The 57,671-nt window shown below is 39.6% G+C and carries 58 protein-coding genes and 2 pseudogenes (1 of these 60 cut by a window edge); 25 read left to right on the forward strand and 35 right to left on the reverse strand.

Features of this window, described 5'->3' with window-relative positions:
• Positions 1-685, reverse strand: the 5' portion of a protein-coding gene (locus B9T23_RS05280; RefSeq protein ID WP_086193305.1) for a cytochrome ubiquinol oxidase subunit I. 755 nt of this gene lie to the left of the window's left edge; the window shows 685 of its 1,440 coding nt (coding positions 1-685); it begins with the start codon at positions 683-685; its stop codon lies beyond the left edge, outside the window.
• Between the two features lie 265 nt (positions 686-950).
• Complete coding sequence (locus B9T23_RS05290) at positions 951-1,385, reverse strand: DUF2946 domain-containing protein (protein WP_086193306.1); 435 nt, start codon at positions 1,383-1,385, stop codon at positions 951-953.
• Positions 1,386-1,640: 255 nt separating this feature from the next.
• Here B9T23_RS05290 and B9T23_RS05295 point away from each other — a divergent pair, with 255 nt between their 5' ends.
• Both B9T23_RS05295 and B9T23_RS05300 read left to right on the forward strand, forming a co-directional pair.
• Complete coding sequence (locus tag B9T23_RS05295; RefSeq protein ID WP_086193307.1) at positions 1,641-2,081, forward strand: MarR family winged helix-turn-helix transcriptional regulator; 441 nt, start codon at positions 1,641-1,643, stop codon at positions 2,079-2,081.
• Entirely contained in the window at positions 2,078-3,283 is a 1,206-nt protein-coding gene (locus tag B9T23_RS05300; protein ID WP_086193308.1) for an MFS transporter, read from the forward strand. The genes B9T23_RS05295 and B9T23_RS05300 overlap by 4 nt, the downstream gene beginning before the upstream one ends.
• A 119-nt stretch (positions 3,284-3,402) precedes the next feature.
• Here the strand turns inward: B9T23_RS05300 and B9T23_RS05305 are convergent, their stop codons facing one another.
• The 4 genes from B9T23_RS05305 to B9T23_RS05320 all read right to left on the reverse strand — a co-directional run bounded on the left by B9T23_RS05305 (position 3,403) and on the right by B9T23_RS05320 (position 7,402).
• A complete protein-coding gene (locus tag B9T23_RS05305) occupies positions 3,403-4,005 on the reverse strand; it encodes a nitroreductase family protein (RefSeq protein WP_086193309.1) in 603 nt (200 codons plus the stop codon).
• Positions 4,006-4,286: 281 nt separating this feature from the next.
• Positions 4,287-4,778, reverse strand: a complete 492-nt coding sequence (locus B9T23_RS05310; RefSeq protein ID WP_086193310.1) for a hypothetical protein — start codon at positions 4,776-4,778, stop codon at positions 4,287-4,289.
• A gap of 103 nt (positions 4,779-4,881) precedes the next feature.
• Entirely contained in the window at positions 4,882-6,276 is a 1,395-nt protein-coding gene (fumC, locus tag B9T23_RS05315) for a class II fumarate hydratase (RefSeq protein WP_086193311.1), read from the reverse strand.
• A gap of 118 nt (positions 6,277-6,394) precedes the next feature.
• A complete protein-coding gene (locus tag B9T23_RS05320; RefSeq protein WP_086193312.1) occupies positions 6,395-7,402 on the reverse strand; it encodes an NAD-dependent epimerase/dehydratase family protein in 1,008 nt (335 codons plus the stop codon).
• A 71-nt stretch (positions 7,403-7,473) separates the two neighbouring features.
• On the opposite strand from B9T23_RS05320, the gene tusD reads away from it, so the two are divergent.
• Genes tusD through B9T23_RS05340 form a run of 4 tightly spaced genes read left to right on the forward strand, consistent with a single transcriptional unit; the run spans position 7,474 to position 8,866 of the window.
• Positions 7,474-7,842 (forward strand): sulfurtransferase complex subunit TusD, encoded by a 369-nt coding sequence (gene tusD, locus B9T23_RS05325; protein WP_067722727.1) that lies wholly within the window; start codon positions 7,474-7,476, stop codon positions 7,840-7,842.
• 43 nt (positions 7,843-7,885) lie between these two features.
• On the forward strand, positions 7,886-8,236 hold the full coding sequence (locus B9T23_RS05330) for a hypothetical protein (protein ID WP_067722729.1): 351 nt from the start codon (positions 7,886-7,888) through the stop codon (positions 8,234-8,236).
• Between the two features lie 20 nt (positions 8,237-8,256).
• The gene (locus tag B9T23_RS05335; protein ID WP_067722731.1) at positions 8,257-8,541 is read left to right on the forward strand and encodes a DsrH/TusB family sulfur metabolism protein; all 285 of its coding nucleotides are present in this window, start codon (positions 8,257-8,259) and stop codon (positions 8,539-8,541) included.
• A gap of 13 nt (positions 8,542-8,554) precedes the next feature.
• Positions 8,555-8,866 carry a TusE/DsrC/DsvC family sulfur relay protein gene (locus B9T23_RS05340; RefSeq protein WP_067722733.1) on the forward strand — a complete coding sequence of 104 codons (312 nt, stop codon included), beginning with the start codon at positions 8,555-8,557 and terminating at the stop codon, positions 8,864-8,866.
• A gap of 30 nt (positions 8,867-8,896) precedes the next feature.
• On the opposite strand, the pseudogene B9T23_RS05345 reads toward B9T23_RS05340, so the two are convergent.
• A pseudogene (locus B9T23_RS05345) lies at positions 8,897-9,367 on the reverse strand (winged helix-turn-helix transcriptional regulator).
• A 204-nt stretch (positions 9,368-9,571) separates the two neighbouring features.
• Positions 9,572-10,471, reverse strand: a complete 900-nt coding sequence (locus tag B9T23_RS05350) for a LysR family transcriptional regulator (protein WP_086193370.1) — start codon at positions 10,469-10,471, stop codon at positions 9,572-9,574.
• Between the two features lie 96 nt (positions 10,472-10,567).
• Between B9T23_RS05350 and B9T23_RS05355 the strand changes: the two genes are divergently transcribed.
• Positions 10,568-11,008 (forward strand): CidA/LrgA family protein, encoded by a 441-nt coding sequence (locus B9T23_RS05355; RefSeq protein ID WP_086193314.1) that lies wholly within the window; start codon positions 10,568-10,570, stop codon positions 11,006-11,008.
• Position 11,009: 1 nt separating this feature from the next.
• Complete coding sequence (locus B9T23_RS05360) at positions 11,010-11,702, forward strand: LrgB family protein (RefSeq protein WP_086193315.1); 693 nt, start codon at positions 11,010-11,012, stop codon at positions 11,700-11,702.
• Positions 11,703-11,753: 51 nt separating this feature from the next.
• On the opposite strand, the gene B9T23_RS05365 is transcribed toward B9T23_RS05360, so the two are convergent.
• The 14 genes from B9T23_RS05365 to B9T23_RS05430 form a co-directional block, all read right to left on the reverse strand.
• The gene (locus tag B9T23_RS05365; RefSeq protein ID WP_086193316.1) at positions 11,754-12,197 is read right to left on the reverse strand and encodes a hypothetical protein; all 444 of its coding nucleotides are present in this window, start codon (positions 12,195-12,197) and stop codon (positions 11,754-11,756) included.
• Between the two features lie 7 nt (positions 12,198-12,204).
• Positions 12,205-14,544: a fimbria/pilus outer membrane usher protein gene (locus tag B9T23_RS05370; RefSeq protein WP_086193317.1), complete on the reverse strand. Its 2,340-nt coding sequence runs from the start codon at positions 14,542-14,544 to the stop codon at positions 12,205-12,207.
• Between the two features lie 5 nt (positions 14,545-14,549).
• Positions 14,550-15,281, reverse strand: coding sequence for a fimbrial biogenesis chaperone (locus B9T23_RS05375; RefSeq protein WP_086193318.1), 732 nt, complete (start codon positions 15,279-15,281; stop codon positions 14,550-14,552).
• A gap of 91 nt (positions 15,282-15,372) precedes the next feature.
• Positions 15,373-15,801 carry a hypothetical protein gene (locus B9T23_RS05380; protein ID WP_131266109.1) on the reverse strand — a complete coding sequence of 143 codons (429 nt, stop codon included), beginning with the start codon at positions 15,799-15,801 and terminating at the stop codon, positions 15,373-15,375.
• A 60-nt stretch (positions 15,802-15,861) separates the two neighbouring features.
• Positions 15,862-16,329, reverse strand: coding sequence for a spore coat protein U domain-containing protein (locus B9T23_RS05385; protein ID WP_086193319.1), 468 nt, complete (start codon positions 16,327-16,329; stop codon positions 15,862-15,864).
• A gap of 35 nt (positions 16,330-16,364) precedes the next feature.
• Positions 16,365-16,859 (reverse strand): Csu type fimbrial protein, encoded by a 495-nt coding sequence (locus B9T23_RS05390; protein WP_086193320.1) that lies wholly within the window; start codon positions 16,857-16,859, stop codon positions 16,365-16,367.
• 28 nt (positions 16,860-16,887) lie between these two features.
• Entirely contained in the window at positions 16,888-17,364 is a 477-nt protein-coding gene (locus B9T23_RS05395) for a hypothetical protein (RefSeq protein WP_143222502.1), read from the reverse strand.
• Positions 17,365-17,390: 26 nt separating this feature from the next.
• A complete protein-coding gene (locus B9T23_RS05400) occupies positions 17,391-17,858 on the reverse strand; it encodes a hypothetical protein (protein WP_086193321.1) in 468 nt (155 codons plus the stop codon).
• A gap of 454 nt (positions 17,859-18,312) precedes the next feature.
• Positions 18,313-19,062, reverse strand: coding sequence for an adenosylcobinamide-GDP ribazoletransferase (locus B9T23_RS05405; protein ID WP_086193322.1), 750 nt, complete (start codon positions 19,060-19,062; stop codon positions 18,313-18,315).
• Between the two features lie 5 nt (positions 19,063-19,067).
• The gene (locus B9T23_RS05410) at positions 19,068-19,688 is read right to left on the reverse strand and encodes a histidine phosphatase family protein (protein ID WP_086193323.1); all 621 of its coding nucleotides are present in this window, start codon (positions 19,686-19,688) and stop codon (positions 19,068-19,070) included.
• Between the two features lie 29 nt (positions 19,689-19,717).
• Complete coding sequence (gene cobT, locus B9T23_RS05415) at positions 19,718-20,773, reverse strand: nicotinate-nucleotide--dimethylbenzimidazole phosphoribosyltransferase (protein ID WP_086193324.1); 1,056 nt, start codon at positions 20,771-20,773, stop codon at positions 19,718-19,720.
• Positions 20,773-21,291, reverse strand: a complete 519-nt coding sequence (gene cobU / locus B9T23_RS05420; protein WP_086193325.1) for a bifunctional adenosylcobinamide kinase/adenosylcobinamide-phosphate guanylyltransferase — start codon at positions 21,289-21,291, stop codon at positions 20,773-20,775. The genes cobT and cobU overlap by 1 nt, the downstream gene beginning before the upstream one ends.
• Positions 21,288-21,917: a 2'-5' RNA ligase family protein gene (locus B9T23_RS05425; RefSeq protein ID WP_086193326.1), complete on the reverse strand. Its 630-nt coding sequence runs from the start codon at positions 21,915-21,917 to the stop codon at positions 21,288-21,290. Before B9T23_RS05425 ends, cobU begins: the two co-directional genes overlap by 4 nt.
• A gap of 196 nt (positions 21,918-22,113) precedes the next feature.
• On the reverse strand, positions 22,114-23,343 hold the full coding sequence (locus tag B9T23_RS05430) for an MFS transporter (protein WP_086193327.1): 1,230 nt from the start codon (positions 23,341-23,343) through the stop codon (positions 22,114-22,116).
• Positions 23,344-23,696: 353 nt separating this feature from the next.
• On the opposite strand from B9T23_RS05430, the gene B9T23_RS05435 reads away from it, so the two are divergent.
• Complete coding sequence (locus tag B9T23_RS05435; RefSeq protein WP_067722768.1) at positions 23,697-24,053, forward strand: hypothetical protein; 357 nt, start codon at positions 23,697-23,699, stop codon at positions 24,051-24,053.
• A gap of 81 nt (positions 24,054-24,134) precedes the next feature.
• On the opposite strand, the pseudogene B9T23_RS05440 reads toward B9T23_RS05435, so the two are convergent.
• Positions 24,135-24,323: pseudogene (locus B9T23_RS05440) on the reverse strand (hypothetical protein); the annotation flags it as partial.
• Positions 24,324-24,468: 145 nt separating this feature from the next.
• Here B9T23_RS05440 and B9T23_RS05445 point away from each other — a divergent pair.
• Positions 24,469-25,620, forward strand: a complete 1,152-nt coding sequence (locus B9T23_RS05445) for an IS4 family transposase (protein WP_086193328.1) — start codon at positions 24,469-24,471, stop codon at positions 25,618-25,620.
• A 58-nt stretch (positions 25,621-25,678) separates the two neighbouring features.
• On the opposite strand, the gene omp38 is transcribed toward B9T23_RS05445, so the two are convergent.
• Positions 25,679-26,836 carry an outer membrane protein Omp38 gene (omp38, locus tag B9T23_RS05450; RefSeq protein WP_067723649.1) on the reverse strand — a complete coding sequence of 386 codons (1,158 nt, stop codon included), beginning with the start codon at positions 26,834-26,836 and terminating at the stop codon, positions 25,679-25,681.
• Between the two features lie 378 nt (positions 26,837-27,214).
• On the opposite strand from omp38, the gene B9T23_RS05455 reads away from it, so the two are divergent.
• The 3 genes from B9T23_RS05455 (at position 27,215) to B9T23_RS05465 (ending at position 29,730) form a co-directional block, all read left to right on the forward strand.
• On the forward strand, positions 27,215-27,736 hold the full coding sequence (locus B9T23_RS05455) for a GspH/FimT family pseudopilin (RefSeq protein WP_086193329.1): 522 nt from the start codon (positions 27,215-27,217) through the stop codon (positions 27,734-27,736).
• A gap of 114 nt (positions 27,737-27,850) precedes the next feature.
• Positions 27,851-29,026, forward strand: a complete 1,176-nt coding sequence (locus B9T23_RS05460; RefSeq protein ID WP_067723651.1) for a thiolase family protein — start codon at positions 27,851-27,853, stop codon at positions 29,024-29,026.
• 254 nt (positions 29,027-29,280) lie between these two features.
• Positions 29,281-29,730 (forward strand): VOC family protein, encoded by a 450-nt coding sequence (locus B9T23_RS05465; RefSeq protein ID WP_086193330.1) that lies wholly within the window; start codon positions 29,281-29,283, stop codon positions 29,728-29,730.
• A 70-nt stretch (positions 29,731-29,800) separates the two neighbouring features.
• On the opposite strand, the gene B9T23_RS05470 is transcribed toward B9T23_RS05465, so the two are convergent.
• From B9T23_RS05470 to B9T23_RS05495, 6 genes are all read right to left on the reverse strand, one after another.
• Complete coding sequence (locus B9T23_RS05470; RefSeq protein WP_086193331.1) at positions 29,801-30,292, reverse strand: DUF934 domain-containing protein; 492 nt, start codon at positions 30,290-30,292, stop codon at positions 29,801-29,803.
• Complete coding sequence (locus B9T23_RS05475; protein ID WP_086193332.1) at positions 30,285-31,928, reverse strand: nitrite/sulfite reductase; 1,644 nt, start codon at positions 31,926-31,928, stop codon at positions 30,285-30,287. Before B9T23_RS05475 ends, B9T23_RS05470 begins: the two co-directional genes overlap by 8 nt.
• A gap of 331 nt (positions 31,929-32,259) precedes the next feature.
• The gene (locus B9T23_RS05480; RefSeq protein ID WP_086193333.1) at positions 32,260-34,656 is read right to left on the reverse strand and encodes a glucose/quinate/shikimate family membrane-bound PQQ-dependent dehydrogenase; all 2,397 of its coding nucleotides are present in this window, start codon (positions 34,654-34,656) and stop codon (positions 32,260-32,262) included.
• Between the two features lie 367 nt (positions 34,657-35,023).
• A complete protein-coding gene (locus tag B9T23_RS05485; RefSeq protein WP_086193334.1) occupies positions 35,024-37,432 on the reverse strand; it encodes a glucose/quinate/shikimate family membrane-bound PQQ-dependent dehydrogenase in 2,409 nt (802 codons plus the stop codon).
• A 169-nt stretch (positions 37,433-37,601) separates the two neighbouring features.
• Positions 37,602-38,867: a carbohydrate porin gene (locus B9T23_RS05490; RefSeq protein ID WP_086193371.1), complete on the reverse strand. Its 1,266-nt coding sequence runs from the start codon at positions 38,865-38,867 to the stop codon at positions 37,602-37,604.
• A gap of 140 nt (positions 38,868-39,007) precedes the next feature.
• Entirely contained in the window at positions 39,008-40,126 is a 1,119-nt protein-coding gene (locus B9T23_RS05495) for a CaiB/BaiF CoA transferase family protein (RefSeq protein ID WP_086193335.1), read from the reverse strand.
• Between the two features lie 242 nt (positions 40,127-40,368).
• On the opposite strand from B9T23_RS05495, the gene B9T23_RS05500 reads away from it, so the two are divergent.
• The 4 genes from B9T23_RS05500 to B9T23_RS05515 all read left to right on the forward strand — a co-directional run bounded on the left by B9T23_RS05500 (position 40,369) and on the right by B9T23_RS05515 (position 45,515).
• Complete coding sequence (locus B9T23_RS05500) at positions 40,369-41,379, forward strand: AraC family transcriptional regulator (protein WP_067723677.1); 1,011 nt, start codon at positions 40,369-40,371, stop codon at positions 41,377-41,379.
• 165 nt (positions 41,380-41,544) lie between these two features.
• On the forward strand, positions 41,545-42,750 hold the full coding sequence (locus B9T23_RS05505) for an acetyl-CoA C-acetyltransferase (protein ID WP_086193336.1): 1,206 nt from the start codon (positions 41,545-41,547) through the stop codon (positions 42,748-42,750).
• Positions 42,751-42,761: 11 nt separating this feature from the next.
• Positions 42,762-44,897, forward strand: coding sequence for a 3-hydroxyacyl-CoA dehydrogenase NAD-binding domain-containing protein (locus B9T23_RS05510; protein ID WP_086193337.1), 2,136 nt, complete (start codon positions 42,762-42,764; stop codon positions 44,895-44,897).
• Positions 44,898-45,188: 291 nt separating this feature from the next.
• The gene (locus B9T23_RS05515) at positions 45,189-45,515 is read left to right on the forward strand and encodes a hypothetical protein (RefSeq protein ID WP_086193338.1); all 327 of its coding nucleotides are present in this window, start codon (positions 45,189-45,191) and stop codon (positions 45,513-45,515) included.
• Between the two features lie 74 nt (positions 45,516-45,589).
• Here B9T23_RS05515 and B9T23_RS05520 read toward each other — a convergent pair whose 3' ends face one another.
• Positions 45,590-46,021: a GNAT family N-acetyltransferase gene (locus tag B9T23_RS05520; RefSeq protein WP_086193339.1), complete on the reverse strand. Its 432-nt coding sequence runs from the start codon at positions 46,019-46,021 to the stop codon at positions 45,590-45,592.
• 57 nt (positions 46,022-46,078) lie between these two features.
• Entirely contained in the window at positions 46,079-47,305 is a 1,227-nt protein-coding gene (locus B9T23_RS05525) for a class I SAM-dependent methyltransferase (RefSeq protein WP_086193340.1), read from the reverse strand.
• 102 nt (positions 47,306-47,407) lie between these two features.
• Here B9T23_RS05525 and trhA point away from each other — a divergent pair, with 102 nt between their 5' ends.
• Positions 47,408-48,049 (forward strand): PAQR family membrane homeostasis protein TrhA, encoded by a 642-nt coding sequence (trhA, locus tag B9T23_RS05530; protein ID WP_086193341.1) that lies wholly within the window; start codon positions 47,408-47,410, stop codon positions 48,047-48,049.
• A gap of 144 nt (positions 48,050-48,193) precedes the next feature.
• The gene (locus B9T23_RS05535) at positions 48,194-49,513 is read left to right on the forward strand and encodes an MFS transporter (protein WP_067723665.1); all 1,320 of its coding nucleotides are present in this window, start codon (positions 48,194-48,196) and stop codon (positions 49,511-49,513) included.
• Between the two features lie 57 nt (positions 49,514-49,570).
• Here B9T23_RS05535 and B9T23_RS05540 read toward each other — a convergent pair whose 3' ends face one another.
• Positions 49,571-49,915, reverse strand: a complete 345-nt coding sequence (locus B9T23_RS05540; protein ID WP_086193342.1) for a hypothetical protein — start codon at positions 49,913-49,915, stop codon at positions 49,571-49,573.
• 87 nt (positions 49,916-50,002) lie between these two features.
• Positions 50,003-51,013 carry a metallophosphoesterase gene (locus B9T23_RS05545; protein WP_086193343.1) on the reverse strand — a complete coding sequence of 337 codons (1,011 nt, stop codon included), beginning with the start codon at positions 51,011-51,013 and terminating at the stop codon, positions 50,003-50,005.
• 111 nt (positions 51,014-51,124) lie between these two features.
• Here B9T23_RS05545 and B9T23_RS05550 point away from each other — a divergent pair, with 111 nt between their 5' ends.
• Positions 51,125-52,759, forward strand: a complete 1,635-nt coding sequence (locus B9T23_RS05550; RefSeq protein ID WP_086193344.1) for a phospholipase D family protein — start codon at positions 51,125-51,127, stop codon at positions 52,757-52,759.
• 37 nt (positions 52,760-52,796) lie between these two features.
• Here B9T23_RS05550 and B9T23_RS05555 read toward each other — a convergent pair whose 3' ends face one another.
• Positions 52,797-53,606 carry a lysophospholipid acyltransferase family protein gene (locus tag B9T23_RS05555; RefSeq protein ID WP_086193345.1) on the reverse strand — a complete coding sequence of 270 codons (810 nt, stop codon included), beginning with the start codon at positions 53,604-53,606 and terminating at the stop codon, positions 52,797-52,799.
• A 383-nt stretch (positions 53,607-53,989) separates the two neighbouring features.
• Here B9T23_RS05555 and hflX point away from each other — a divergent pair, with 383 nt between their 5' ends.
• The 5 genes from hflX (at position 53,990) to B9T23_RS05580 (ending at position 57,560) form a co-directional block, all read left to right on the forward strand.
• The gene (gene hflX, locus B9T23_RS05560; RefSeq protein ID WP_086193346.1) at positions 53,990-55,321 is read left to right on the forward strand and encodes a ribosome rescue GTPase HflX; all 1,332 of its coding nucleotides are present in this window, start codon (positions 53,990-53,992) and stop codon (positions 55,319-55,321) included.
• Positions 55,322-55,364: 43 nt separating this feature from the next.
• On the forward strand, positions 55,365-55,736 hold the full coding sequence (locus tag B9T23_RS05565; RefSeq protein WP_086193347.1) for a hypothetical protein: 372 nt from the start codon (positions 55,365-55,367) through the stop codon (positions 55,734-55,736).
• A 10-nt stretch (positions 55,737-55,746) separates the two neighbouring features.
• Positions 55,747-56,421, forward strand: coding sequence for an LrgB family protein (locus tag B9T23_RS05570; RefSeq protein ID WP_067723672.1), 675 nt, complete (start codon positions 55,747-55,749; stop codon positions 56,419-56,421).
• Positions 56,422-56,506: 85 nt separating this feature from the next.
• On the forward strand, positions 56,507-56,953 hold the full coding sequence (locus B9T23_RS05575; RefSeq protein ID WP_067723673.1) for a DUF2147 domain-containing protein: 447 nt from the start codon (positions 56,507-56,509) through the stop codon (positions 56,951-56,953).
• Positions 56,954-57,113: 160 nt separating this feature from the next.
• Positions 57,114-57,560 carry a DUF2147 domain-containing protein gene (locus B9T23_RS05580; protein ID WP_067723674.1) on the forward strand — a complete coding sequence of 149 codons (447 nt, stop codon included), beginning with the start codon at positions 57,114-57,116 and terminating at the stop codon, positions 57,558-57,560.
• Positions 57,561-57,671: the final 111 nt, after the last annotated feature.

Genomic DNA, 57,671 nt, shown 5'->3' on the forward strand with positions numbered 1-57,671 from the left:
AAATCATCCATAAGGCCATAGAAAACGACGTTTTTACCAACGCATCACGGCGACCTTGGATTAAATGCCATGCTGCCGTTGCTGCAACCAGCAAGGCCGACACCAAGAATGCAGCCATTGCCATATGTGCCAAGCGATACGGGAAAGAAGGATTAAAAACAATGGCAAGCCAGTCCTGCGGAACGATAATGCCATTTTCAATGCTGAAACCTTGCGGGGTCTGCATCCAGCTGTTGGACGATAAAATCCAGAACATGGAAATACAGGTTCCAACTGCAACCATGACGGTGGCAAAGAAATGTGCCCGAGGGCCAACACGCCCCCAGCCAAACAGCATAATGCCTAGAAATCCGGCTTCCAAGAAGAAGGCACTCAGCACTTCATAAGCCAAAAGTGGTCCGGTTACACTGCCTGAAACACGGGAAAACTCACTCCAGTTGGTTCCGAACTGGTAACTCATGACCACGCCAGAAACCACGCCCATACCAAAGGCAATGGCAAATATTTTGACCCAAAACTTGAACAGGTCTTGATACACAGGATTTTTAGTTCTGAGCCAGCGCCACTCTAAAACGGCAAGGAAACTCGCAAGACCAATGGAAATGGCAGGGAAAATAATATGAAATGATACTGTGAATGCAAATTGAATTCGTGCCAGTTCAAGTGCAGTTAAACCTAGATTCATAACATCACCTTTTTTAATTCGTTAATGTGGTGATTGAGCACGAGATACACAGTCGCGCTATTTTTTTGTTTTGACCTGTTTCAGCATACGCCCGAATCTTAAACAAAGTATGTTGATTTATTATTTCAATCCACTTTGGATGAGCTACAATTTTGGCAAAGGCTGTCTGTTTCCTCAGATCTTGAGGAAGAAAATGAATATTCATACATATAATCTCTATAAAAAGTTTTGTTCATCCCATGGCTAAAAGCTGGAATCCAAAGTTTTATAGAGATAAAGGCGGGGCTCGACCCTGCGGCATTAAAAATAGCCGTTGCAGCTCGAAATAAACGTGTTTAAAGCGCTGTAAAAATGCAAAGAACCGCATCTGTATTCGATCTACCACTGCTTTAATAGCAAAATCAGGTGGCAGAACCTGATCACCATAAACCGTACAATATTGACATTGATGATGATGTACATCGTGTACATGGTCGTGATGATAAGAAAAATAAGGATGCAAAAAATCCAGATGATGTTCTGATGCATGAACTGCATGAGAAGAATCGACATAAGGAGATGAGGGCGTAATTAAATGATGGGTCATGGACAGACAGACCGGAGCAATCTGATATTTTTCTGGTAGCATTGGCTGTAGATATACCGCAATCTGTAAAAGCACTGTTGCAAAAGCAAGTAGCAGCCCACTACGTAGAAGCAAAATTTAATCTCACACTTATAGCTTGGCGATTTATTAGCAAGCGTTTGAACGTATTGCTTTAAATTCCAAGCACTTCAATACACTCTCCCCTTTACTCACTACAGTTTATAAAGAAGCATTTTAAAAGTGGTCTGAAGTCATTTATGTGATGGGTCTTTTTTTGCCTATAAATCCTGCTTTCAGCTTGCTGAATACTTGAACAACCGTTTAAAGAGGCGTAAAGTTTAATTAATTTAGTTACCCTAGCTAACTATTATGCCAGACCCACTTAAATTTCGTGCTTCATTATTACGCTGCGCGCGTTTAATGAGTGATGAAATCAATACCATTTTATTGCAACATCAATTGAACTATTCCTTGTGGCAAGTGCTGTATGTGATTCAATTAAAACAAGGCTGTACCTCTATCGACATTGCGGAATATCTCAATGTGTCCAAGCCCTCCATTGCAAAACGTATTCATGCACTGATGCAACTGGAAGTTCTTGAACAAGTGGATACTGAAGATAAACGGCAAAAGAAACTGATCCTGAGTGCAAAAGGTATAGAACTTTTTCAAATATGCTCTGAAAAAATGGATGTGTTTGAACAACAACTGCTCTTACCACTGGATCAAGATGCGCAAAATTGCACATTGGACACCCTTCATAGACTTATGGAACATCTGCAAGACCTTAAAACAGGTATCCCGTCATGAATGAAAATGCACCCTTATGGACAAGAAATTTTATTCTTGTCAGCTCGATTAACTTTCAGCTGGTCCTGACCTTTTATCTTCTTGTGGTGGTGATTGTCGGTTATGCCGTAGCCGAACTCGGTGCAACCACGGCGCAAGCAGGTCTAGTCTCGGGTTTGTTTATTGTCGGTACGCTGATTGGCCGTTTGTTTGTCGGTAAATTTCTGGAACGTTTTGGACGTAAAACCACACTCATTGTCGGTTTAACAGGCTTCCTGATCTTTTCCGGCTTCTACTTTATGAAGTTCGATGTCGGCATGCTGTTACTTGTGCGATTTATGCATGGTTTTATGATGGGTATGGCATCCACTGTTTTAGGCACCATTATTGCGCAAATATTGCCGCCGACTCGTCGCGGTGAAGGTATTGGTTACTACAGCATGAGCAGTACTTTGGGAACGGCGATTGGCCCTTTCCTCGCCATCTGGATGATGCTGCACATTGGTTATAATGCCATTTTTATTGTTTCAAGCATTATCGCGGTGAGCTGTCTTGTGGTTGCGCTGCTGATTCAAGTGCCTAATCTTCCGCAACAAAACAACCCATTTGATCTTTCTGTACCCGTTGAAAAACCCAGTTGGATTTCCCAATTTGTGGAACATAAAGCACTGCCGATTTCCTTTATTATGTTATTGGCATCCATTTGCTATTCAGGCGTGTTGTCCTTCATCAACTTTTATGCCAAAGAAATTGATCTGGTCGAAACCGCATCCTTTTTCTTTTTGATGTATGCCATTGCCATCTTGATATCGCGTCCATTTACCGGCCCACTGATGGATCGTAAAGGCGAAAATATCATTATGTATCCTGCTTTTATCATTATGGCGATTGCCTTGGTTTTATTAAGCCAGGTACAAAGTTCATTTATGCTTTTGCTTTGCGCAGGCTTACTGGGTTTCGGTTATGGCAATATTCAGTCTGTTTGCCAAACTGTTGCGGTAAAAAGTGCCAGCATCGAACGTATGGGATTTGCGACTTCAACCTTCTTTATTTTTCTGGATGCAGGTTTAGGCTTTGGTCCTTATTTCATTGGTCAGGCATTGAATTATATCGACTATTCACAACTGTATTTTTACAGTGCAATATGTGTTTTAGTCTGTATCGTCATCTACTACCTATTGCATGGTCGTAAGGCAAGCAAACGCCAACACGCCACTACTTAAAAAACAAGCATCCAAAAAATAGCGCTGATAAAAAGTCCCCTTTTATAAAAGCAGATTCAAAAAAAAAGAGAGGTCTTTAAGACCTCTCTTTTTTATTTTTTTTCTTGTAAAATCAACAATTATTTAAAGACTTTAAAACGAACTGCATCATCCATATAAGCTTTGTCTTTGGCTTCACCTTCTACTGAACCAAACACGAGCTGGGCACGCAGTTTCCAGCTTGCAGGAATATTCCATTCAGCATGCACTTGTTCATCCACAATCGGGTTGTAATGCTGCAGTGATGCACCTAAACCATCGGTATGTAACGCAGTCCAAGTCGCGAATTGTGCAATCGCTGTTGAATGTTCTGCCCAAACCGGGAAGTTATCGGCATAAGATGGGAACTGCTCTTGCAGGCCTTTAATCACATCCATATCTTCAAAAAATAGAACCGTACCGAGACCGGCAGCAAAGCTATCCATTTTGGCACTGGTTTTTTCAGCAGCATCTTCATCTTTCGCATAAGACTTGAGTTTTTCTTTCACAAAGCCCCAAAATTTTTCGTGCTCATCATTAAATAAAATCACGGCACGTGAGGATTGCGAGTTAAAAGATGATGGACTTTGCTTAATTGCATGTTGAATCAATTCAGTTAAGTATTCTGGGCTTTGCTCTACATTTTTACCCACTGTATAAATGGTACGGCGTTTATTAATTAAATCTAAAAACTGATTCGACATTGAATGAAATCCTTTGATATTTCCTCGGGAAGATTTGCAACAACCTGCCTACACTGTTAAGAAAATGTGAAATATCAGCTTTCATAACAATGCAGATGCAAATTTGTTGCTGACCTACCATATGCAATAATAATTCCAATATCTAGTACATTTTATTGATAATTAAATCTTTAATTTTTTATATAGAATCTTGCATACAATTCAGACAGGTCTTTCATAAACTACACAGCTATAAAAAATCCCCCAATATTTGGAGGATTGTTATTACATTTTATAGTGTTTTAGAATTTAGCATTCAAAACACTTTGCGATACTTTATTCTTCCAGATCTCACGTAAGGTTGGCAAATAGAATTTTTCACCAATTTCAACCAATTCAGCATCAATCAACGCATGAATTTCATGCATAAACAAATAATCCAATTCAACTGTTTTCAAGGTCTTATTGGTTTTAGCAAACTCTTTACGCTTTTGTTGCGCAGCTTTGACCAATTGATCTGCATAGTTCTTATTTTTAAATTGGCTAATCGCATTTAAACGTAATTCAATTACGCCCCAACCACTTAACAATAATTTGAACAACTCAAAATCTTTTGTGGTCGATTCCCAGGTCATTTCATCCAAATTTTCGTCGTTAGGAAGCACCGGAAGAAGCAGTTCCATCACACTCGGAAAAATCTTTTTAAAATTCAAAATAAATTTAACAGGATGCTCACCCGGATAATCCTTAAATTGCACCTTTTTCTGAACATCTGTTAAATAAACATCAAGCATAATCAATCATCAGCAGTTAATTTCTAGGTATATATTGTACGCATATATGCCTCAGATAAAAACCACTGATGATCAATAGATCAGTGTTCAAGCCTTTAGATGCTTATTTCACGTTAGGTGAAACCATATTTTCAGGGATTACTACAGCATCAAACTGTTCTGCTGTCACCAAGTTCAATTCAACAGCAACCTGTTTTAAGGTCTTGCCTTCTTTATAAGCGGTTTTTGCCACTTTGGCAGCATTTTCATAACCAATCACAGGATTTAAAGCCGTGACTAACATCAACGAGTTATGCAGGAAATAATCAATTTTTTCACGGTTTGGTTCAATACCGACTGCACAATGATCATTGAAACTATTACATGCATCACCGAGTAATTGAATCGATTGCAATAAGTTAAATGCAATCACTGGCATGAACACATTTAACTCAAAGTTACCCGACGCCCCTGCGACATTAATTGTCGTGTCATTACCCAACACTTGAGCCACCACCATGGTCATGGCTTCACTTTGGGTCGGATTAACCTTGCCTGGCATAATGCTTGAACCGGGTTCATTTTCAGGAATGCGAATTTCACCAAAACCACAACGTGGTCCACTGGCTAACCAGCGAATATCATTGGCAATTTTATTTAAACTGGCTGCCAATGTTTTCAAAGCACCCGATGCAAATACCGCAGCATCACGCCCTGCCAAAGCTTCAAATTTATTCGGTGCAGTGACAAAAGGTAAATCGGTTAAGGTTGCCAATTGCGCCGCTGCTTTTACGGCATAATCAGGATGTGCATTTAACCCAGTTCCGACTGCTGTACCACCTAAAGGCAATTCATATAAACCCAACAAGGCATAATGTAAACGTTTTAAGGCATGATCGAGCTGCGCCACATAACCACTAAATTCTTGCCCCAGCGTTAACGGCGTTGCATCTTGTAAATGTGTACGTCCAATTTTCACAATGTCCGAAAATGCTTTCGATTTTTCGTCTAAAGTATCGCGTAAACGTTGTACTGCTGGAATGAGCAGTTCATTGATTTGTAAGCTTGCTGCGACATGAATGGCGGTTGGAAAAGAGTCATTGGTCGATTGTGCACGATTCACATGATCATTCGGGTGTACTGGCTTTTGCGAACCTAAAGGATTCCCCAGTTTTTGATTGGCAATATTGGCAATGACTTCATTACAGTTCATATTGCTTTGCGTACCTGAACCGGTTTGCCAAACCACCAATGGGAACTGTGCATCCCATTTCCCGGCAATCACTTCTTCCGTTGCATTCACAATATAATGCGACAACTCATGAGGAATTTGATCTAATTCGGCATTGGTAATGGCTGCTGCTTTTTTTACTAGACCCATCGCACGAATCATGGAACGGGGTAAGCGTTCTTGCCCAATTTTAAAGTTTTGCAAACTACGCTGTGTTTGCGCACCCCACATTGCTTCACTCGGAACTTCAACATCGCCCATCGTGTCGTGTTCAATACGTGTTTGCATCATCAACCTCATTTCCATATTGTTTTATAACTTTAGCCAATTCATCTGTTTTGACATATTTAATGATCTTAATCAAACATTTTACAATTATAAATGATTATTATTTACATTTGTTTCTTTAACGTCCTTTTAGTGTTTGCTGATAAAAGCGCCATGAATCTTCTAAGATTTGGGTAATTGTGCGTTTAGGCTGCCATTTTAAAATTTCACGCGCTTTACCCGAGGTTGCCCCAATCTGGTCTAATTCAGCATAAGCATAAAATGGTGCATCTATGGTTTTAATTTCGCTTTTGGTCACTTTGGCGACTTCACTCAATAAAGCACGAATGGACATATTCTGCCCTGCAATATTAAAAGCATCACAGGTATAGGGCTGAGTTCTTAGCCACTGTAAAGTCGCTATAATGGCATCACAACAATCCAACACATGTAAAAAACTGCGTTCAACGGTGCGGTCTAAGGTCTGGGCTTGTTGACGTAACTCAATATAGTCTCGTTGCTTGGCTGCAGCTTGCAATGCCAAGGGAATAATATTTTTAGGCAATGGTGCAACAAACTCCCCTAAAACAGCATGTTCAAATGCACCCGCAATATTACTTAATCGCAAGATCGCAATTTTCCATTCACTATCTGTCAGTGCGGTATCTCGGATGATTTCTTCCACCATTTGTTGCGACTTGATATAAGGGTTCGGATAAGAATAGTTAAAAGGCATCTCTTCTGACAGGGTCGAACTCGACTGTCCATATACCGCCAAACTAGATAAATGGATTAGGGTTCGTACTCCAGTGCGCTGCATGGCACGCAGCAAACTCATAATACAACTGACATTATCATTATAATATTCCAGCGGTTTAAGTACCGATTCTTCTATCGATTTAAAGCCTGCGGCATGAATGACCGCTTCTACAGAATATTGTTCAAAAACTTTGTTTAAAGCAGGTGTATTTCGAATATCAATTTTGACAAATGGCACATACATGCCGGAAATAAATTCGAGTCGTTCTAATGTTTGTAAATTTGCATTGGATAAATTATCAACAACAATGACTTCCTGCCCATGAGCCATCAGGCTTAAAGCAATATGTGAACCTATAAAGCCTAAACCACCAGTCACTAAAATCATTGTATACTACCTTTTTCTTATGAAGTTTGGATGCATCAACATTGGATTGGTCATTCCTCAAGTGAATTTCGATGAGTACCTTATTACTAATTACTTCCGCTCCAACCTCTATCTATGCTTGGCATGCGCTGGGCTTAGCACAGGCTTTACACGCTAAAAACCAAGCATTGCGCGTGTTTTTCTATCAAGACGGTGTTTCGGTTGCGAATGCCTTACAGTGGGTTCCTGATGATCAACGCAATTTGACGGAAGAATGGCAAAAATTGGCCATTCGCTTACCTGTTTGTGTCAGTGCTGCCTTGGCGCGTGGTATTACTGATCAAGAAAATGCAAAACGACATCAGATTAGCCAACACAATCTTGCTCAAGGCTTTGAATTGGTTGGACTGGGTGAACTTGCCGATGCCGTCCAATCAGCACAACGTCTGATTCAATTCTAAGACGTTATTTTTTGGAATTTGTTGCTTTTAAAAGGTAAATTGTGTGAAATCTGTACTCGTTATTTTAACTCAAGCCAATCTTGCCAATTTACAGGTGCATGAAAGCTTGTCTGCTACCATGGTGCTGGCGACTTTTGGCTGTGAAGTCAAAGTCTTGCTGCAAGATGCAGGCTTAAGTTTACTCAATTCAGAATTGCAGTTTGAACAGCTTAAACATGCCTTTAAAATCGCATCCAATATGGTCGATAGCTTTGAGTTTTACGACCTCACCCCGGTTTTAGTGGAAAAGAAAAATCAGAACGCTCATTTTGTGATTCAAGCTCAGCAGGATATTGAATTTATTGAGTTAAATAGTGATTTTATTCAAAGTTTTGATTTTGTGCTGTACTGGTAAAGATGAAGAGTGAAATAATCATGTCGAATAAAAGCTTATATTTAGTGCAAAGTAATTTTTCAGCTACACCCTCGGCACTGGCAAAACTAGAACAACTCTACAGCCCTGAGGATAGCGTGATTTTAATGGGTGAATCTGTATTGCAGTTTAAACTGCCTTTCTTGCAACAATTGAATTGCGTCTATGTCCTGGATAGCGATGCTGAAATCTTGGCGGGACAAAAAACCGAGAATTTGCACATCATTTCTTATGCCGAGTTTGCAGACATTTGCCTGAACCATAGCCGTTGTATTCGTTTGAACTAATTTGAGATTAATGATGAATTTAGAACTCGATCAAGATGGTCACTTAGTCGATTACACCATTTGGAATGAACAAGTTGCGCAAGAATTAGCAAACACTTTAAGTTTAGAACTCACAGCATGGCATTTTGAAGTCCTGCATGCGGTACGCCAGTTCTATCAACAGTTTGGTCATTCACCTGCGACTCGTCCACTGATTAAATATCTGATGAAAACAGTCAGCGCCGACATCAATAATGCAGTATTGCAAGACAAATTTAATACCGGTTTAGTGGCACGTCATTTAAGCCGTTTGGCAGGCATTCCCAAGCCACCGAATTGTCTATAAATATGATTGATTCAGCTTTAAGACTGTATTTTATGTCGTTCTAAATAATTGAAAATAATCTTGGGTCAATTCGAGTTTAACTTGCTTGGCATGGATGGTTTCATGACATTCAGAACACACCTATCGTAGTGCGATTTTATGACCACAGCTTTTATGAATATATTGCATCGGCTTTCCAAAGCCCTCATTCATCTATTCATCTGCCCAATTCGCCATCGACATTAAAATCGGATAAAGCGCCAAACCCTTTTCAGTTAAACGATATTCATAACGCTCTTGTCGTTGTACGTAAGAGGTTTTGACTAAAATATCATTTTCAAGCAGACGTTTTAGACGCTCAAACTGCACATGACGGGTTACCCCTAAATTTTGTTGAAAGGATTCAAAACGGCGCATTCCCAGAAAAGCATTTCGTAAAATCAGCAATGTCCAACAATCATCAATAACCGATAAGGTTCTGGCGATTGAACACGGTTGTTCTCCAATATCCTCCCATTTCATAAAGACAAATCATCTCATAAAAACAGTCATCAACAATAAGTTTAACCCAGAAAAGTTACCGCATTCATCTCGATATTGAAAGACTGGCAATCTGAATCTACAAAAGACTAAAACAAAAATTTAATTATATTCAGACTCTTAAAATGATCCGTTTAAACCTCATCATTCAACATAGAACCGCTTGTTTTATGGTTAATTGAATCATTAAAAATGAATTTCATCCTGATTTTCTTCAATAATTTTTAGCCAGGCTCGGGTAGCAGGATTCATCGCCACAGTGTTATTCCACGCCATACTCAAGGTCCAGTTGATATTCGGATTTTCTAAGATACTGACATTATATTTTTCCTGATCCAGTTGTTCACAATAGATTTTTGGTAGCAATGCAATTCCAACATCCGACTCCACCATTTTGGCAATAAAGTCCCATTGACTACTTTTACACACAACATTGGGTTCAAATCCGACATAGTGGGCTGCTTGTATAATCATATTATTTAAGCTGAACGTATCGGCATAAAGCAGAAACGACTCTTCTTTGAGTTCAATTAAAGAAACTTTTTCTCTATTTTTCCATTGTGTGTCTTTACGTGAAAGTAAACATAAAGGCGAATCGATAATTGGAATGCCACTTAAAATAGGTTTCAAATGCCCTAGTAATATCCCCACATCTACTTTTTTGGCCAGAATGGCATCTTCAATGCCCGTCGCGCCAACTTCTAAGAAACCTAATTCAATATGGGGATATTGCTTGTGAAATTTGGCAATTAAACTACTGAGTAATGCCGAGCCTACCGGTGGAAGTCCGATGGTTAATTTGCCCTGTTTCAGATGACGGACTTTAGCCACTGTTTCAAAAATACGTTGTTGCTCTTCTAATATCACTAAAGCATGTTGATAAATTTGCTCACCCATATAAGTCAAAACGACATCGCGTTTTCGACCGGCTTCGCCTTTATGAAATAATGGCACGCCAATTTCTTGTTCTAAAGCATGAATGGCCTTACTAATTGTGGGTTGAGTGACACACATTTCTTCAGCTGTTCGGGTAAAACTTTGCAGTTGCACAATTTTAACGAACATCGTCAGGCTCTTAATATCCACAAAACATTCCATTTAGGCATAATCTTTTTTTTATTATTCATAATATATACAGTGGGTCAAATCTAAAATACGACCAAGCTTTTATCTCTTGTTATTATGTCTACGTCTTTACTCTCTCCCAAGCTGCTGCATATTGCTCAAATCATTCTGCAATTGAGTTTTCTTATCATTATTTGGTGGGTTGCTTCAATTATACAGTGCACACTCAATTTACCTGTATCTGCCGGTGTAATTGGTCTTTTGCTGGTTTTATTTGCTTTGCTGAGTGGCTTATTTAAATTGCAATGGATCAAAACGGGTTCGGATTTTATTCTGGGAGAATTGGTCTTATTATTTATTCCCTGTGTCGTCGGAATCATTAAATATAAAGATCTCTTTTTAACCCAAGGTTGGCAACTGATCCTTGCTGTATTTATCGGCACGCTTTGTGTGATGCTTGCAACTGCATATAGTGTGTATTTTGGATTTAAACTAGAAGCGCATTTAAAGCAAAAGCATAAGTCTCATTCAAACCGACTGTTAAAACAGGGAGAGTAAGATGAACTTGGTTGCTATTCTCTGCTTTGTCGGTACTTTTATTGGTTATATCCTCAGTAAAAAGCTGCATAAAAAATATCCCTATATGCTTTTAGCGCCTGGAATTTTTGTGCCATTTATTATCATGGTGCTGATGGTCATTTTTAATATCTCTTACGACACCTACATGATGGAAAATAAATGGATCATATGGATGTTGGGTCCTGCAACCATTGCTTTTGCCATACCTATTTATGAATATCGCAAAGTCATTAAAGAACATGTGCTCTCGATTAGTTTGGGTATTGTGGTGGGAATGATTGCTGGCGTAATGAGCGCATTCTATTTGGCAAAGTTATTTAGCTTTAATCAAGAAACCACTTATAGCTTAATGGCACGCTCTATTTCTACACCATTTGCCATGGAACTGACTTCAAATATTGGCGGTTCGGTTGAACTGGTGATTTTATTTACCATGATTACTGGTATTGCCGGTGTTGCCATAGCCGATATGATTCTGCTTGCCTTAAAGCTAAATTCACGCTTTGCGCAAGGGGCAGCTTTGGGTAATTCAGCACATGGTTTTGGCACTAGTAAAGCCTTTATGCGTCATCGTGAAGAAGGCGTTGTTGCCTGTTTAACCATGGTACTTGCGGGGGTATTTATGGTGTTGTTGGGACCGAGTATTATTCATCTGGTTGTCAATTTTCTTTAAGCTTTTTTTCTGAGCATGAGTTTAGATTCATGCTCTTAACAGACATTTAAATTAATAATCCATTGTGATAGTAATACGATCGCGATAATCTCCGGCAGCTAAACTCGCTAAGTTAACACTTCCTAATCGAGCGACAATAACATAAATATGCTGTGCCTTTTTTTTCTGAGTTTTTAATAGCTGCCACTGTGAACCCGCATCACCCGATAATTCATATTTTACATCTATACTGTTTTTTAATTTTGTATAAGCCAATGCAGATTCATTTTTTAATGTGCTGTTACCACTGGAATCAACTAAATTTTGGCTGTCAAAGCGAATATTAAATTCAGAATCACACTTAATATTCAGTTGTATGGTGGATGTACTTCCAGATAGGGGTTGAAGACGTATAGCTCCTGCCCCTGTATCGGAAATGGTACATGCTGAAAATGCATTTGAGCATGTAAAACAGAAAATACTACTCGCCAAAACTTTTAAAATCATCGTTTTCATACTCCCTTTATTTACATACTAATTGTAATGGGACATTACTGGTCTCATCAGTGTCCAAGCTAAAATCAACCGTACACGTTTGATTGGAAGAAACTTGTACATTTAACTTATGTTGTCCCTCAGTTAAACCATAAATGGTCACCAAGTTATCACTGCCCACTGGATAAATATCCGCCTGATTACCATCCACTGTAATCTGACTTCCTGAGGGTAGTGCCTGACCGGCCAAATCAACCAATTTAAAGTCTACTTCACGTGTATGGACGACAGGAAATTCCACAATATAGCCCCGTTTATTGAGTGGCATAATGGTTTTACGTGCCGCAATAACCTTATCTTCAATCTGTAACTGGTTTTCATCAAAAGAAAGATGTTGATTGGTATAAGCAATTAAATCATGGACAAATATTTCTCCATGCTTGTTTGTTTTACCAATAAATAAATCATTGCGATAAACATCAACATTTGGACTATTGGTAACTTGAACTAAAGAGAAACCATTATTTACTGACTTTGTTAAATCGACACTGTGACCCAACCATGTCAATGCACCATGAAAAGTTGCGCTATAGCTGTTGTTATTGCCTGTTTGTAAATATTGTAAATCTAAATCGCCTGCTTTAGTTTTAACCCGGGTCGCCACATTCCCCGTATTTTGTTCATTTGCTCGTCCAGCGCCAATGGCATAGTCCAGACCTACAGCATTGGAAGTATTTTTAACAAATGTGAGATTACTAGAATCTGAATCGGTTTGGTTAAAATACGCAGCATGTTTATCGTCAAAACGATAACTGAGTGATAAATCAACACGATGGTTATCATGACTTTCTGCATCATAACTAACTCCAACAGACATACTTAAATTATCAAATAAACTGCGACTGGAGCGTAGCGAAAAAATGCGTTGATCATCGCGATCTGTGCCTTTTCTATAATTCTGCTCAACATACGTAAAGGAGAGATTTTCAAAAACAGGAATTCCGGATTTAGATAAATAAATTAAGCTTTCTCGTTCAGGTAAAAATTGATCTTTTAGATCCTCCATACCTAACATACGAAAATCAGAACTATAATATTGTGCTTTTAAGCCAAGGCTATATTGATCTTTATCTCTTTTAAATTCTGTACTGACGGTATAACCATCACCTTTTTGCGAATCACTATAAGCTGAATTGATTTCTAATAACCCCAGTTTATATAAGTATTGGCTCCATAATAGACCTGTGCTTTTTAAATCATGACTATAATCTGCCACAGCACCTAAAGTGGTGATATCTGTTATTCCCCGTCTGAAATAGGCACTACCAAACCATTCGCGATAATCATCACTTTGTTCACTATAGTTATAGCGTAACTTACCACTTGAAAGACTATAGTCAGTTAGACCTTTTTTTAACAATCGTTCACTCACAAAAATAGGCACGTTTTGCACAGTTTTATTCCCCATAATATCCTGTACAACCATTTCTGCACTGCCTAAACCGCGAAAGTTAATATTGCTATCAATATTAAATTCCCCTGGATTTATTCTTGAATTATAGGCTTTATTTCCATTAATAATTAAATCAATAGTAGATGGAACCAGTGCACTACCTTTGAATGAAGGAGTATTCCAATAAACAAAATCTGGGCGTGAAGTAAAATTCGTTCCCCAGCGAAAACCGCCAAAATAATAAGATTGGGATAATCCGGTATTGGTACTGACATTATCTCCCAATTGTAAAGTGGTTAATTTTTTAGGAAACTCAATGATCAGAGATGTATTTAATCGAGTATTATTTTGAAAATCATCATCACTATTTTGATAGTTTTTGCGAAAAATATGACCATTGCTAAAAAATGTATTTTTCCAAAAAAGACCTAAATCAGCGACTGCATTTGCTTGTTTAGAATAATCTCCCTCTTGATAAAAGGCATCATAATTTAAAAAACCACCCAAGCCGGGTAATTCAGGCATTTGAATTTCAGTATTTTGAATATGCTGACTTTGCATATAACGTGTCGGAATATTAATTTTTAATAATTGTGAATCTATATCTTCTTCTACCACTATATCTGGCTGAGATATTAAGCAATATGGAATACCCATCTGGGCCAGCTGCTGAAACTTCTCAATATCCATAAAATTTGCTTGTAACACACTACATTCAATATATTTTTTCTGTTCAAATATAGTTAGCATAGCATCTTGATGTTGATCCACACCATTGATCCACAACCCAAGAATCATGTCTTGCTGCATTTCCTCATTTTGTTTAGGTACAGATAATTCATTCGCCATAGCATGATCTGGTCGAACTATAATCAGGAGAGCAAGGAATATAAGATTATATTGGGGTTTGCCCATATGCTTTAATTCTCCGTAATATCATAAACTACGGAAGTTTTAGAAGCGTTGGATGCCATTACAAACTTTAGTCCTTTGATGGATGTCGTATTAAATCCGTCCATAGGAATAGACACTTGGCGATCCGGCAAAATATATTTCATAGTATCAATGTCTTTTAATACTTTACCTGAGGCATCTTGAATACTGAATTTCGTTATTTGAAAATGTGCTTTCCCACTATTTTTAGCCATTAAAACAGTATTGTTTTTTTCATCTTTAACAAAATGAAAGGACATATCAGGTTGAAAACCATTGCCCACAAATACAGGAACACTAAAATTTAAGGCAATACTCATCCCAGTTTTTTGTAATGGCGATGGAATTTCACTAAATTTAACTCGCCAAGTTCCTTCTTGTTTTAAATTCATGGCTGCAATGGATTGGCGAAATCCAAATCGAATCACTTTATTACTTTCTGGTAGTAAAATAAGAGCCTTGGGATTCACCACCAAGTCTGTATCTGGTGTTAAAACATCGTTACCTTGTTCATCTTGAGTCCAGCGAAATACACTAATTTCGTAAGTGCGATCCGTTTTTTCTCCTTTGGTATTCAGTGTTGCCGTTATACTGCGTTGTTGACGATCACCAGAAATATATAATTGAACGGGTGAAATGGTCAGATCTGCATGAGCTTCTGGCTGTATTAATGTTAGTAATGCAAACAACAGACCGCTTGTATTTTTCACAGTTCGCATAAATTTTCCCCAATAAAATATTTAAAAAAGCTATAGAAAATGCATAAAAGATAAATGGCTTATCTTTTATGCGATTTTAAAAATTTATGGTTTAGTAATACACGCTAATTAAATAAGTATCAGTGTATACACCAGCGCGAGTCGTTGCAGTGATAGGCGTAGAAACATGAATGCTAACCTCATAGTCATCTACAGAATAACCAGGTCTAGCAAGCGGTGTTCCTGCATGTAAGGTTACTAACGTATTATCGCGAACCGCACGAGTGCCTACACCTGTTTTTAACCACTCATTTTGAGCATTGGAAATATACGAATACCAACCTTCATACCATTTCGCATTATCAGTAGAAATACTATAGGGTGTATTACACGTTACTGTATAACCTGCAGTCGTATCTGAACCATCTTCTTTCAAAATAATTTCAGAAGCCACATTGGAAAAAGTACATTGTTTTGCAATTTCCACACTCATGGGAATAGATGACGTTGCTGTAGCAGCAAATGCATGACATCCCATCATAAGAGCGGTGATCGCTAAGAATATTTTTTTCATGATTTAATACTCAATGAAACTTTAAAACTAGTAATCCACACTAATATTTAAAGTATCGTTATACGTACCTGCTGGTGTAGTCGACACTACAGCAGCAACAAGTGCAGCATTGACGTTATAAGTATCTACCGTTAAACCAGGCTGAGACAATGCTGTACCTACATTTACAGGAACAGCTGTACCATTTAAATCTACGGCGATATTTGTATTTAATTTATGGTTTGAGTTTGTTATAGATTTAACAAAGGTGGTTGCATCTGAAGTATTGGTAGTACTAGTGCTAATGCTATACGGTGTATTACACGTTACTTTAAAAGCCCCAGTACCACTTGTTGTATCATTAGGAATAGCAATATTGGTTGATACATCACTGATGGTACATTTTTCTGTAATAGTCAGACTGACTGGAATACTTGCAGATGTTGTAGCCGCTTGAGTTAAAGCACTCGATAAAGCAGCGATTGCAACTAAAGTAATTTTTGTTAATGTTTTCATGTTTTTTCTCGTTTGTTTTTAAGTTGAAGTAAAAATTAATAATTTACATTCACACGGAATGTATCTGTATAAATGCCTGCAGGTGTTGTTGCAGTTGTAGGATTAACTAACTGAACTTTAATAAATGTTTGAATAGGTACATTCAACCAATTAAAATTAAAACTGTGAGGTATATTATTTAGTTGACCATTTAATGTGTGATTCAGAACTGTATTTGGTGCCCATAAATGGACACTTGTTGGTAAAGTTTTACCATTAGTATTACGTACTGATGAGTTACCACTATTATTTAAAGAATCCAATGAATAAAAGGCAGTAAATCCCCCATCTATATTACATTTAAATGTATAAGTACCTTGTACTTCGCTACCATCCTCAGATAGTACCAGTCCCGAACTTACATCAGAAAATGAACAGCTTTTAGGAACTTCTACTCCCATAGGTATACTGGCAGTGGTATTAGCAGCTTGTGTTAAACTACTCCCCAGTAATGCTGCCAAAATCGCGGCAGATTTTATGAATATCTTCATAAGATTGTTCTCTTCTTATTTTTATGAATTAATACGTCACAGTCATATTAAGTGTGTCTGTATATATACCTGCTGGAGTTGTTGCTATTGTCGGATTAGCAAGTTTTACACGAATACTCCCAGACTGTTCTCCAATATAGTTTGGCCAAGGATCAATATAAGTCATGGTACTAATAATTGGAGTACTAAATCCCCATAATGTCACCGATGTATTGGTTAGCAATTTAATATTTTGAGCACTTTTGACATAAGTACCCGATGAAGTTAATCTGCTTGAATCTGTATCAAACAGTACTGAATATCCCGTATTACAGGACATTTTGAAGTTTCCAACTACTTCTGTTCCATCTTCAGGAACAACAATTCCTGCACTTACATTCGAAAACGTACAACTTTTAGGAACGTCTACACCCATAGGAATACTGGCTGTAGTCGTTGCGGCTTGACTCAAGCCACTCCCCAATAACACAGCTAAAAATGCAGCTGATTGAACAAATATTTTCATTATTTTCTCTCTCATTAAATGAGTGATTAAAAAGTTGCATCCAAATACAACACATCCTGATAAACCCCAGAAGGTGTAGTTGCATGAACTGGACTTACTAAATTTATACTGATTGTTCCAAGCTCTGAATTCGATGGGTCTAGTACTGAAATCTGCCTAATCCGGTCTAACTCAAATGTATTCCCCTGAAAATTTACTTTGACGACCGTATTCAACTTAGTTCCATTTACTGCTTTTACAGAAGTTGTCTGATCGCCATCTTTTAATGACTTTGAACTGAATTTCAGTTCAAAATTTTTATTACAGTTCAAGGTAAAATTTCCGCTAGAAACACTGCCATTTTCAGAAACAATAATTTGTGAACTGACATTGGAAAATTGACAACTCACAGGAATAGTCGTCATAACATCCACTGAAGAAGTTTGGTTTGCAGAATAAATATTTCCTGAAAATTGCAACAAAATAAGCATCAACAAAATGTTGGCAAATTTCATATTCAATTCCTTCATCCGTACCACTAATTTAGTCAAAATGGTTATTTGTAATTAAAAGAGAAATAAAATGAGATTGATATCACTGTAATTAGGTATATTGATCACAAAAAAACAACATAAGAAACGTGTTTAAAATTAAATATTTAAAAAATAGATTTTATTATTCAATGAGATAAATTATATAAATGTATATTTATGTAACATTAATTTAAAGTTGTTTTCGACTAAAAAAAATTTTTTGATGAGTTGTTTTTATAGTTTTTCAATATTATTTTTACACAAAAGATATTTTTCACTTAACTTATTATCTGAATATTTCACAAATATTTATATTATTTGTAATTTTATTTTTCTTAAATTAACCATTCAAGATTTTACTTCTTCATATAATTCATCCAAATTTTGTTATAAAAAAACCATCATAAATGGAATCTCATTTAAGCAATAACCTAGGCTATGAAAAATTCAAATAAAAAAGACTCATCACAAAACTCAAAACACTCACAGCCTCGCAAATTTCAATACTTGCTCCAACTGTATCACCAGTAATGCCACCAATCCGCTGAAGAAATTTATGCCGTAAATATATTAAGGTTCCTATAAATATCATTGCAGTTAAAATACCCACCCATGCAAAATATGCAGATACAACTAAACAAACAACAAATACGATTACTGCACCGGTTTTAGGAATAAATTCTGCGATTGAAGATCCTAAACCTTTTTCGCGCACGTATTGGGTAGTCAAAAATAAAAATAGTGGTGCTAAACGACCCAATATCGGAAATAAAAGCAGGGCTGAATAGAGTTGTTTTTCTAATAATACATACAGTGCTGACCATTTAATCAGACATAGAATAATTAAACTTAAAACCCCTATTGGCCCACAACTCGGGTCTTTCATGATTTTTAGTGTGCGCTCTTTATCGCCAAAACCACCGACCCAGGCATCTGCAGTATCGGCTAAGCCATCTAGGTGTAAACCACCCGTCAACCAGATCCAGACCACTAAAATTAGACTGCTCAGCAAGATCACGGGCAATGCATTTAGTAACGTAGCGATAGCAAATAAAATTGCACCAATCATCAAACCAATCAGTGGATAAAACAGTAAAGATTGACCATTTTGCTGTTTGCTCGGCATTTCTTTCAATTGAATCGGAAATGTCGTTAAAAACTGCAAGGCAATAAAAAATGGTGTCATTGCTGTTATTCCTTGAGCAAATGAATAGAAGCATCTTCATGGATTGCAAAAGAATTGAGTTGCCCCAATTCTGCAGTCATTTTTAAAATATCATCTAGTGAATGATTTAAAGCGATACATTTTAAAAGTTTAATCACACCGCCATGCGTCACCACTAAAGCATGTTGCCAACCATTTTCCAGCATCTGTTGTTGCATTAGTTCAAGACTATTGAAAATACGTTGATAAAAATCCTGCATGTTTTCTGCATTCGGTGGGGTAAATTGAGTGGGTTGTTGCCAAAAATTCGCCAGTAATTCAGGTTCATTTTCATAAATGACTTGGGTCGATATGCCTTCCCAATCGCCAAAATGCATTTCTTGCAAACCTGCATCGTAAAAGAGAGGTCGTTGCTTTTGATCTGCGACCGATTCTGCAAATAAACGACAGCGTTTTAAGGGCGAAGTAAAGATCACATCCCATTGCACCAGTTTATGCATAGAATCGGGGTTAATAGCATGCCAAGACTGATCTATAGTTTGCTGCATCTGCGACCAACCCAACTCGGTTAAATCGTCATCTGTAGAACCGCGCAAGGTATGACTTAAAGTCGTTTCACCATGGCGAAGCAGATCAATCTTGAACATGTTCAATATCCTGTTGAATCCTCTTAGGATTAAACTTTTTCGCCAATAACGGCTGCTTCTGCAAAAGTTGCCATGTGGTTGTGCAGACTGCATGCCAGCTTAATTACACCTAAAGCAGCCCCTGCACCACTGCCTTCGCCTAAACGCAAGTTCAGTTTGAGTAATGGATCTTTTGCATTCAGTTCCTGCAATAAACGGCGATGTCCATATTCAGCCGATTGATGTCCAAACAGCATCCACTCACGAACTGCAGGATTTAAACCTACCGCCACAAGCGCTGAAACTGTGGTAATAAAACCATCGACCACCATAGGCAAACCGAGCTGTGCACAACGAATATAGGCACCCGTCATTGCTGCAATTTCCAAACCACCCACCGCGCAAAGTGCTTTAAAAACATCTTGATCGACATAATCTTGGTGTAAAGCGATGGCTTGATTAATGATATTTTTTTTATGAATCAATTGTTCTTCACGAATACCTGTACCCACACCAGTGAGTTGTTCAGCAGGTTCATTCAGTAAAAAACAGGCGACTGCTGATGCAGAACAGGTATTGCCAATGCCCATTTCCCCTGCGACATAAATAGATGCGCCATAAGCAACGGCATCTTCTACGCTTTTACGCCCCAGATTCATCGCTTCAATACATTGCGCTTCAGTCATGGCAACTTGTTTGGCAAAGTTAGCTGTACCCGGAATAATACAATGCCGTTCTACGCCTACATATTCATAGGCATCACCCACAGAACCACAGTCAATGACTTGTAATTTAGCATTGTATTCTTTGGCAATTACGCTGATACAAGCGCCACCCGTGGTGAAATTTTGCAGCATTTGACGCGTCACCGCTTGTGGATAGGCAGAAATATTTTCTTCCATCACACCATGATCACCGGCAAAAATCGTAATCCAGGGCTGGTCTACATTGGGACGTGGATTGTCTTGCAAACTTGCCAATAGCACTGCAGTATTTTCAAGTTCAGATAATGAGCCTGTTGGTTTGGTCAGTTGTAATTGACGTTCTTTAGCCAGTTTTTTTGCTTCCACACTTGGCGTTTTACACGCATCCAACCACCAGTTCATTATTTATCTCCTTTTAAAATCATGGGAAAACCCGCAACACAAAATACAACTTTATCGGCAATTTGCCCTAACTGTTGATGCAAACGTCCCGATTCATCCACAAACTTGCGGCTGATCTCGCCCATCGGTATCACGCCTAAACCTGTTTCATTACTGACTAAAATAACGTCTGACTCTAATATCGGTAGAATATCCAGCAGTTTTTGGCATTGATGCATCTGTAATTCAGGATTTTCATGCATCAATAAATTGCTCATCCACAAAGTTAGGCAATCGACCAGAATCACTTGATTGGGTTGATCAAGCTCGATTAAACAATTGGCTAGATATAAAGGCTCTTCAATCACCGCCCAATGCCCGGGACGCTGCGCTTGATGATGGGCAATACGTTCCTGCATTTCGGAATCGAATGCTTGCGCGGTTGCAATATAAGTTACAGCCACACCTGAATCTTTTGCGATTTGTTCCGCAAGGCGACTTTTACCCGAACGTGCGCCACCTAAAATGAGTTGCATCATACGTCACCCAATTGAAATTGATGAAATGGATAGAGCTGACCTTGCAATATTTTCGCGTTATATGTACCAAAAGTCAGTTGATCGACTGAAAATTCAAAGCTTTTTTGTTCGATGCCGTTTATATGATTAAAAATTAAATCGCTATTAAAATCTTGATGATACAAACCTAAAGTAAGATGTGGACAATAGTCCAGCGGTGCAATTTCATCGCAACTTTGTTCAAATAAATGACGCAATTTTAAAAGTACATCATTTTCATCAATAATTTCGACAAATAAGGCACTTTCAAAACTGTTGATGCGGCCTGTTTTTAATTGAATTTTATTCTGAGAATTATCTGTTAAGTGTCGAATATGTTGATGCATCTTTTCAATAGCAAAATCATCATCCCAAACTGGGTTTTGTTCCGTGAGGAAGCCACAAATAAATAAAGTAATGTGAAATTGACGGGTATTTGGCGAATATAAAAAATCTGAAAAAACCGAACGCAGCTGATTTAAATACTCTAATAATTCTGGATGCTGAATTTCAATATACCATAACGAAAAATGCTCGCGTCCGCGATGCCATTCAGGATAATCCCCTGCAAGTGTAGGAACAACGGACGTAGAAGGCTTTAAGAACACACATCAAATCACTTTAAATTCAATCACCTTATTAAAGCATGAATGATATTAATTTTCTCGAGGTGTTGATTTAGTAATATTCAACCAACAATGAATTATATTCAGCTTTTTAAATACTTAAATCGTGTCACACACATCGTTGCGTCATCAATAAATCTGCAAAAAGCCACTTGGAACTATAACTTCATAAATAAAATCACACTGGAACTGAAGATGGCTGCATATTCTTTTGATAACACAGGAAATAAATAGCGAGCAATATAAACATTATCATTAGCAGATAAAATGGGTAATCACTATGCCACTGATACAAACCGGTACTGACCAATGGACCAAATACAAAACTTAAAGCCTGTGTCGCAGTACAAAAACTGGCAACTTTAACCTGTAAATGCTGTGGTGCAGATTGGGCAGCACCTGTGGTAAATGCCGGAGTAAGACAAGCTACAGCTATGCCATATAAAATATAAGCACTTTGAAAAATATGAATATCTGTGGTGCAAATGGAGATCAGCAAGCCCAGCATCATGCACACCAGTCCAATCCACAATAAGTGCTGCACAGACCATTGTAGAAACCTGGAAATAGCCGTTTGCATAATCACTAATGATATTCCGGCAATCAAAGAACATTGGGCAAAGTAAATCGCACTCTGCCGAGTCGAAATTTGAAATTGATCTTGTATATAAAAACCCGCGGTTAGATTTATTGTGACAATCGCAATATAGAGACTAAATCCTAATCCAAACCACCCCATACTGTTACGCAAAGAAAATGCTTCATTGTGGGAAAATGTCGTATTTTCCGTTGGTAGAGCCTGCTCAGAAGTATCAGAAACATCAGCTTCTTGGCGATCAAATTTCAGTACAATATACAGGCTAATGAAAGCAAAAATAATAAAGGCAACCCATAACGGCGTCAGCATACCCCAAACCAATAAAAGCGTCGTTAAAAATGGTCCAAGCACTAAACCTGCACTATTTAATGCACCAAACTTGGACATCGTCTGGCTGCGTTGTTGTTCTGAGGTATATCTGGTCATGACGTAGGTTTGTAAGGCGATTTGTGGCATCGCCATAAATACGCCCATACTTGCCCGAGCCAACAATAACAAAATAAACAGCAGCATCGTAGCAAGATGATATTCAAGCCCATAAGCCAAAACAGCTGTAAACAAGCCCCAAGTGAGGGTCATACCAATAAAACCAACACTTAATAAGCTATAAATACTGTATTTATTTTGCTGTTTAGAAATATAGATTGCCCCGATTGCCATCAACAATGCACCTGCTGATATCAAAGCTCCGCCTTGCAGTTCTGTCATTTTCATTTGACGAACCAAAGGTGCAAGTATGGGCAAAATCATCGAAAAACAGCCACCATTCGCTAGGCTTGCAGCGATAAGAATCTTATTGTTTTGATTCATTATTCAATTTAACCAAATTTTATTTTTATACACGCAACAATAGCAGTTTAATGAATTTTGTCCATTCTATATTCAACTCATATTTTTTGTTTTTTAACGGGTTGATAATTTTCAACTAAGTGCTTGTCAGCAACTGAAATTTGATAGCTTAATTATTGTGTATTCTTCTTTCTTGCTGTTTACAGTAACACAGCAAAAACATAGAGAAATGGTTTTTTTGGTGGCTCTTTTAGTCTGTACAGGGATATATAAAATATCGAAAAAACTTTAAGGTTTTAATTAATTGATCATATCTTGACCACTTTAAAATAAATAATCAATATAGATATACTAAAAAATACAGAGAATAACCGATGATAGATTTAACAAAGATTGTAAAAGATACAATTGGAGCAGAATCATTCTATCCACTAGAAAAAACACAAAATGCAATTTTTAGCTGTGATTCAACAGATATAAATTTTGCTAAAGACATGCTAAATACGTTCAAAAGAAATTATGAAAAGTTGAATCAACAAATTAAGAATGAAGATTTTTATGATGATTACTACTTTGATATTGAATTTAAAACTCTTTTTTTAGCAATAGACAGGTTGTATAGCTTATTAGGTAACAGCCAGTCTGAAGAAGATCGACTAGATGCTACAATATATCAATCATATATTAGAAGCCAAGATAAACACCTAAGAGTAGCTCTTGAAGAACTATAAGCTAATGCCTCTGTCAAAGCCCTCAATTGAGGGCTTTTCATACTCAATTAAAACTTTCGAAATTTCTTTCGCAATAAGCCCACCATGGGCTTTAAACAACTCTGTCAAAATCTCATCTGAATGATCTTTATCTTTAATAAAGTTTTTAAGTACTTCTGCATGCATCGCCCAAGTATCAAAGTCCTTCATTTGGATCTGATGGACTTCAATATCAATATCCAAAATAGGAACTTTAATACTTCGATTTGTTGCTAATAAAAAATCATTCATGATGGAATCTCGGGGAAAAATTTAAGCATTAAAAAAGCACCATGAGGTCACTGCTGTCCCATAGTTTGATTTAAATAAAAAAACCTGAGTCCGAACAGTTAAAATATGAGTGCAAACAAACACTTTAACGACCAGGATTCAGGTTTTGTCACATCAGAATACCGTATTTCATCAGTTAATTAAACCAGTCTTACGACAAGATTTTGAACGGCTTGCTAAACAACATCATGTTGGGCAGAAATTCAGATCTGCTTCTCGATGGGATCAGTTTATTGCCCTGTTAATGTCCCAACTTTCCTGCCGACAAAGCCTACGGGATATTCAATCCAATCTTGAGTCCCAGCAGGAAAAGCTTAATCATCTCGGAGCAAAGTCTATTCCCCGAAGCACGCTGGCACGAATCAACGAGGAGCAACCTGCTGCCTTGTATAAACAGATGTTTCATCAATTACTGCAATACTGTGAAAAATCAAAAGTAGCCCATAAATTTCGCTTCAAGAATCCTCTGTATTCCCTGGATGCCAGTCACATTGATCTGTCGCTTTCCTTGTGCGCATGGGCCAAAGTTCATGATTCAAAAGCCAGCATGAAACTGAGCATAGGATTGAATCACAGCAATCATATTCCTGAGTTTGTTGCAGTTGAAAATGGTAAAGAAAATGACATGGTACAAGGCCGAAAATTCCAGTTTCCCTCTGGCAGTATTGTGGTCTTTGACAAAGGCTATGTAGATTATAAATGGTATGCGAATCTGACCGCTCAAAATATTGGCTTTGTGACACGTCTCAGACCCAAGGCAGTTTATCGGGTTATTCAGCAACATCCAGTCATTGTAGCCAAAGGGATTTTAAAAGATGAAACGATCCAGCTGAATAGTGCACATGCAGTGAAAAGACAGACTCCACCATTAAGAAAAATTGAATATATTGATCGGCAGAGTGGCAAGCATTTTATGTTTCTCAGCAATAACTTCCGTTTATCTGCCTCAACGATTGCAGCGATTTATAAAGACCGCTGGAAAGTGGAACTGTTCTTTAAGGCGATTAAACAGAATTTGAAATTAAAAGCCTTTATAGGCCGAAGCAGGAACGCAATTCAGACGCAAATTTGGATTGCCCTGATTGCCTATTTACTGGTGAGTTTTGCCCGGCATTTAGGACAAGAAGGCTGGACGGTTCAACGGTTACTAAGAATGATCCAAGTAAATCTGTTTGAGAGAAAAACCTTAAAAGCTTTATTCATGCCCGATAAAATACCGATAAAACAAAAGGAAGCTCAATTGAGCCTCCTTTTATGAAAAATTGTGGGACAGCAGTGGCCCTAAGGCTGCTTTTTTATATCAATTCAATAATAAATTATTGAGCTGCTGGAGCTTGTTCTTGAGCAGGTTCTGCAACAACTGTACGGCTACCAGAAATTGTCGCGAATACACGACGGTTCATAGCACGGCCTTCTTTAGTGTTGTTGTCAGCAATCGGTTGATCCCAAGCGAAACCTTGAGTAGACAAACGAGCTGGATCTACATTGTATTCATTTACAAGTGAAGATTTAACAGAGTTAGCACGAGCTAAAGATAAACGTTCGTTCAATGCACGTGGACCAGTGTTATCGGTGTGACCTTCGATGCGAGCAGTAGCGTTTGGATATTCAACTAACTTCTCAGCAACTTTAGCAATTTCTGGTTTGTATTGATCTTTGATGTTTGATTTGTTTGTATCAAAGAACACACGAAGTTCCATGTTAAGGTCTTCAGTCAACTCTTGTGGAGCTGGTTGAACTGGAGCTACAGGTTCAACTGGAGCGACTTCAACTACAGGAGCAGCTGGTTTCAAGTGACCACCAAGAACGACATTAAGACCAGCTAAAGCTGTGTAGTTCCAGAATTGCTCATCGAAGTTATAAGTACCACGGCCTTCAGCACGTAAAGATAAAGCGTCATTCAAACGATAGAATGCACCGATACCCGCATTTGCTAAAGTACCTTCTTCAGTGTTACCACGGTCACGCGTACCAGATGGATTTACACGATCAACACCAGAAAATTTGTATTTGTAGTGACCTGCACCAGCTAATACGTAAGGTTTAAATTTGCTGTCGTAATCTTTAGTGATTAAATCAGAAGTAACGTAGAAGTTACCATTGATTTGAGTTTGTTTATACTCAGCACCAGCTTCAACTTTACTCACACCTGGGCTAGTTTTGGTTGAACCTGCTGGGAAATTGTCAAGATCAATTGCGTTAAGTGATTTATTAACGTCACCTTTTACTTGATTGTATTCAGCTTCAAAACCTAACCATGGAGTCAATTCAACACCAAGCGCAGCACCAACGAATAAATCGCTTTGCATTTCGCCTTGACCAAGTTTAGAAGATAACAACTGTGATTGACCATTGTTATGTTTAGTGTCTTGCCAAGTGTAACCCAGCATTAATGGTGTAATAGTTACGCCAGCGTTAGCAGCAGCCAAAGGTGCAGCAACGAGCATTGCTAATGCAATACGACTCATTTTCATGGAATTATCCTCCAGAGATAACAATTGTTTTCAAGTTCAAGCTCAAGCCTAAATTTGGGCTATTCTGAGATGGGCTTTCTAATACCCCAGTTTTATTTTTAAGCCATTCACTTTGAATCATACAAACACTTTATTTTTTTTCCAAGTGCTTGATAATTTTAATCAAGTAAATTATTGACAAAATTACTTACAATTTCCGTTGTAATTCGGTAATTTTTTACTCAATTTATTCTTGTGAATAGCTTATTGTCACTTGCCGATTATTTTAACAGCTTTCTTAAAAGTTGAGTAATAAATCTTACTCGCAAAAAAACCCATTAAAAACAAAATATTAATAACATAAACAATTAAAAAAAAATACATTACAAGGTTAATTTAATGATTTCCAAACAAAAAACGGGTTTTACACTCATTGAGCTCATTGTTACGCTTGCTATTTTAGCGATTATAGCTGCTATAGCCTTACCTTCTTTTCACGAAACAATGGCTAAACAAGAAATCAAAAAAATTACCAACACACTGGTTTCAAGTATTCAATTGGCAAAATCACATGCTGCTATACACCACACCAATGTCGTTATTTGTCCCAGTCCAAATAAAGTGAATTGCCAAGCAAGCCATTGGAATTCAGGTTTTATTGTCTTTTTAGATACAAATAAAAACAGACAGGCGGATACTGATGAAAAAATTATCTCTACAGAATCAACTGAGCTGAAATATGGAAATTTAGATTGGAGAGGTACGTTAAGTATTCCCAGCTTAACTTTTCAAGCTGAAAATGGGCTTCCGAATGGATCAAATGGCAGTTTCTATTATTGCTCTATTTACCAACAACCTCATTATAAGATTGTTCTTAGTCCTATGGGACATACCCGTATTGAGAATCCACTGAGCTGCTAAAAACTTATCAGTCTAAAGGTGTAGAACAAACAGACTTTATTCCTGCTCATTTTTCAATATACTGCTTAAGTTTGGAAAATAATCCACTAAAAAGTAAATCTCGGAGAGAAAAAAATGACAGACATCGTAATTGTAAATGGCGCACGTACAGCTATGGGCGGTTTTCAAGGTAGCTTAGCGGATGTAACAGCACCTGAACTTGGTGCAGCTTCAATTAAGGAAGCCATTGCTCGTGCAGGATTACAACCAACTGATGTCGAAGAAGTCATTATGGGCTGCGTACTCCCTGCCGGTTTAAAGCAAGGTCCTGCACGTCAGGCAATGCGACAAGCTGGTCTGCCTGATTCAACTGGCGCAGTCACCATCAACAAACTTTGTGGTTCAGGTATGAAAGCCGTGATGCAAGCTGCCGATATGATTAAAGCAGGTTCTGCTGAAATTGTGGTTGCAGGCGGTATGGAATCAATGAGCAATGCACCTTATATATTGACCAAAGCACGTGTGGGTTACCGTATGGGCCATGGTGATGTAAAAGACCACATGTTCCTTGATGGCCTTGAAGATGCTGAAACAGGTCGTCTCATGGGCTCTTTTGCACAAGATATGGCAAATACACGTGGCTATACACGTGAACAAATGGATGATTTTGCCATTCGTTCCTTAGAACGCGCACAAACTGCAGTCAATGAAGGCTACTTCGCTGATGAAATTGTTCCTGTGACGATTTCTACACGTAAAGGTGATGTGGTTGTAAATAAGGATGAACAACCTTTTAATGCCAACATTGCAAAAATTCCAACATTACGTCCTGCATTTGCTAAAGATGGCACCATTACTGCAGCTAATGCCAGTTCAATTTCAGATGGTGCGTCTGCCCTTGTACTTACTTCAGCAGACAATGCAACAACAAAAAGTTTAAAACCTTTGGCGAAAATTGTGGCTTATGCATCAAATTCTCAACACCCTTCTGAATTTACTATTGCACCTGTTGGCGCAATCCAAAAAGTGTTAAACAAAACTGGTTGGGATGCGCAAGATGTTGACCTTTGGGAAATTAATGAAGCATTCGCCATGGTGACTATGTGTCCAATGGATGATTTCAAGCTTGATCCAGCTAAAGTTAATATTTATGGTGGTGCGTGCGCACTTGGCCACCCAGTAGGTTCAACTGGTTCTCGTATTATTTTGACTTTGATTCATGCACTTAAACGTACCGGCGGTAAAAAAGGTATTGCTGCACTGTGTATCGGTGGTGGTGAAGCGACTGCTGTAGCGATTGAGTTGCTTTAATTTATTGTTTTTAATGCTCTCTCCCTGAATGATATTTAAAGCACTGCTTTAAATTGAAATGCAAGAGAGAGAGCTAGAGAGAGGGGCTTTTACAATCCTCCCCTCTTACGGAATTTTATTCCTCATCCTTTGAAAAAGGAGGGGCATTTTAAATCCCTCTTTTGAGGGCTTTTTTATGCTTACACTTTTTCATCTTTTATTATGTTCAACCCTGTTAAATTAGAACCATCAAAAAACAAAAAATAGGCTTTCCCATGCAACTCAATCATTACCTGAATTTCCAAGGTGAAACTGAAGCCGCATTTAATTTTTATAAATCTGTTTTTGGTGGCGAGTTTTCGAATCTGACCCGTTATGGTGAAATGCCGCCTGAAGAAGGTGTCACGCTATCTGAAGCAGATAAAAATCTTATTCTGCATGTTTCGCTACCGATCAATGAGTTTACAGAATTGATGGCATCCGATACCAATGATCAATTCTGTGCGCAAAACAATACTGTTTTCACCAAAGGTAATAATCACTATATTTCGATTAATCTGAATGCTGATGAGCAAGCTGAAGCAAAACGCTTGTTTGATGCTTTATCTGTTAATGGTCAAATTGAAATGCCCTTAGAAAAGACTTTCTGGGGTGCGCTGTATGGTGCTTTTACCGATCAGTTTGGAATTAAATGGATGGTGAACTGTCAACTAGAAGCAATGTGATATAAAATTTCCCTAAATACTACGCATAAAAAAGCCGGAATCAATCCGGCTTTTTTTACAGCAACTTAATTTAGATTAAGCCCCCTGTTTGATAATGTGCTTGTGCAACCGCAGTTGATGCCTGGTACGGATTTTTAAAATCATTTAAACCCGCAGCAGCTTCCTGAATATCTTTACCTTCTTTAATCACGAAAGTATCAAAGCCTGAACGTTTTAAATAGTTCAGAACATCTTTAAAGATATCGCCAGTCGCACGAAGTTCACCTTGGTAACCTTGACGGCGTAACAATGCTGCAAATGAATAGCCGCGGCCATCGTTAAAACCTGCAAATTCAATAAAGATTGCATCTAACTGATCTAGCGGGAATTCATTGACTTCAGGAGAAGCATCAACAGTAATGTATAAGGCTTTTTTGCCTGCTACATTTTCCAATTGATCAAGCTGCTCTACAGTCAGAACAACATCACCTTGCGGTAAAACACCATCTTCACCAATCAATTGATAAGTGTTGTCTGCAATTGTGCCATCTTTAGAGAGCACTTGTAGTGCGGTATTAAGCATATGCACGCTCCTTGAATGGTTGAATGCCAACACGACGGTAGGTTTCGATAAACTCTTCACCTTCAGTACGTAAATCAAGATAAGTATTCAAGATTTCTTCAATCACATCAGGTACACGGTCTGCTGCAAATGATGGTCCCAAGATGTCACCGATTGAAGCATCATGATCGGCATTACCACCTAAAGTAATTTGGTAGAATTCAGCGCCTTTTTTATCGACACCTAAAATACCAATGTTACCCACATGGTGATGACCGCAGGCATTCATACAACCTGAAATATTCAAGTCGATGTGACCTAAGTTATATACGGTATCTAGATCATCGAAACGACGTGAGATCGCTTCAGAAATCGGAATCGATTTTGCATTTGCTAGCGAGCAGAAGTCACCGCCCGGGCAGCAAATGATGTCTGTTAAGAAACCAATATGCGCACGTGCAAGGTTATTTTGCTCAAGAATTTGCCACAATTCGAACAGGTCTTTTTGCGGCACATCAACCAATGAAATATTTTGTTCGTGGGTAGTACGAAGTTCACCGAAAGTATATTTGTCTGCAAGATCTGCAATCAAATTCATTTCTTCAACGGTCATGTCACCTGGCGCAATACCGGCACGTTTAAGAGAAATCGTAACAATACGATAGCCTTTTACTTTATGTGCATTCGTGTTGATGTTGAACCATTGTTTGAATTTAGGATGTGCAGCGAACTGTTCAGCGAAGTCTTGATCTGCATAATCTTGATAATCAAATGGCGTAAATTCTTCATCCAGTTTTTTCAAGATTTCAGGCTGAATTTTCAAGGTCTGAATAGTATGGGCAAATTCGGCTTCAACTTTTTCAGCAAATACTGCAGGCGTTAGAGCTTTTACTAAAATTTTGATACGTGCTTTATATTTGTTGTCACGGCGACCGTGCAAGTTGTACACACGAAGGACTGCTTCAAGATAAGCAATTAAGTCTTCACGTGGCAAGAAGTCACGAATAAAGCTGCCAATCACTGGGGTACGACCGAGGCCACCACCGACTTTAATTTTATAGCCGGTCTCGCCTGCTTCATTTTTCACGATATACACACCGATATCATGGAATGAAACTGCAGCACGGTCTGTTTCAGCCAGTGCAGACACCGCAATTTTAAATTTACGCGGCAAGAAAGCAAATTCTGGGTGGAAGGTTGACCATTGACGAATCAATTCACAGGTCGGACGCGGGTCAGCAATTTCACCGGCAACCACACCTGCATACTGGTCAGTTGTGGTATTACGAATACAATTACCCGATGTTTGAATGGCATGCATTTGAACTGTTGCCAGCTCTGCCAACATATCAGGCACATTTTCTAGTGCAGGCCAGTTAAACTGAATGTTTTGACGTGTTGATACATGTGCATAACCACGGTCATATTCTTTAGCCAAATCCGAAATTTTACGAAGCTGGTTCGAGTTCATCAGACCATAAGGCACAGCAACACGTAACATTGGCGCATAGCGTTGCACGTATAAACCATTCTGGAGACGTAGCGGACGGTATTCATCTTCCGTCAATTTACCCGCTAAATAACGTTCCGTTTGGTCACGGAACTGTGCAACACGTTCATTGATCAGTTGCTGATCGAAATCAGTATATAAATACATGGCGTACAGCTAGTAGGTTCATTATAACGGCTGACAGCATAACGAGATTTAAACTATCAACAAAATGCGTTTTTTACATATTTAATAGCGGTTTTATTGATAAGCATGTCGGGATTTCACTGATCTAGCGCGATACAGCCGAATCATGCTGCTTTTAATCAGATTCGATGTTGTTTTCACTTGTTTATCATTATTTTTCATATAAAGCATTAATGTAAAAATCTAAGCGAGTAAACTTCTCTATTTTTATATTAAGAAAATGAAATTTTTAAAAATGTTTAAATTTACCCAATAAAAAAGCCCGACGAATCAGGCTTTTTTAAAGAATGGCTTATTTTTTATCGGGTAAAGCATAAGCCATGATGGAATCGCCCATTTTGGTACCAAATGAAGCATGACCACCAGCCATAATCACAACGTATTGTTTACCATTCGCTTCATAAGTCATTGGAGTTGCTTGGCCACCCGCAGGTAAACGACCTTTCCAAAGTTCATTACCATTCGTCACATTGATGGCACGGAGGTAATAATCATGTGTTGCTCCAATGAACATCACGTTACCCGCTGTAGAAATTGAACCACCAAGCATTGGCACACCCATTTTAAGTGGCGGCAATGGAATACTCGACATACTGTCACGGATGGTACCAATACGACGCTTCCACGCCACTTGATGGGTATTCAAATCTACACCAGCAACATAACCCCAAGCCGGTTGTTTACAAGGTAGGTCTAATGGTGAAAAGAATACACTGATTTCTACACCATAAGGAACGCCATACATGGGCTGTATACTAGCTTCTATCCCTGTGCCTTTAGCAATTTTTGGACGATTTGGATCTGTAGGAATAAGTTTAGTCACATATGGCAAACCAATCGGGTTCATCACTGCAATTTGACGGTCTGGGTTCACAGACATACCGCCCCATTCAAATACACCCAAGTTACCCGGGTAGACCACAGTCCCATTTTCAGAAGGTGGTGTATACATGCCATCGTAGTTCAATTTTTTGAAAGATACACGACACAACAACTGGTCAAACATAGTGACACCCCACATTTGTTTATCCGTCAACTTCTCTTTAGGCCCCATATTAAAATCAGAGAACGGTTGTGTAGGAGAATAACGTTCGCCTTTGGTTTGAGGACCATGTTTCACCGTTTGTGGAACCGCACGTTCTTCAATCGGAACGATTGGTTGACCATTACGACGGTCTAAAACAAAGATATTCCCTGTTTTGGTCAATACATAGATTGCAGGAACAATGTTGCCAGATTTGTCTTTAATGTCAGCTAAAGAAGGTTGTGATGGTACGTCCATATCCCATAAATCGTGATGGGTCGTTTGGAAGTCCCAAATTAACTTGCCTGTTGAAGCATTCAGCGCAAGCATTGCGTTTGCATAACGTTCATCTAACTCGGTACGGTGACCACCCCAGACATCCGGCGTACCGACACCCGTTGGAACGTAGACGATATCCAATTTAGCATCATAGGCCAATGGTGCCCATGCGTTTGGCGAATTTTGAACAAATTTTTGACCAGGTGCAGGAATTGCATTCGGATTTTCAGCACCCGTATCAAACACCCAAAGAAGTTCACCGGTATTGACATCATAACCACGGATCACACCCGATGGCTCCTCAGTAGAATAGTTATCATTCGTTGACCCCCCAATGATGATGGTAGTCCCTGTAACCACGGGTGGAGAAGTGGGGATATAACCGCCCGGATACGGGAATGGCATGTCTTTTTGCAGATCAACTTCGCCATTTTTACCAAAGTCGGTGCAAGGTTGACCATTGTCTGCATTGATTGCCACCAGACGACCATCACTGACAGGCAAGATCACTTTACGCGGGCAAAGCGCAGATGATGATTTTTTATTTTGCAGGCTTGCTTCGAAACCAACCGTGTTGTTGACATCATAGTAAGACACACCACGACAAGTTAAATGTTGATAAGTATTATCCGCTTTGAGTTTAGGATCAAAGCTCCATTTTTCTTTACCTGTGACTGGATCTAAAGCAACTAAACGTTGGTGCATGGTACAAAGATAAAGATTGTTACCCACTTTAATTGGAGTAACCTGATTGGTTGTTGCACCAGAATCATTTTCAGTTCTACTTTCGCCAGTATGATATTCCCAAGCGACTTGCAGATCTTTTACGTTTTGATCGTTAATTTGAGCCAATGGAGAATAACGCAAGCCAGACTGGGTACGACCATAAGCTGGCCAGTCACCATCTTCAACACCCAGAATAGGTTGCGATGTTGCAGGCTGTTTGGTGCTTAATTCACCATTAATTTCTTGAGGATCATTAAAGATAGAGTAGATCATTACTGCAATTGTGATTGCCAATGTTCCGGTCAGAGCAAGTTTTGCACCTTTTGTATTTTCGAATCCGCGAGTCACTGCAGGAATGAGTAAAAAAAGACCAAATATACCGAGAATATCTAATCTAGGCGCTAACGCGAAGAAGTCAGAGCCAACTTCCCAAAGTCCCCATACCACAGTACCCAATACAAGAGCTGCGTAAACAAGAAGTGCCGAACTTTTTAATTTTTGCAATAAAATTGCAGTAGCGATGAAAAATAAACCTGCGATGATGTAGTACCAAGACCCACCAAGCACTGCAAGATATATTCCACCAATCAGCAGCACTAAACCGAAAATGATGGCCACGATGACCAAAATCGTTTTTAGAACTGAACCTGAAGTAGCCATATTGCCCCCTATTTTTAAGATTCTTTTTTTTAAAAGCTCATACTTAAAGTTAAATATGAGCAATTTTTTGTAGTTTTTAGATGTTAAAGATCTGAGTTAAACCGACCTGCATAAAGAGACTTGTCCTCTAAGCACCTACTACAAAATTCGGATGTACTCTTAATAAATCAGCTGAATTCTATCGCAATAGCAGTACTATTGCCTTCAAGCAACAAAAAATTCTCATAGTTTTTTTGAATTTTTCTATTTAATTTACATCTAGTTATCTTTATAAGTATAGATTATCACAATACTATCTATTACAGCCCCAATTTTTTATATTGACATTAAAAAAGCCTGACGAATCAGGCTTTTTTAATTTTAATGATTATTTATTTTGATCAGGTAAAGCATACGCTACTAAATAGTCACCCATTTTAGTACCGAATGAACCATGACCACCGGCCATGATTACAACGTATTGTTTACCGTTGCTTTCATAAGTCATCGGAGTCGCCTGTCCACCTGCTGGTAAACGACCTTCCCACAACTGATCACCGTTACTCACATTGAAGGCACGGATATAATTATCCTGAGTACCCGCAACGAACATGACATTACCCGCTGTAGAAATTGAACCACCTAGACCAGGAACACCAATTTTAAGGGCTGGTAACTGGAACAGGTTTGGTAGGCTGTCACGGATTGTACCGATACGTTTTTTCCAAACCACGTCATGTGTATTGAGATCAACACCCGCTACAAAGCCCCAAGCGGGTTGTTTACAAGGTAAACCCAGTGGTGACAAGAACGCTTTAATCTCTACACCGTAAGGCACGCCGTACATAGGCTGAACACCAGCTTCCGTACCTGCACCTTTGGCAGTTTGTTTACGGTTTGGATCTGCAGGAATAAGTTTAGTCACAAATGGCAAACCAATTGGATTCATCACTGCAACTTGACGGTCTTGGTTGACAGACATACCGCCCCATTCAAACACACCCAAGTTACCTGGGAACACTAAAGTACCGTTTTCAGAAGGTGGTGTATAAATGCCATCATAGTTCAATGATTTGAAGTAAACACGACACATCAACTGGTCAAACATGGTTGCGCCCCACATTTGTTTGTCAGTTAATTTATCTTGTGGTGCAAGATCAAAATCAGAGAACGGTTGAGTGGGTGAATAACGTTCACCTTTGGTTTGTGGACCACGTTTCACCGTTTGTGGAACTGGTTTCTCAGTAATCGGAACGATTGCTTCACCTGTACGACGGTCTAAAACAAAGGCATTCCCTGTTTTAGTCAATACATAGATTGCAGGAACGATATTGCCAGATTTGTCTTTGATGTCAGCTAAAGAAGGTTGTGATGGTACGTCCATATCCCACAAATCGTGATGTGTGGTTTGGAAGTCCCAAACTAATTTACCTGTAGATGCATTCAGTGCAAGCATTGAGTTTGCATAACGCTCGGCAAGCTCAGTACGGTTCCCGCCCCAGATATCCGGAGTACCTACACCAGTTGGTACATATACGATGTCTAATTTTTCATCATAAGCCAATGGTGCCCAGGCATTTGGTGAGTTTTGAACATATTTTTGACCAGGAGCAGGTATTAGATTCGGATCTTCTGCGCCTGTATCAAATACCCAAAGCAGTTCACCGGTATTGACGTCATAACCACGGATCACACCAGAAGGTTCTTCAGTAGAATAGTTATCTGTGGTTGAACCACCAATGATGATAGTTGTTCCGGTAATCACGGGAGGTGAAGTTGGTACATAACCACCTGGATACGGGAATGGCATGTCTTTTTGAAGATCGACTTCACCATTGTTACCAAAGTCGGTACAACGCTGACCATTGTCTGCATTGATTGCAACAAGGCGACCATCATTCACAGGAAGAATGACTTTACGTGGACAAAGTGTCGACGTTGAACGTTTGCTTTCTAAACTTTTTGCGAATTGAACAGTGTTGTTCGCATCAAAATAAGAAACACCACGACAGGTTAAATGCTGGAAGGTGTTATCCGCTTTTAACTTCGGGTCGAAACTCCATTTTTCCTTACCTGTGGCAGGATCAAGTGCAATCAAACGTTGATGTGTCGTACACATAAACATGTTATTGCCAATTTTAATTGGAGTGACCTGATTGGTGGTTTCGCCCGAGTCATTCTCAGTTTTCATTTCGCCGGTACGGAAAGTCCAGGCAACTTGTAAATCTTTAACGTTGTCGCTGTTAATTTGATTTAACGGAGAATAACGCACACCCGCTTGAGTACGACCATAAGCAGGCCAATCTTCAGGAGCTACACCAGTAATGGCTTGCGCTTGTTTAGGCTGTACAGTTTTAATTTCACCATTAATTTCTTGTGGATCATTAAAAATTGAATAGATCATTACGACAATGGCAATGATCAAAGTGCCAGACAGTGCAATTTTACCTGTTTTAGCCTCGCTGATACCGCGAGAAACCGCAGGAATCAACAACCATAACCCAAGTAGACCCAAGATATCGAAACGTGGTGCAAGTGCCCAGAAGTCAGTACCTGCTTCCCAAAGGCCCCAAATGACCGTACCCAGCATTAATGCGGCATAGACCCAAAATGCTTTCGAATTCGATTTCTTAAGAAGAACCGCTGTTACCAATAATAATAAACCGGCAACGATGTAATAAATTGAACCGCCTAGCACCGCTAGCCAGATACCGCCTATCAACAGGATTAACGCAAATATCGCCAAAATAATGACGCTAAATGTACGCATTCCTGTTCCTGTAGATGGGTTACTCATATGAACCACCTTAATCTTTGATTTTTAGTATGGTTAATCAAAAAGATTCTTCATAACCCTTTTGATTAACCGTATGTGCATCAGTTGCAAAAACGAGTCTCTTTAAAAAAAATTAGAGGTAATCACAGTTGGTGATGACCTCTAATTTTTTTAAGACTCTATATGAACCTTAGAATGCAGTTTGGAACTTGATTCCGCCAACCCAAGCATTTTCGCCGTTCTTATACGCGCCTACATGACGAATATATTGAACGTTTGGACGGATCGTTAACCAGTTGGTTGCATGTAAACCGTAGTAAATTTCTGCATCAATTTCTTCACTGCGTTGATCATTCAGATCATCGTTCATGTTGATACGTGCAACACCGACTGCAATTTCATCTTTAGGACGTGAATCCATCGCGCCTTTATATACAAGACCGATGTTTTGCATATCGCTGACTGCATTTGTATCTGAATCATGAACAGTTAAGTTCACAAAACCAGTTAAGCCACGAGAAGCATCACCTTTATGTGCAGTCAGTTGTTGTTTCGCAACCACCCAACCACCTTGTTTATGTGAATTTTCTTGCGGATTGGTAATTTCTTTAGCATCAACAGTGCTGTAGTAATAACCGGCACGATATTCACCTGAAAGTTTTTGTTCACCCAGTTTCGGTGTCCAAACGACTTCTGCAGGAATAATTGCACCCTTAGAACCATCAGTGCTCAGGTTAAAGCCTTTACCACGTTCTAAATTCTCAGGGTTATATTCATATACACCGACTTGTGTATAAACTTCTGGAGTGACGTTATATTTCACACGTGCAGCCCATTGGCTTACAGGCCAGTTGTACCATTGATCACCGACCCAGTTACCCACTTGTGAACCACAAAGCGCCAGGTTTTGGAAATCACAGTCAAAGCTGTTGAAGTCTTCACCTTCACCGAAACGACCGACTTTAATATCTAATTTTTGCTCTAAGAATTTTTTCTTGATCCAAAAATCAGTTAAACGCCAAGTTTGACCACGGCCCCATACTTCTTGTGCAGAGCTTAAATGACCATTTGCCACACCCGTAGATTGACCATTTAAAGCATCAGAAGTGTTTGAAAGGTTACGACCGTTACGCTGAGTTACATTAATTTGGGCTTCAGTATCTTTCCAACCGGCAATCTTTTCTAAGTCTAAATGCGCACCAATTACAAACTGGTCTGCGTATTCAGTTCCGTGACTTGATGCACGTTTTGCATCGAGCAAAGTTGCCATTTCACCAGTATAACCAAAGCTGAAATCGTAACCTTGTTTTTGCAATGCAGTACGCTGACCCTCCCAGTCACCGAACATCCACGGGCTTTCCGCGTTAAATGCATCACTTGCATGTGCTGCAGAAACACTAGATAAGAAAGCAGTTAATGCAACCGAAACTGCCAGGGCTTTGGGAGAAAAGTGCATATAAGAAACCATGATAATATTTATATGTATTTTGTATATGTTACGCCTGTTTTTTGTGAAATTGGTCACTTTTTTCTTCACAATCTTTTATCCGGTTGATTAAATGTTTTTAACCGTTTGATAAAAAATAGAAAAATTCATCACCATTTCCCTTCCCCGAGTCGCTGTCCAGCGAAGTTATAGACATTTTTTGATCGGGAGAACTTAATTGGACAGCTTAACTGTTGCTCTGTCTGTTCTGAATTTGTATCCAAAGGGACCTCGACTGTCCATTGTCTTTGTTGGGCAAGTTCCGAATCAAGTGCCTCATCCAAATACAGTACAGGTTCAACGCAAACGTCTTGCGCTGCAAAAATTGCCTGCCACTCGACAAAAGCTTTGGATTTTATTTTGTCTTGAATGGCTTGCTTGACCAGTTGTCGATCTGACTCATCAAAAGAAGCGCCTTTTTCCAGCAGCACAGGAAGTTCCAAAATGGTGGCTAAACCAGACATAAATTGAGGTTCTAAACTCCCCACAGATAAGTAGCGGCCATCTTGGGTGAGGTAATAATCATAAAAAGTTCCGCCATTCAAATGCCCTTTTTCAGCATATTGTTTAGTTTTTCCTGCCAGTGATGCTGCTGCCGCCATATTATTTAAGGTCACCACACAATCGGTCATCGAAATATCAATATATTGCCCCTGTCCACTGCGTTGCCGTTCAATCACTGCAGATAGAATTCCAATCACTGCATGTAAAGAACCACCCGCAACATCTGCAATTTGAATACCCATCGGGGGTGGACCACTGTCTTGTCGACCGCTATGTCCTGCAATTCCAGAAAGTGCGAGATAATTGATGTCATGACCGGCTTTATCTTTATAAAGTCCGGTTTGCCCATAACCGGTAATGGAACAATAAATCAGTCGCGGATTAATTGCGGCAAGGCTTTGATAATCCAAGCCAAGCCGTTGCATTACTCCGGGTCTGAACTGCTCAATCACAATGTCAAATTCAGAAATTTTCTGTTTAATGGCAGCAATATTTTGAGGATCTTTTAAATCCAGCGCTATGGATTGTTTATTTCGATTCAAATAACTATGAGCAGTCGCTTGTCCATTGGCATAAGGTGGCAATAAACGGATTAAATCCGGACGTGTTGGCGATTCCACATGAATAACCTCTGCACCCAAGTCAGCTAAATATAATGTAGCGAATGGTCCCGGCAAAAGCGTAGAAAAATCGAGAATTTTTAATCCTTTTAAAGCAGCTTCCATGTTCTTTTTACTCTTTTATGTTGATTTTTTCCCCATATTAGAAATATAAATGCAACAAAACAATGTCATGTTCAGCCATTTACCTTGATCATTTCGGCAATTTAATATGTAGATAAGGTAAAATATATATTGTAAATTGCCAACCAAACATTTTTCAGTGTCATTTAGGTCAACTGCAAGTGAATATAAAATTAGGTCAACTACAAGTGAATATAAAAGATAAAGAAACTGATGACTTTAATATAAGTCGCGATACGATTAGTATCCACTTCGTGAATGCGGCTTTAACAGGCGTAAAACGTCTAGGTATGGACGTCGAAACTTTATTGTCACATGTAGGCATTGAACCCGACTTATTACGTCAACCTAAAGCACGTATTTCTCCTGAGCAATACACCCGATTTATTAAAATGTTATGGATGGTGACTCAAGACGAACATATGGGCTTTGATATACAGCCACGTCGCTTGGGCACTTTTGCCATTATGTGTCAGTTGATTATTCACGCGAAAACGCTAGGAGACGCTTTAGATCTTTCTGCACAATTCTATAAACTGTTTGGTGATGAATGGTCAGTGACTATAGAACGTGATAAACACGAAGCACGTCTGGTTCCTCATGTTCCCCAAAGCATGGATCCCGACCATTTCATTACCGAAAGTATGTTGATGATTTGGCACGGTTTAGCCTCTTGGCTAATTGAACGCCGTATTCCACTGGAACGTGTGCACTTCGGCTATCCACGCCCTGCTCATGCCGATGAATACGATGCCCTCTTCTTCGCACCGGTGATGCAGTTTGATGCAGCACGTACCGAAATTACGTTTGCAGCAGATTATCTGGATTTACCACTGCGTCAAACTGAAGAAAATCTGGAAGAATTCTTAAAAGCGGCACCTGCTCAATTACTGGTTAAATTCAAAAATACCAACTCTTTAACTTCACGTATTCGTGAAGTACTCAAAAGCCAAATTGGTGAAGAAATGCCAACCTTGAATGATGTGGCATCTATGCTGTACTTGTCGCCACAAACTTTACGTCGTCGTTTGGCTGCTGAAGGTAAAAGCTATCAAGGGGTTAAAGATGCATTACGTCGTGATGCGGCCATTCACCTTTTACTCAACCCGGGCTTAACCTTGGAAGATGTGGCACAACAAGTCGGTTTCAGTGAAACTAGTACCTTCCACCGTGCATTCAAGAAATGGACTGGAGTAACACCGGGATTGTATCGCCAATTGCATGGCTATCATTAATCTTTTAGATTCATTGCAGTTTCTCCGCCCAGACTAGTATGTCTGGGCTTTTTTTATTGGCAAAAAAAGTCATTTGATCTGATCCGTTCTCGTCATTGCACTTCACAAATTAATCATTACACTCAAAAAGTATAACAATTTAAAAATCATAACCAAGGAACAGCTATGAGCGAAGCCTACATCATTGATGCCATTCGCACACCACGCGGAAAAGGAAAAAAAGAGGGTTCACTGCATCAAGTGAAACCGATCACCCTACTCACCACCTTACTCAATGAACTGAAAGATCGTCACCAACTCGACACCTCTAAAGTCGATGATATTGTGCTGGGGTGTGTAACCCCGATTGGTGATCAAGGCGCTGACATTGCCAAAACGGCTGCCATTGCTGCAGGTTGGGACAATGATGTGGCAGGCGTACAGATTAACCGTTTCTGCGCATCCGGACTTGAAGCCGTGAATATGGCAGCCATGAAAGTCCGTTCCGGTTGGGAAGATATCGTGGTTGCCGGTGGTGTTGAATCCATGTCTCGCGTACCGATGGGTTCAGATGGCGGTCCGTGGGCACTTGATCCAGAAACCAACATGGCATGCAACTTTATCCCTCAAGGCATTGGTGCAGACCTGATTGCAACCATTGACGGTTATACGCGTTCAGATGTCGACACTTTTGCCGAAAACTCGCAAAAGAAAGCTGCCGCAGCGCAAGCCAAGGGTTATTTCAATAAATCGATTGTGCCTGTAAAAGACAAAGCTGGCGTGACGATTTTAGCTCAAGACGAATTTATTAAACCGACCACCACTGCGGAAGGTTTAGCCAAGCTCAATCCAAGTTTTGCCATGATGGGACAAATGGGCTTCGATGCGATTGCCCTGCAGAAATACCCAGAAGTCGGGCAAATCAATCATGTGCATCATGCTGGGAATTCATCGGGCATTGTCGATGGTGCAGCAGTTGTTTTAATTGCTTCAGAAAAAGCGGTCAAAGAACAAGGTTTAAAACCGCGTGCCAAAGTTTTAGCAACGTCATTGGTTGGCTCTGATCCAACCATCATGCTGACCGGCCCTGCGCCTGCAGCGCGTAAAGCCTTGGAAAAAGCCGGTCTAAGGATTGATGACATCGACCTGTTTGAAGTCAACGAAGCCTTTGCCGCAGTGGTGATGCGCTTTATTACCGAACTCAAGGTTGATCCTGCCAAAGTCAATGTCAATGGTGGTGCAATTGCCATGGGACATCCACTGGGTGCGACCGGTGCAATGATTCTGGGAACGCTACTTGATGAACTGGAACGTCAGGGCAAAAAACGTGGTTTGGCCACGTTATGTGTCGGTGGCGGTATGGGCATCGCAACCATTATTGAATTGGTATAAGGAGAACAACAATGAGCGCAATTCAATATGAAAAAAATGCGGACAATATCGTCATTTTAACTTTAGATTCTCCCAACCAATCTGCCAATACCATGAATGCGGATTTCCGTGCTGCACTGGAAGATACTGTTTCCAAGCTGCAAGCAGATGCAGAAATTTCAGGGATTATTTTCCGTTCAGCGAAAAAAACCTTTTTTGCCGGTGGTGACTTGGATGAACTGATTGAAGCAGAGCCGGATCATGCCACAGCATTCTTCCATATGATTGAAGAGATGAAAGCCAAACTGCGTTATATCGAAACACGTGGTATTCCTGTGGTTGCAGCACTCAATGGCACGGCGCTCGGTGGTGGCTGGGAACTGGCTTTGTGTTGTCACCATCGTATTGCACTTAATGACCCGAAAGCCAAGTTTGGTTTACCGGAAGTGACTTTAGGATTATTGCCGGGCGGTGGCGGGATCGTGCGTATGGTGCGCTTACTCGGTTTGCAAAATGCATTTCCACTGTTGATGGAAGGCAAACAATTTTCTGTCGATAAAGCCAAATCGTTAGGCCTAATTCACGATATTGTGGAAACTGAACAAGAACTGTTAGACAAAGCCATTGCCTGGGTTAAATCCAATCCAATATCGCAACAACCGTTTGATGTCAAAGGCTACAAAATTCCAGGCGGCGACCCAAAAACACCTGCTGTCGCTCAGGTGCTTGCGATTGCACCTGCAATACTGCGTGACAAAACCAAAGGCTGCTACCCGGCCCCTGAAGCGATTATGGCGGCTGCAGTTGAAGGTGCGCAGGTTGATGTCGACACAGCCCTCACTATCGAATCGCGTTATTTCACCTACCTTGCGACCAGTCAGATTTCCAAAAATATGATTGGCACGTTCTGGCATGGTCTGAATGCAATTAAATCAGGTGCAAGTCGCCCTAAAGACATTGCAAAATGGAAAACCAGCAAAGTGGGTATTTTAGGGGCAGGCATGATGGGTGCCGGTATTGCTTATGCGACTGCATCGAAAGGCATACAAGTTGTTCTAAAAGATGTATCAACAGAGACTGCTGAAAAAGGCAAAGCCTACAGCCAAAAGCTGCTGGATAAGAAAGTCTCTCAAGGTCGTTTAACGGCTGAACAACGCGATCAAGTTTTAAGTTTGATTACCGCTACAGCTGCTGTAGAAGATTTACAAGGTTGTGACCTGATGATTGAAGCGGTGTTTGAAAATCCAGAACTGAAAGCCAAAGTCACCCAAGAAGCTGAAAATTATTTGGTTAATGGCGGTGTGATGGCATCGAATACGTCTACCCTGCCAATTACAGGACTCGCCAAAGCGTCTAAAGATGAGAGCCATTTCATTGGTCTGCATTTCTTTAGCCCTGTCGATAAGATGCAACTGGTAGAAATCATCAAAGGAAAAAACACATCAAATGAAACCTTAGCTAAGGCTTTTGATTTTGTGCAGCAAATTGCTAAGACGCCGATTGTGGTGAATGACAGTCGTGGTTTCTTCACCAGTCGTGTCTTTGGAACTTTTGTGCAAGAAGGTTTACGATTGCTTGCTGAAGGGGTTCATCCTGCCAAAATTGAAATGGCAGCACTCAAAGCCGGTATGCCTGTCGGGCCACTTGCCATTCAGGATGAAGTGTCTTTAACACTTTCTGAACACGTGGCTGCTGAAACGCGTAAAGCCCTGCAAGCTGAAGGCAAAGACCTGCCACGTTCGGCTGCAGATGATGTAATTGAAACTATGATTCATCAATTTAACCGTAAAGGTAAAGCTGCGGGTGCGGGTTTCTACGAATACCCTGAAGGTGGTAAAAAACATTTATGGGCGGGTTTAAGCCACTGGAAAAAAGAGGTGGATATTTCCGAACAGGAAATGATTGACCGTTTTCTGTTTGTTCAGGCGCTGGATACTTTGCGCTGCTATGAAGAAGGCGTGCTGGAGTCGGTTGTGGATGCCAATGTCGGTTCTATTTTCGGCATTGGTTTTGCGCCATGGACAGGTGGAGCCATACAGTATCTGAATCAATATGGTTTGGAAAAAGCCTTATTCCGTGCCAATACACTTGAAGCCAAATATGGTGAGCGTTTTAAAGCACCCCAATTGCTGAAAGATAAACTGCACTCTGGCGAGAAAATTTCATAACACGACTTAAGCTATAATGCATTAACGCTCTTTCTTTTTTATTGAAGATCATGGCGTTAATGCATTTAAGGTTCTTTTGATCATCCAAAATACGTACTCATCTTTTAAGCTTTCGTGCCTAACCCCGATATAAACTTTGACCTTATTCAAACAAAGACTCATCTCTTAGAATTAATTTTAATCCCTTATTTAAATGAAGGATTTAATCAGTTATGAGTCGGATTTCATTCTATTCTGTGTTATAAAGTTACATAGATTCTGATTTATTTTTATCCATTTTGGTATTTTCTCATGACTGACAATTCTTCTCCTGAAAAATCCCCTTGGGGCTGGAAAGCGCTCATTATTGCCTTTATTTTAAGTGCTTTTTTCATGGGGTTTTTCTATCTTGCAGTAAGCAATGAACCAGATTACATGCCGAGCCAACAGCAAAAAAATACCCAGCAGCATGCATTTAAAAATGCACCGGCAATGTCTGAAGAAGCTTTGGCAGAAGCTAAAAATCAGAAAGAAGCTAGTGCAGCAACAGCGACTGCTGAAGATCAGCACATGTCTGCAGAAGAACATGCGGCAATGACAGAAGCGGAAAAATCAGCTGAACATGAGTCTGGTCATTAATACTGAGATTCATGAAAATAAAAAAGCCACTTTTTAGTGGCTTTTTTATTACTTCAAAACTGAAAATTTAATAGCTAAGCACTCGCAAATAACAATCGCATATCAATATGTGGAATACCGCAATCCAAATATTGCTCACCTTCAACTTTAAAGCCCAAGCCTACATAAAACTGAATGGCATGTACTTGTGAAGACAATTTCAGGAATTTTCGCTGTTCATGTTTGGCTTGCTGAATAATCTGTTGCATCAGCAATTTCCCAATGCCTACGCCGCGATGCGATTTCAGCACAGCCACACGTCCGACGCTGTTATTTTGTAATAATCGCGCTGTCGCAATCGGATGATCTTGATCGTAAACAACAAAATGCAAGGAAATGGCATCTTCAGCATCCCATTCATCTGCAACCGGAATCTGCTGTTCCTGAATAAACACCTGCTCACGAATCAGTTTTGCATCATTTTGCAGTTCATCCCAATGACCTGTGCGTATCGTAAATTGGCTCATCAAAAATCATCTTCCTAAAAATAAAAGCAGCCTTGCGACTGCTTTATTCATTTTAAATTAACACTTGCAGCCAATATCCTGCTGATCCCACTGATTATTCAGCAACAATTCAAGCGAGTGCTTTTGAATGCCATACATTTCTTTTAGGGCTTGAATCTGAGCCAATACCGCCTGATCGGGTTGTTGGTAATCTTTACGTTTCGTCGCCAAGATCATCTTGTTTTTACTGGTATGTTCCAAAGCCACAAACTCGAATACTTTGGTTTCATAGCCATAGGCTTTAAGCAATAAGGCACGAATGGTATCGGTGAGCATTTCAGCCTGTTGACCTAAATGAATGCCAAATTGCAACATTGGTTTCAACACTTCCGGACTTTTGAGCTGTGGACGTAATTCCTTGTGACAACACGGCGCGCACATAATCATTTGTGCGTTTAAACGAATACCGGTGTGAATGGCAAAGTCAGTCGCCACATCACAGGCATGTAAGGCAATCATCACATCCAGGTGTTCAGGTTGATAGGTTCGTACATCACCCTGAAAAAAATCCAGTTGGGTAAATTGCGACTCTTCAGCGACCTTCTGACAGAACTCCACCATTTTGTTATTTAGCTCAACACCGGTGACAAATGGTGTTTGACCCTGCTTTTCCAGATAATCGTACAAAGCAAAAGTAAGATAACCTTTACCCGAACCAAAATCGACCACACGCAAAGCATGATCCTGTTTTGTGATTTGATCCAAAGCTCCCGAGAAAATTTCTACAAATTTATTAATCTGTTTCCATTTACGCGCCATGCTTGGAATAATTTGCGCTTTCGCGTCAGTAATACCTAAGGGCTGTAAAAAATAACTGTCCTGATCGACATAGCGATGTTTCGTGCGGTCATGCCCTTGTTGAGTTTCTACATTCTGTGCCTTTGCTGCAGATTTGTTTTTACTCACCGTTAGCATGGCTTTTTTCTTGTTCTTTTTAAGTTGCAACTCTTCTTCAGTGGTAAACAGGTTGGCTTGTTTACATTGAGCCAATAAATCTTGAATGAACTGACTGGCTTCCGCTAAAGGATAGTTTTTAGTGACATCTTGAGTCTTATAACGATACAAACAACTTAAAACAGGCTGCCCTTGCAGTGAAATGACTCGCAAGGTTATTTTCTCAAGATTTTCAAGTTCGCCCTTATACTGGCTCAAAATCATTCGATCAAAACTTTGTGTTTCAATGGCTTGCTGAAAAGCATCTAAGAATTGTTGTTCCTGAATAAAAGGAGAAGCCAATTGAGACATACAGATAACTCGAGTAAATTAAGTTGTCAGTGTAAAACTTCTTACTTTAAAGGTAAAACTTCATTACTATACAAGTGTATTTTTAATTACAGAAAATAAGCGATGAATACATCTAACTTGCAGACTTATGATCCACATGAAGAAAAAATAAATGCGATTAGTCATGCACTTGGCGCAGTTTTAGCAGCCATTGCCAGTATTTTTATGTTGGTTAAAGGGAGCTATTTACCGCTAGGACAATTTATTGGCTTATGTGTCTATGCATTGAGCCTGATTTTACTTTTTGCCGCTTCAAGCTTATATCACTATGCCGAATCGCCACAGCGTCGCGGCTGGTACAAAAAACTGGATCACACTGCAATTTATTATCTGATTGCTGGAACCTATACTCCCTTCTTGTCTATCGCACTTCCAACGGCAAAAGCGCAGTACCTGTTAATTGCACTGTGGGTGATTGCCGCCATTGGTACACTATTCAAGTTAGTTTTCATTCATCGTTTCCAGAAGATCTCTCTCATCGCTTATCTGGCTATGGGATGGCTTGCATTACTGGTAATGGATGATATGCAACGCTTTTTAAGCGATCAAGCATTGACCTATCTCGTCATTGGTGGACTGGCTTATACCATTGGTGCGTTGTTTTATGCCTTAAAAAGAGTAAGATATACGCATGCTATCTGGCATGTATTTGTATTGATTGGCGCTGGATCACATTTCTTGGCGATCTGTCTTTACGTGATATAACCCTCTATTTCTACATTTTTTAGTAACCCTAAATCCGTAGACATGAGTCGGTATTTCGTATTTTTTTAAGAAATTACGCCTTTTTTAAAAAGATTACGCTTTTAAAACTAAGTTTTTTTATTTTTAGTAAGTGTAAGGTTTCTCATGGCGTCATCAAATTCTATTGCTGCTTCGGAAGAAGTAGTAGCTACAAATTCAAAATTCCGCGTACTGACTGCGAGTCTTGTGGGTACAACAATCGAGTTCTTCGATTTTTATATTTACGCAACAGCGGCAGTTCTGATCTTTCCTCATTTGTTCTTCCCTGCAAGTACAGATCCAACGACTGCAACCATTCAGTCTTTAGCAACATTTGCTATTGCCTTTATTGCCCGTCCAATTGGTGCTGCCTTATTCGGACATCTGGGTGACCGTATTGGTCGAAAAGCCACACTGGTTGCGGCATTACTCACCATGGGTATTTCAACCGTGTGTATTGGTCTACTTCCAACCTATGCACAGATTGGTATCGTTGCCCCATTACTACTCGCACTTTGTCGTTTAGGACAAGGGCTTGGTCTGGGTGGCGAATGGAGTGGTGCGGTTCTGCTTGCAACTGAAAATGCGCCTGAAGGCAAACGTGCCTGGTATGGCATGTTCCCGCAACTGGGTGCACCCATCGGCTTTATCTTGGCCACAGGTTCATTCTTAACCCTAGGCGCATTTATGTCTGAAGCAGACTTTATGCAATGGGGCTGGCGTATTCCATTTATTGCAAGTTCTGCACTTGTCATTGTAGGTCTTTGGATTCGTTTAAAACTTCACGAAACGCCTGCATTCCAAAAAGTATTGGACACGCAGAAAGAAGTCAATATTCCATTTAAAGAAGTAATGACCAAACACTGGCGCATGCTGATTCTGGGTACCATTGCTGCTATCTGTACCTTTGTGGTGTTCTATTTGACCACAGTATTCGCATTAAACTGGGGCACAACAAAGCTCGGTTATACCCGCGCGGAATTCCTGCAATTGCAATTGGTTGCAACCTTGTGTTTTGCTGCATTCATTCCACTTTCTGCAGTTTTTGCCGAGAAATTTGGTCGTAAGGCAACTTCAATTGGCGTATGTATCGCTTCAGCGTTGTTTGGTTTAGTGTTCGCAAGCATGCTTGAATCTGGCAACACAGTTATCGTGTTCTTATTCTTGTGTATTGGTTTAGCGATCATGGGCTTAACGTATGGTCCAATTGGTACTGTACTTTCTGAAATCTTCCCGACTTCAGTTCGTTACACTGGTTCTGCATTAACCTTTAACCTTGCTGGTATTTTTGGGGCATCTTTTGCACCCCTTATTGCCACTAAACTTGCGACCACTTATGGTTTACAAGCGGTAGGTTATTACTTAACAGCTGCATCCATCCTTTCACTGCTTGCTTTCTTGGCGATGCGTGAAACCAAAAATGATGATGTAAACAACCAGGTTTAATTTCATCAAATAATAAAAAAACCAGCGTGATGACGCTGGTTTTTTTATATTGTTTTTTCAAATCTGTTCATCACTTAACATTTCTTGATACAGTTCTTCAAACACCTGTCGATCACCACCGGCATTGTAATAACTCGGAACAATGTAAGTCACAAGTTGACGGTATCTTTCTGTTCCATATAAATGATCCAGAAAAGCTTCCACATGATTTTCACCAATCCCAAAGGCCGTGATCAGTTGCTGAAACTTTTGATAAAACCTGCCGGCAAATGCGGGTGTATTGACCACATCGCTTTCGGCTTGCTGAAAAGCCTGTTCTAAAGCAACTAAACCCGCTTCAAGCTGTACCGATTGAGTCTCTGTTAAAGCAAAAAACTGACCGACCTCTTCTGAAAAAGACATACTCTTCTCCTGTTTTGTTCTCATTGTTATAAATCAATCTTGCTTTAGGGTATGTCAAAAATTGTTCAAGAAATTGATCTTCAAAATTTAAACCAGCTCAATGACATCAATTGTTGGCGGTACCCGAAAACGAAAAGGCACACCGACCATTCCTGTTCCAACCGTGACAAATACATCTGCATGTTCATGCTGATATAAACCTTTCTTGTGTCCCAGTATAGACACTTTTTTCATGATGTAATTGGTCAACCATGGCAGCTCAACTTGCCCACCATGCGTATGTCCAGACAACATTAATGGACGTGTCGGCAGTTGTGGCACCATATCTACTGTATCCGGATTATGCGATAAAATTACCCAGGGTTTATCTTGAGGCAAGTCAGGCATATAACGCATATCGGTTTTTCCTGCCCATAAATCGCCTACCCCCAACAAGCGAAATTCATCAAATTCCACCATCTGCCCTTCAATATCAATCACATCATTAACCTTTAAGGCATGTCTTAATAATTGCTGAATCGGGGGGCCAGGATATTGTTCATCATGATTGCCATTGACTGAATAAACCGGTGCATTGATCTGTTTTAAAATCGCCAGTTCATCGGCAAGTGTGTTTTCGGGTTCATAGGTCCAGTCCCCGGAAACCACCACTAAATCTGGATTCTGCTGGTTAATTTTATCGACAATAATTTTCAGTTGACGTTCATAGCCGGAAAATAGCCCGATATGTAAATCGGCAATCAATACCAGTTTGACCGGACGCTGCATTTTCTGTTCAGGATTCAACTGATATTGTAGGGTTTTAACCCCCACATGATGCGGTTCAATAAAGCGTGCATAAATGAGTACACTACTGAGCAGGAAGATAAACACCGCTTGGTGAATAGAGTAATAGCCACTCCAACCCGCATAGAAGCTAAAGAAAAACAAAGGAAACAGTAAATAAGATAAATAGAATGCCAGTAAATGCACAAAAGCTTTAAACGGATGAATGGTTTCCGTACGCGTTTGACTCAACCATGCTTGTGCAACACCCCAAATCCCAAGCACAAAAAAAATGATATAAAAATAAACAACGACCGAGTCTGTATCCCACATAATAATTTCTCTAACGATAACGAAGATATGACATCATTCATCTATTCTGATATTTATCTTTTCACAGCTGGCAATTATACTCAAACCCAATTTTGGTATTGTTTATAACTTATGGCGCGATCTCCCCATCCCACAACTCAACTAGATACTGGTAAATTGCGTCACTCTTCTACCTATAAAACTGCAGTATTGTTGAGTTGTAGCCTGATTGTAGGGATTCCCGCATGTACTACTCTGCCCAAGCAAACACCGCAACCGATTGAATATGCGTTTGATACCGAAACCAAACAAACCTCATTGGCGCAAATTATTTTACCGTTAAGAGAACAAAACCCCAATCTTACTGGTTATCATGTTTTATACGATCCGCTAGAAGCTTTAGCAGCACGCATACATCTTATTGATAAAGCAGAGAAAACTCTAGACTTACAATACTATATTTGGGACAACGATAAAATTGGCTCACTGGCTCTGCATTCCATTATTAAAGCAGCAGACCGTGGTGTAAAAGTCCGTTTGTTGATGGATGATAACAATGCCAAAAAGATGGAAGGCATTTATCTGGCACTCGATCAGCATAAAAATATTGATGTCAGACTGTATAATCCTTATCGTTTTAGACATTACCGTGCCATGGACATGGTGCTGGATTTAAAACGCATTAACCGCCGTATGCATAACAAAAGCTTTATTGCAGACAACCAGATTGCTTTAATCGGTGGTCGCAATATGAGTAACCAATACTATAACGTTAGCGACAGTTATCAATTTTCTGATGTCGATGTGATGCTGGTCGGCTCTGCATCCGATGAAATTATTCATTCTTTTGATGAATACTGGAATGATGATTATGCATTTCCAGTCAAAAAAATTGTCAATCCTCGACATTATTCCTTGCGTTTTGAAAGTCTAAAACAGCAACTGGAGCAACATTCACAAAACATTAGCGTTCAGAATTATCTTGATTTAGCCACACGCTCACATGCCTTTGAAAACTGGCTCAATAGCAGTATCCAGTTTGATTGGGTCAAAGCGGAAATCGTGAGTGACTCACCCAGTAAAATCAGGTCTAAAGCGAAAAAAGAGCAACATCTGAATTTTCAACTGCTGAATCGTTTAGAAAAACCGGAACAAAGCGTCGATATTATTTCAGCTTATTTCGTCCCTGAAAAAAAAGGCGAAAAAATGCTGAGTGAGCTAGCTCAAAATAATATTCAGGTGCGTGTACTCACCAATTCTTTTAAAGCCAATGACGTGTTTTTAGTGCATGCTTTTTATGGCAAATATCGAAAGAATTTATTAAAGGATAATGTCGAGTTATATGAGTTTCTATCTGTACCTGAAACTGAAAACTTAAATGCCAATACCGAGGAAATCGCTGAAAAAGCCAAAGTCAGCTTAAAAGGTTTAAGCCGTTCCAGCCTGCATGCCAAACTGATGGCGATTGATCAAAAACAGGTCTTTATTGGTTCTTTCAATTTTGATCCACGTTCTGCCTATTTAAACACGGAAATTGGCGTCTTGCTGGATAGCCCGAACTTAGCCAGAGCTGTGCACCAGACCATGGATCAGAATTTATCCAAATATGCCTACAAACTGGTTTTAAATGCCAACAATAAAATCAACTGGAAAATTAAACGTCAGGATGGCAGCATCAAAACCTATCTCAAAGAACCGAAAATGAAATGGTGGCAAAAGGCAGGAGTTAAAGTGATTTCATGGTTGCCACTCGAAGGCTTTATGTAAGCCTTCGCTTTGTCAGGGATTCATTTTTATTACCCGTTCACGTTGGACTTTTAAGCACTATTTGATGTAACTGTGCTAAACCTTCGATCATTTTGGTGTGAACTTCCTGAGTCAATGTTTCGACGGTATGCCCTTCAGGCGATATTGCAGGTAATGCCATTAAATGCGCTTTCACTTTAGGCATTTCCAAGACCTTTTTGACGTGATCGGCAAAGCTGATATCATTAATAAACGGCGCCACCAGATCCAGTTGTCCATGCTGATTAACATAACAAATCAGACATATTTGCACAGGACGGTTGGCTTCTATAGCTGCAGCTAGAAGACGTCCATAGATTTTTTTTATTCTTGAACCATCTGAAGTGGTCGCTTCAGGAAAAAATAACACCGGAATATCTTGTTTTAAAAATTCGGTAATTTGCTGTTTAATTTTAACCGAATCGCCAGAACCGCGTTGAATAAACAGTGTTCCACCACCCTTTGCCAGTTTGCCGAGTAAGGGCCATTTTTCAATTTCCGCTTTTGCCAAAAAGAACACTCGAGCACCAGAACCCAAAACGGCAACATCGAGCCAGGAAATGTGGTTGCTCACCCACAGCGCTGGCTCACGTGGAATGACACCATGTACATGAATTTCAAGATTAAAAACTTCGCATAATTGACGGCAAAAATGCTGTACATAACGTGTATTACACGGATTATTCGGGTCTTTATATAAACGGTGACGAAAAACCAGATAAAATCCTTGTGTAAGCGCAGCTATAACCGCCAATAACTTTTTACTATATAAGAAAAATTTAGACATACTATTTAACGATGAACTTTCAGTTACAGAGGATTGAGTCATAGATTGATCACTAATTACCGGACACAGCGTTTAATCATTTATTTTCTGCCATTCTATACTGTTCATTTTGATCTTGCATTGATCATAAAACTGAACCCTGAATTTTTAATAAAATGATTAAAACCAATAAACACGATGCTTTGATCTAAAACATAAATTATACGAATAGATCTGCATCAGTTAGCAACCTGACCAACTACTAAAATAATAAATTTTATCAATAACTTAAGTTTTATCTAAAGATAATCACTTTTGCATTTAGGCAGGATGTTTTTATTTACTGAATGTTTTGTTACCTTACTTTAGCCAGTCTGATCTATTTTTCACTATCCGTGCTTATTTTCTACTAAAATGAAGTTTTAACGTAGTTGAGATAGCATTTAGTGGAATATATTGAGCGACATCAAGGTGGCGAACGCGCCCTATTAGTAAGTGTCTCTGTACAACTTTTAGATGACCTTGATGCAGAAGAATTTCGCTTATTGGCCCAGTCAGCGGGTGCTGAAATTGTAGAACATATTACCGCTCAACGTATCAAGCCTGACCCAAAACTGTTTATTGGTTCCGGAAAAGCAGAAGAAATCGCGGAGCGAGTTAAAGAATTAGAAATAGATTTGGTCATTTTTGATCATAGCCTGACCCCTTCCCAAGAACGCAATTTAGAAAGAGTCATTCAATGCCGCGTAATTGATCGTACACGGCTCATTCTGGACATTTTTGCCCAACGTGCCCGTACTCATGAAGGTAAACTTCAAGTTGAATTGGCACAATTGGATTATTTGTCTTCACGACTGGTCGGCAGCGGCATCAGTTTAGATAGTCAAAAAGGCGGTATTGGTTTACGCGGACCTGGTGAAACACAACTGGAAACAGATCGTCGTTTACTGCGTTTACGTATTGGACAATTAAAAGACAAACTGGAAAAAGTTCGTCAAACTCGTATACAAGGTCGTTCTGCACGCCAGAAAGCCGCTATTCCAACGGTATCTCTTGTCGGTTATACCAATGCCGGTAAATCGACATTATTTAACATCTTGGCGCGCTCTGACGTTTATGCCGCAGACCAACTGTTTGCAACACTTGATCCGACTTTACGCCGTTTAAATTGGGATGGGATTGGTGCTTTGGTTCTGGCCGATACCGTAGGTTTTGTCCGTAACCTCGCCCATGCCTTGGTAGAATCCTTTAAAGCCACGCTTGAGGAAACAGCTGAGGCCACCTTGTTGCTGCATGTCATCGATTCCAGCAGTCCAGATATGCTGGAACAAATTGAAGCGGTCGAGTCTGTTTTAAAAGAGATTGGTGTCGATGTCCCGGTACTTCGCGTCTATAACAAAATCGATATCAGCGGCGAAGATGCAAAAATTGTGTATTCTAAACCGCATTTTCCCGATCGTGTCTATGTATCTGCGCATGCGAACCTGGGCTTGGACCTGTTACGTCAAGCAGTTCAAGAATGCTTGATGGGAAAATTGCAAAGTTTCGAGCTGGTATTAAAACCTGAATATGGAAAATTGCGTACTCAATTGTATGCCCTAAATGTCATTCAGACTGAAAATTATGATGAAGAAGGCAACCTGCATTTACACGTCATTATTGCTCCAGCAAAACTTGAACAATTAATTAAACAAGCACATTTACCGATTGATGAAATTCTGGGAAAAAAAGCCACGCAATTCAAAAAACCGCTTGAGGAATTTGAAATCAAAAGATAAATCGGTTAAAACGTGATAAGTATAATTTTAAAGTTTGGTAAAAATGGACTGGATAAAAACAATCGACTGGCCAGCATGGATCGGCACACTGGCTTTAATCATCTGCTTTCGTGAGGGAGCAGTATGGTTAATGACGCAATTTAATCACCCTGAACTGGGTAATTTGGTCGGCTTGATTAGCTTGTTGCTGAGCTTGCTTATTTGGAGAAATGTCCACAAATTACCTGCGCGTTTAGTCGATACCAACAATAAAATAATGAAAGAAAGTGCCTTTGCTTTTTTACCGATTAGTGCCGGTTCGCTAATTATGTTGGTACACATGGGAAAGGAAATTCCTGTTTTTCTTGGGGTGATGTTTATTAGCACCCTGATTCCATTATGGATCTATGCAAAAATGGCCAAGCGCTGGTTATAGGGGAAATATGATGTTAGCAGTACTCTACGGTTTTACATTAACCCTTTTCGCCTATCTGATTGCCAAACCTTTAAATAAAAAGCTTCCACAAGTTCCGGTCATTGTCATCGGCATGTTTTTCATTATTGGATTGCTATTTGTGTTTGGGATTCCTTACGAATCTTATATGACACAGGTCAATCCGCTATTTAATCATTTACTCGGCTATGTCACCGTTGCCTTGGCTATTCCGCTTGCAGCCATGCGTTATGATGACTTACCACTCAAGGCCATTGTCGGTATTTTAGTCTTTGCCAGCATTAGTGCGGTGGCTTTACCGATGGGACTTGCCTATTTATTGCATATGTCTGACGCAAGCATTATGGCATTTGCAACTCGGGCGGTAACAACTCCAATTGCCATTAATATCGCCACGCTTTTACATGCACCACTCACCTTAGTGATTTTAATTGTGATTTTATCAGGCGTTATTGGTGCTGCTTTTTCTCCATTTATCTTGCGTCATATTAACGATGAAAGAGCCTCTGGTCTGGCCTTAGGCTTAGCTGCACATGCCATTGGGACTGCACAAGCATGGCAACGAGGCAGTGTGGCAGGACGCTATGCGGCTTTTGGCATGGCAGTAAATGCCGTGTTTACAGCCATCTGGTTGCCGACATTCATACTCTATTTGCAAAAAATGTGACTGAGTAATCATTAATAAACATTTGTATCGTCAAAATTTGACCTTATGATAAAAATTATTCATAAAGTTATCGTAAGGTTTTTTGATGAGAAATTTTAAAATTTTAGCAGCCCTACTTCTTTCTAGCAGCAGTAGTGCTGTTTTTGCTGAAGACATTGCGGGAACCTGGAAAAATATTGATGATAAAACCGGTTCTTCAAAAGCGATTATTGAAATTCGTCAAGAAACCAACGGCACTTATACCGCAAAAATTGTAAAAGTCACTCCTCGTCCAGGTTACACAGCCAAAGAAACCTGTGTGAATTGTCCTGCTCCTTATACCAATAAACCAATTCTAGGCATGGATGTTTTAAAAGGTTTAAAACCAGCAGCAGGATCCAATTTTACTCACGGCAAGATTATTGATCCACTTAGCGGTCATATCTACAGTATGAAAGCGAAATTAAGTCCAAATGGTAAGCGCTTAACCCTGCGCGGTTATGTCGGGGTTTCAGCTTTGGGCCGTAGTCAAACCTGGATTAGAAACGACTAAATATGACAAAAAGTCGCACTATGTGGCTTTTTTATTCCGAGTTATTTAAATATTTCACATTATTTTTCATTTTTATGAAGCAATAGGTTGACTGATCTCTAAACGATGATTATATCTTTATATAGATAAGAAAAATATTTTCCAACTCGCAGGAATTGATATGAAGAAGAATATATTATGTGCTGCTTTTGCTAGTGTAGTTTTCAGTGGGAATGTATTGGCAGATGATATTACGGGAACCTGGAAAACGATTGACGATAAAACAGGCTCGTCAAAAGCGATTCTTGAAATGCGTCAAGAAAGTAATGGTACTTATACCGCGAAAATTATCAAAGTAACGCCACGCCCGGGTTATACCCCGAAGGAAACCTGTGTAAATTGCCCAGCACCTTATACCAATAAACCCATTTTAGGCTTAGATATTTTAACCGGATTGAAAGCTGCCGATGATAACCACTTTGTAAATGCTAGGGTTCTTGACCCCCTCAGCGGTAAAATCTACAGCGGAAAAGCAAAATTGAGTGCCAATGGTAAACGTCTCACTCTACGTGGTTATGTGGGTATTTCCGCACTTGGTCGTAGCCAAACATGGATTAAGCAAGATTAAATTATGCTCATTACAGTTCAGCATAGATGGTGAGAGCAGTACGAATAAGAACTTAAAATTTTAATTCCAGAAGACTGCTTAATTTCGTATTGCTACCTCACCTTAAAATAA

This window comes from Acinetobacter terrae (genome assembly GCF_002135195.1).
Lineage (GTDB): Bacteria > Pseudomonadota > Gammaproteobacteria > Pseudomonadales > Moraxellaceae > Acinetobacter > Acinetobacter terrae.

Coding starts and splice junctions, on each gene's coding strand:
- B9T23_RS05295 (WP_086193307.1), top strand. CDS start 1,641: ATGCCAGACCCACTTAAATTTCGTGCTTCATTATTACGCTGCGCGCGT.
- B9T23_RS05300 (WP_086193308.1), top strand. CDS start 2,078: ATGAATGAAAATGCACCCTTATGGACAAGAAATTTTATTCTTGTCAGC.
- B9T23_RS05305 (WP_086193309.1), bottom strand. CDS start 4,005: ATGTCGAATCAGTTTTTAGATTTAATTAATAAACGCCGTACCATTTAT.
- B9T23_RS05310 (WP_086193310.1), bottom strand. CDS start 4,778: ATGCTTGATGTTTATTTAACAGATGTTCAGAAAAAGGTGCAATTTAAG.
- fumC (WP_086193311.1), bottom strand. CDS start 6,276: ATGCAAACACGTATTGAACACGACACGATGGGCGATGTTGAAGTTCCG.
- B9T23_RS05320 (WP_086193312.1), bottom strand. CDS start 7,402: ATGATTTTAGTGACTGGTGGTTTAGGCTTTATAGGTTCACATATTGCT.
- tusD (WP_067722727.1), top strand. CDS start 7,474: ATGAGTACCTTATTACTAATTACTTCCGCTCCAACCTCTATCTATGCT.
- B9T23_RS05335 (WP_067722731.1), top strand. CDS start 8,257: ATGTCGAATAAAAGCTTATATTTAGTGCAAAGTAATTTTTCAGCTACA.
- B9T23_RS05340 (WP_067722733.1), top strand. CDS start 8,555: ATGAATTTAGAACTCGATCAAGATGGTCACTTAGTCGATTACACCATT.
- B9T23_RS05355 (WP_086193314.1), top strand. CDS start 10,568: ATGTCTACGTCTTTACTCTCTCCCAAGCTGCTGCATATTGCTCAAATC.
- B9T23_RS05360 (WP_086193315.1), top strand. CDS start 11,010: ATGAACTTGGTTGCTATTCTCTGCTTTGTCGGTACTTTTATTGGTTAT.
- B9T23_RS05365 (WP_086193316.1), bottom strand. CDS start 12,197: ATGAAAACGATGATTTTAAAAGTTTTGGCGAGTAGTATTTTCTGTTTT.
- B9T23_RS05370 (WP_086193317.1), bottom strand. CDS start 14,544: ATGGGCAAACCCCAATATAATCTTATATTCCTTGCTCTCCTGATTATA.
- B9T23_RS05375 (WP_086193318.1), bottom strand. CDS start 15,281: ATGCGAACTGTGAAAAATACAAGCGGTCTGTTGTTTGCATTACTAACA.
- B9T23_RS05380 (WP_131266109.1), bottom strand. CDS start 15,801: ATGATGGGATGTCATGCATTTGCTGCTACAGCAACGTCATCTATTCCC.
- B9T23_RS05385 (WP_086193319.1), bottom strand. CDS start 16,329: ATGAAAACATTAACAAAAATTACTTTAGTTGCAATCGCTGCTTTATCG.
- B9T23_RS05390 (WP_086193320.1), bottom strand. CDS start 16,859: ATGAAGATATTCATAAAATCTGCCGCGATTTTGGCAGCATTACTGGGG.
- B9T23_RS05395 (WP_143222502.1), bottom strand. CDS start 17,364: ATGAAAATATTTGTTCAATCAGCTGCATTTTTAGCTGTGTTATTGGGG.
- B9T23_RS05400 (WP_086193321.1), bottom strand. CDS start 17,858: ATGAAATTTGCCAACATTTTGTTGATGCTTATTTTGTTGCAATTTTCA.
- B9T23_RS05405 (WP_086193322.1), bottom strand. CDS start 19,062: ATGACACCATTTTTTATTGCCTTGCAGTTTTTAACGACATTTCCGATT.
- B9T23_RS05410 (WP_086193323.1), bottom strand. CDS start 19,688: ATGTTCAAGATTGATCTGCTTCGCCATGGTGAAACGACTTTAAGTCAT.
- cobT (WP_086193324.1), bottom strand. CDS start 20,773: ATGAACTGGTGGTTGGATGCGTGTAAAACGCCAAGTGTGGAAGCAAAA.
- cobU (WP_086193325.1), bottom strand. CDS start 21,291: ATGATGCAACTCATTTTAGGTGGCGCACGTTCGGGTAAAAGTCGCCTT.
- B9T23_RS05430 (WP_086193327.1), bottom strand. CDS start 23,343: ATGAATCAAAACAATAAGATTCTTATCGCTGCAAGCCTAGCGAATGGT.
- B9T23_RS05435 (WP_067722768.1), top strand. CDS start 23,697: ATGATAGATTTAACAAAGATTGTAAAAGATACAATTGGAGCAGAATCA.
- omp38 (WP_067723649.1), bottom strand. CDS start 26,836: ATGAAAATGAGTCGTATTGCATTAGCAATGCTCGTTGCTGCACCTTTG.
- B9T23_RS05455 (WP_086193329.1), top strand. CDS start 27,215: ATGATTTCCAAACAAAAAACGGGTTTTACACTCATTGAGCTCATTGTT.
- B9T23_RS05460 (WP_067723651.1), top strand. CDS start 27,851: ATGACAGACATCGTAATTGTAAATGGCGCACGTACAGCTATGGGCGGT.
- B9T23_RS05465 (WP_086193330.1), top strand. CDS start 29,281: ATGCAACTCAATCATTACCTGAATTTCCAAGGTGAAACTGAAGCCGCA.
- B9T23_RS05470 (WP_086193331.1), bottom strand. CDS start 30,292: ATGCTTAATACCGCACTACAAGTGCTCTCTAAAGATGGCACAATTGCA.
- B9T23_RS05475 (WP_086193332.1), bottom strand. CDS start 31,928: ATGTATTTATATACTGATTTCGATCAGCAACTGATCAATGAACGTGTT.
- B9T23_RS05480 (WP_086193333.1), bottom strand. CDS start 34,656: ATGGCTACTTCAGGTTCAGTTCTAAAAACGATTTTGGTCATCGTGGCC.
- B9T23_RS05485 (WP_086193334.1), bottom strand. CDS start 37,432: ATGAGTAACCCATCTACAGGAACAGGAATGCGTACATTTAGCGTCATT.
- B9T23_RS05490 (WP_086193371.1), bottom strand. CDS start 38,867: ATGCACTTTTCTCCCAAAGCCCTGGCAGTTTCGGTTGCATTAACTGCT.
- B9T23_RS05495 (WP_086193335.1), bottom strand. CDS start 40,126: ATGGAAGCTGCTTTAAAAGGATTAAAAATTCTCGATTTTTCTACGCTT.
- B9T23_RS05505 (WP_086193336.1), top strand. CDS start 41,545: ATGAGCGAAGCCTACATCATTGATGCCATTCGCACACCACGCGGAAAA.
- B9T23_RS05510 (WP_086193337.1), top strand. CDS start 42,762: ATGAGCGCAATTCAATATGAAAAAAATGCGGACAATATCGTCATTTTA.
- B9T23_RS05515 (WP_086193338.1), top strand. CDS start 45,189: ATGACTGACAATTCTTCTCCTGAAAAATCCCCTTGGGGCTGGAAAGCG.
- B9T23_RS05520 (WP_086193339.1), bottom strand. CDS start 46,021: ATGAGCCAATTTACGATACGCACAGGTCATTGGGATGAACTGCAAAAT.
- B9T23_RS05525 (WP_086193340.1), bottom strand. CDS start 47,305: ATGTCTCAATTGGCTTCTCCTTTTATTCAGGAACAACAATTCTTAGAT.
- trhA (WP_086193341.1), top strand. CDS start 47,408: ATGAATACATCTAACTTGCAGACTTATGATCCACATGAAGAAAAAATA.
- B9T23_RS05535 (WP_067723665.1), top strand. CDS start 48,194: ATGGCGTCATCAAATTCTATTGCTGCTTCGGAAGAAGTAGTAGCTACA.
- B9T23_RS05540 (WP_086193342.1), bottom strand. CDS start 49,915: ATGTCTTTTTCAGAAGAGGTCGGTCAGTTTTTTGCTTTAACAGAGACT.
- B9T23_RS05545 (WP_086193343.1), bottom strand. CDS start 51,013: ATGTGGGATACAGACTCGGTCGTTGTTTATTTTTATATCATTTTTTTT.
- B9T23_RS05550 (WP_086193344.1), top strand. CDS start 51,125: ATGGCGCGATCTCCCCATCCCACAACTCAACTAGATACTGGTAAATTG.
- B9T23_RS05555 (WP_086193345.1), bottom strand. CDS start 53,606: ATGACTCAATCCTCTGTAACTGAAAGTTCATCGTTAAATAGTATGTCT.
- B9T23_RS05565 (WP_086193347.1), top strand. CDS start 55,365: ATGGACTGGATAAAAACAATCGACTGGCCAGCATGGATCGGCACACTG.
- B9T23_RS05570 (WP_067723672.1), top strand. CDS start 55,747: ATGTTAGCAGTACTCTACGGTTTTACATTAACCCTTTTCGCCTATCTG.
- B9T23_RS05575 (WP_067723673.1), top strand. CDS start 56,507: ATGAGAAATTTTAAAATTTTAGCAGCCCTACTTCTTTCTAGCAGCAGT.
- B9T23_RS05580 (WP_067723674.1), top strand. CDS start 57,114: ATGAAGAAGAATATATTATGTGCTGCTTTTGCTAGTGTAGTTTTCAGT.